Origin of the sequence: Mycobacterium sp. D16Q13, from assembly GCF_002013375.1 — a bacterium.
GTDB lineage: Bacteria > Actinomycetota > Actinomycetes > Mycobacteriales > Mycobacteriaceae > Mycobacterium.
Window position 1 is genome coordinate 336,832 of sequence record NZ_MAEW01000010.1, and the last position, 57,671, is coordinate 394,502.

51 protein-coding genes (2 of these 51 only partly in view) are annotated in these 57,671 nt (G+C 65.2%); 23 read left to right on the plus strand and 28 right to left on the minus strand.

Features of this window, described 5'->3' with window-relative positions; translation table 11 throughout:
• Together B4400_RS12710 and B4400_RS12715 are read left to right on the plus strand one after the other, a co-directional pair.
• Positions 1–772 carry the 3' portion of an amino acid deaminase/aldolase gene (locus tag B4400_RS12710; protein ID WP_078311403.1) on the plus strand. It extends 416 nt beyond the left edge of the window, so 772 of the gene's 1,188 nt are visible here — the last part of the coding sequence; the start codon falls outside the window, past its left edge; it ends in the stop codon at positions 770–772.
• Positions 769–2,055, plus strand: coding sequence for a D-arabinono-1,4-lactone oxidase (locus B4400_RS12715; RefSeq protein WP_078311404.1), 1,287 nt, complete (start codon positions 769–771; stop codon positions 2,053–2,055). The genes B4400_RS12710 and B4400_RS12715 overlap by 4 nt, the downstream gene beginning before the upstream one ends.
• A gap of 274 nt (positions 2,056–2,329) precedes the next feature.
• Here B4400_RS12715 and B4400_RS12725 read toward each other — a convergent pair whose 3' ends face one another.
• Positions 2,330–3,112, minus strand: a complete 783-nt coding sequence (locus B4400_RS12725) for an enoyl-CoA hydratase/isomerase family protein (RefSeq protein WP_078311461.1) — start codon at positions 3,110–3,112, stop codon at positions 2,330–2,332.
• A gap of 97 nt (positions 3,113–3,209) precedes the next feature.
• Here B4400_RS12725 and B4400_RS12730 point away from each other — a divergent pair, with 97 nt between their 5' ends.
• Positions 3,210–3,863: a TetR/AcrR family transcriptional regulator gene (locus tag B4400_RS12730; protein WP_170914989.1), complete on the plus strand. Its 654-nt coding sequence runs from the start codon at positions 3,210–3,212 to the stop codon at positions 3,861–3,863.
• Positions 3,864–3,939: 76 nt separating this feature from the next.
• On the opposite strand, the gene B4400_RS12735 is transcribed toward B4400_RS12730, so the two are convergent.
• From B4400_RS12735 to B4400_RS12775, 9 genes are all read right to left on the minus strand, one after another.
• Positions 3,940–5,424: a flavin-containing monooxygenase gene (locus B4400_RS12735; protein ID WP_078311406.1), complete on the minus strand. Its 1,485-nt coding sequence runs from the start codon at positions 5,422–5,424 to the stop codon at positions 3,940–3,942.
• Positions 5,425–5,511: 87 nt separating this feature from the next.
• Positions 5,512–7,449 carry a flavin-containing monooxygenase gene (locus B4400_RS12740; protein WP_078311407.1) on the minus strand — a complete coding sequence of 646 codons (1,938 nt, stop codon included), beginning with the start codon at positions 7,447–7,449 and terminating at the stop codon, positions 5,512–5,514.
• Positions 7,450–7,454: 5 nt separating this feature from the next.
• Complete coding sequence (locus B4400_RS12745) at positions 7,455–8,690, minus strand: cytochrome P450 (protein ID WP_078311408.1); 1,236 nt, start codon at positions 8,688–8,690, stop codon at positions 7,455–7,457.
• Positions 8,687–9,517 carry a mycofactocin-coupled SDR family oxidoreductase gene (locus B4400_RS12750; RefSeq protein ID WP_078311409.1) on the minus strand — a complete coding sequence of 277 codons (831 nt, stop codon included), beginning with the start codon at positions 9,515–9,517 and terminating at the stop codon, positions 8,687–8,689. Before B4400_RS12750 ends, B4400_RS12745 begins: the two co-directional genes overlap by 4 nt.
• Positions 9,501–11,063, minus strand: a complete 1,563-nt coding sequence (locus B4400_RS12755; protein ID WP_078311410.1) for a flavin-containing monooxygenase — start codon at positions 11,061–11,063, stop codon at positions 9,501–9,503. The genes B4400_RS12750 and B4400_RS12755 overlap by 17 nt, the downstream gene beginning before the upstream one ends.
• The gene (locus B4400_RS12760) at positions 11,060–11,653 is read right to left on the minus strand and encodes a TetR/AcrR family transcriptional regulator (protein ID WP_078311411.1); all 594 of its coding nucleotides are present in this window, start codon (positions 11,651–11,653) and stop codon (positions 11,060–11,062) included. Before B4400_RS12760 ends, B4400_RS12755 begins: the two co-directional genes overlap by 4 nt.
• Before the next feature lie 44 nt (positions 11,654–11,697).
• Positions 11,698–12,708 carry a PHP domain-containing protein gene (locus B4400_RS12765; protein ID WP_078311412.1) on the minus strand — a complete coding sequence of 337 codons (1,011 nt, stop codon included), beginning with the start codon at positions 12,706–12,708 and terminating at the stop codon, positions 11,698–11,700.
• Positions 12,709–12,718: 10 nt separating this feature from the next.
• On the minus strand, positions 12,719–14,053 hold the full coding sequence (locus tag B4400_RS12770) for a glycosyltransferase 87 family protein (RefSeq protein ID WP_078356019.1): 1,335 nt from the start codon (positions 14,051–14,053) through the stop codon (positions 12,719–12,721).
• A gap of 25 nt (positions 14,054–14,078) precedes the next feature.
• Positions 14,079–14,345 (minus strand): helix-turn-helix domain-containing protein, encoded by a 267-nt coding sequence (locus tag B4400_RS12775; protein ID WP_078311413.1) that lies wholly within the window; start codon positions 14,343–14,345, stop codon positions 14,079–14,081.
• 74 nt (positions 14,346–14,419) lie between these two features.
• Between B4400_RS12775 and map the strand changes: the two genes are divergently transcribed.
• Entirely contained in the window at positions 14,420–15,187 is a 768-nt protein-coding gene (map, locus tag B4400_RS12780) for a type I methionyl aminopeptidase (RefSeq protein WP_078311414.1), read from the plus strand.
• 430 nt (positions 15,188–15,617) lie between these two features.
• Here the strand turns inward: map and B4400_RS12785 are convergent, their stop codons facing one another.
• Complete coding sequence (locus B4400_RS12785) at positions 15,618–17,084, minus strand: glutamate synthase subunit beta (protein WP_078311415.1); 1,467 nt, start codon at positions 17,082–17,084, stop codon at positions 15,618–15,620.
• Positions 17,077–21,669 (minus strand): glutamate synthase large subunit, encoded by a 4,593-nt coding sequence (gltB, locus tag B4400_RS12790; RefSeq protein ID WP_078311416.1) that lies wholly within the window; start codon positions 21,667–21,669, stop codon positions 17,077–17,079. Before gltB ends, B4400_RS12785 begins: the two co-directional genes overlap by 8 nt.
• Before the next feature lie 449 nt (positions 21,670–22,118).
• Here gltB and B4400_RS12800 point away from each other — a divergent pair, with 449 nt between their 5' ends.
• The 4 genes from B4400_RS12800 (at position 22,119) to phoA (ending at position 26,707) form a co-directional block, all read left to right on the plus strand.
• On the plus strand, positions 22,119–22,955 hold the full coding sequence (locus B4400_RS12800) for an SDR family NAD(P)-dependent oxidoreductase (protein WP_078311418.1): 837 nt from the start codon (positions 22,119–22,121) through the stop codon (positions 22,953–22,955).
• A gap of 9 nt (positions 22,956–22,964) precedes the next feature.
• Positions 22,965–23,882: a metal-dependent hydrolase gene (locus B4400_RS12805; RefSeq protein ID WP_078311419.1), complete on the plus strand. Its 918-nt coding sequence runs from the start codon at positions 22,965–22,967 to the stop codon at positions 23,880–23,882.
• Positions 23,882–25,021 carry a PDR/VanB family oxidoreductase gene (locus B4400_RS12810; protein WP_078311420.1) on the plus strand — a complete coding sequence of 380 codons (1,140 nt, stop codon included), beginning with the start codon at positions 23,882–23,884 and terminating at the stop codon, positions 25,019–25,021. The genes B4400_RS12805 and B4400_RS12810 overlap by 1 nt, the downstream gene beginning before the upstream one ends.
• Positions 25,022–25,147: 126 nt before the next feature.
• Entirely contained in the window at positions 25,148–26,707 is a 1,560-nt protein-coding gene (phoA, locus tag B4400_RS12815; RefSeq protein ID WP_078311462.1) for an alkaline phosphatase, read from the plus strand.
• Positions 26,708–26,837: 130 nt separating this feature from the next.
• On the opposite strand, the gene B4400_RS12820 is transcribed toward phoA, so the two are convergent.
• The gene (locus tag B4400_RS12820) at positions 26,838–27,770 is read right to left on the minus strand and encodes a TauD/TfdA dioxygenase family protein (protein WP_078311421.1); all 933 of its coding nucleotides are present in this window, start codon (positions 27,768–27,770) and stop codon (positions 26,838–26,840) included.
• Between the two features lie 71 nt (positions 27,771–27,841).
• Between B4400_RS12820 and B4400_RS12825 the strand changes: the two genes are divergently transcribed.
• Positions 27,842–28,402: a TetR/AcrR family transcriptional regulator gene (locus B4400_RS12825; protein ID WP_078311422.1), complete on the plus strand. Its 561-nt coding sequence runs from the start codon at positions 27,842–27,844 to the stop codon at positions 28,400–28,402.
• 84 nt (positions 28,403–28,486) lie between these two features.
• On the opposite strand, the gene B4400_RS12830 is transcribed toward B4400_RS12825, so the two are convergent.
• Together B4400_RS12830 and B4400_RS12835 are read right to left on the minus strand one after the other, a co-directional pair.
• Entirely contained in the window at positions 28,487–29,566 is a 1,080-nt protein-coding gene (locus tag B4400_RS12830; RefSeq protein ID WP_078311423.1) for a DUF1254 domain-containing protein, read from the minus strand.
• A gap of 42 nt (positions 29,567–29,608) precedes the next feature.
• Positions 29,609–30,043 carry a MarR family winged helix-turn-helix transcriptional regulator gene (locus B4400_RS12835; RefSeq protein WP_078311424.1) on the minus strand — a complete coding sequence of 145 codons (435 nt, stop codon included), beginning with the start codon at positions 30,041–30,043 and terminating at the stop codon, positions 29,609–29,611.
• 86 nt (positions 30,044–30,129) lie between these two features.
• Here B4400_RS12835 and B4400_RS12840 point away from each other — a divergent pair, with 86 nt between their 5' ends.
• Entirely contained in the window at positions 30,130–30,819 is a 690-nt protein-coding gene (locus tag B4400_RS12840) for a PadR family transcriptional regulator (RefSeq protein WP_078311425.1), read from the plus strand.
• Between the two features lie 3 nt (positions 30,820–30,822).
• Here the strand turns inward: B4400_RS12840 and B4400_RS12845 are convergent, their stop codons facing one another.
• Positions 30,823–32,526, minus strand: a complete 1,704-nt coding sequence (locus B4400_RS12845) for a 3-ketosteroid-delta-1-dehydrogenase (RefSeq protein ID WP_078311426.1) — start codon at positions 32,524–32,526, stop codon at positions 30,823–30,825.
• Positions 32,527–32,698: 172 nt separating this feature from the next.
• Here B4400_RS12845 and B4400_RS12850 point away from each other — a divergent pair, with 172 nt between their 5' ends.
• On the plus strand, positions 32,699–33,853 hold the full coding sequence (locus B4400_RS12850; RefSeq protein ID WP_078311427.1) for a 3-ketosteroid-9-alpha-monooxygenase, oxygenase component: 1,155 nt from the start codon (positions 32,699–32,701) through the stop codon (positions 33,851–33,853).
• Positions 33,850–34,107 carry a ferredoxin gene (locus tag B4400_RS12855; protein ID WP_078311428.1) on the plus strand — a complete coding sequence of 86 codons (258 nt, stop codon included), beginning with the start codon at positions 33,850–33,852 and terminating at the stop codon, positions 34,105–34,107. Before B4400_RS12850 ends, B4400_RS12855 begins: the two co-directional genes overlap by 4 nt.
• On the opposite strand, the gene lipP1 is transcribed toward B4400_RS12855, so the two are convergent.
• From lipP1 to B4400_RS12875, 4 genes are all read right to left on the minus strand, one after another.
• Positions 34,104–35,024 (minus strand): LipP1 family hormone-sensitive lipase, encoded by a 921-nt coding sequence (lipP1, locus tag B4400_RS12860; protein WP_078311429.1) that lies wholly within the window; start codon positions 35,022–35,024, stop codon positions 34,104–34,106. The two genes, B4400_RS12855 and lipP1, sit on opposite strands and share 4 nt — an antisense overlap.
• Positions 35,021–35,881 carry an IclR family transcriptional regulator gene (locus tag B4400_RS12865; RefSeq protein WP_078311463.1) on the minus strand — a complete coding sequence of 287 codons (861 nt, stop codon included), beginning with the start codon at positions 35,879–35,881 and terminating at the stop codon, positions 35,021–35,023. The genes lipP1 and B4400_RS12865 overlap by 4 nt, the downstream gene beginning before the upstream one ends.
• A 168-nt stretch (positions 35,882–36,049) precedes the next feature.
• Positions 36,050–36,949: a biphenyl-2,3-diol 1,2-dioxygenase gene (gene bphC, locus B4400_RS12870; protein WP_078311430.1), complete on the minus strand. Its 900-nt coding sequence runs from the start codon at positions 36,947–36,949 to the stop codon at positions 36,050–36,052.
• Entirely contained in the window at positions 36,949–38,130 is a 1,182-nt protein-coding gene (locus B4400_RS12875; RefSeq protein WP_078311431.1) for an acyl-CoA dehydrogenase family protein, read from the minus strand. The genes bphC and B4400_RS12875 overlap by 1 nt, the downstream gene beginning before the upstream one ends.
• A gap of 131 nt (positions 38,131–38,261) precedes the next feature.
• On the opposite strand from B4400_RS12875, the gene B4400_RS12880 reads away from it, so the two are divergent.
• Genes B4400_RS12880 through B4400_RS12895 form a run of 4 tightly spaced genes read left to right on the plus strand, consistent with a single transcriptional unit; the run spans position 38,262 to position 42,351 of the window.
• Positions 38,262–39,863: a flavin-containing monooxygenase gene (locus B4400_RS12880; protein ID WP_078311432.1), complete on the plus strand. Its 1,602-nt coding sequence runs from the start codon at positions 38,262–38,264 to the stop codon at positions 39,861–39,863.
• On the plus strand, positions 39,860–40,654 hold the full coding sequence (locus B4400_RS12885) for a mycofactocin-coupled SDR family oxidoreductase (RefSeq protein WP_078311433.1): 795 nt from the start codon (positions 39,860–39,862) through the stop codon (positions 40,652–40,654). The genes B4400_RS12880 and B4400_RS12885 overlap by 4 nt, the downstream gene beginning before the upstream one ends.
• Before the next feature lies 1 nt (position 40,655).
• Positions 40,656–41,486 carry a mycofactocin-coupled SDR family oxidoreductase gene (locus B4400_RS12890; RefSeq protein WP_078311434.1) on the plus strand — a complete coding sequence of 277 codons (831 nt, stop codon included), beginning with the start codon at positions 40,656–40,658 and terminating at the stop codon, positions 41,484–41,486.
• A 25-nt stretch (positions 41,487–41,511) separates the two neighbouring features.
• Positions 41,512–42,351: a sulfurtransferase gene (locus B4400_RS12895; RefSeq protein WP_078311435.1), complete on the plus strand. Its 840-nt coding sequence runs from the start codon at positions 41,512–41,514 to the stop codon at positions 42,349–42,351.
• Between the two features lie 4 nt (positions 42,352–42,355).
• Here B4400_RS12895 and B4400_RS12900 read toward each other — a convergent pair whose 3' ends face one another.
• The 4 genes from B4400_RS12900 to bla form a co-directional block, all read right to left on the minus strand.
• Positions 42,356–42,745 (minus strand): DUF1304 domain-containing protein, encoded by a 390-nt coding sequence (locus tag B4400_RS12900; protein ID WP_078311436.1) that lies wholly within the window; start codon positions 42,743–42,745, stop codon positions 42,356–42,358.
• Positions 42,746–42,771: 26 nt separating this feature from the next.
• A complete protein-coding gene (locus tag B4400_RS12905) occupies positions 42,772–44,028 on the minus strand; it encodes an MFS transporter (protein ID WP_502688395.1) in 1,257 nt (418 codons plus the stop codon).
• Complete coding sequence (locus B4400_RS12910; protein WP_078311465.1) at positions 44,021–44,659, minus strand: GntR family transcriptional regulator; 639 nt, start codon at positions 44,657–44,659, stop codon at positions 44,021–44,023. Before B4400_RS12910 ends, B4400_RS12905 begins: the two co-directional genes overlap by 8 nt.
• 159 nt (positions 44,660–44,818) lie before the next feature.
• Positions 44,819–45,727 (minus strand): subclass B3 metallo-beta-lactamase, encoded by a 909-nt coding sequence (gene bla, locus B4400_RS12915; protein ID WP_170914990.1) that lies wholly within the window; start codon positions 45,725–45,727, stop codon positions 44,819–44,821.
• 68 nt (positions 45,728–45,795) lie between these two features.
• Here bla and B4400_RS12920 point away from each other — a divergent pair, with 68 nt between their 5' ends.
• The 3 genes from B4400_RS12920 to B4400_RS12930 all read left to right on the plus strand — a co-directional run bounded on the left by B4400_RS12920 (position 45,796) and on the right by B4400_RS12930 (position 48,765).
• Complete coding sequence (locus B4400_RS12920) at positions 45,796–46,941, plus strand: acyl-CoA dehydrogenase family protein (protein WP_078311438.1); 1,146 nt, start codon at positions 45,796–45,798, stop codon at positions 46,939–46,941.
• A 95-nt stretch (positions 46,942–47,036) separates the two neighbouring features.
• A complete protein-coding gene (gene lipE, locus B4400_RS12925; RefSeq protein WP_078311439.1) occupies positions 47,037–48,287 on the plus strand; it encodes a lipase LipE in 1,251 nt (416 codons plus the stop codon).
• An 85-nt stretch (positions 48,288–48,372) separates the two neighbouring features.
• Entirely contained in the window at positions 48,373–48,765 is a 393-nt protein-coding gene (locus tag B4400_RS12930) for a hemophore-related protein (RefSeq protein ID WP_078311440.1), read from the plus strand.
• Position 48,766: 1 nt separating this feature from the next.
• Here B4400_RS12930 and B4400_RS12935 read toward each other — a convergent pair whose 3' ends face one another.
• Genes B4400_RS12935 through B4400_RS12945 form a run of 3 tightly spaced genes read right to left on the minus strand, consistent with a single transcriptional unit; the run spans position 48,767 to position 52,037 of the window.
• Complete coding sequence (locus B4400_RS12935) at positions 48,767–50,170, minus strand: mycothione reductase (RefSeq protein WP_078311441.1); 1,404 nt, start codon at positions 50,168–50,170, stop codon at positions 48,767–48,769.
• A gap of 47 nt (positions 50,171–50,217) precedes the next feature.
• On the minus strand, positions 50,218–51,360 hold the full coding sequence (locus B4400_RS12940) for an ATP-binding protein (RefSeq protein WP_078311466.1): 1,143 nt from the start codon (positions 51,358–51,360) through the stop codon (positions 50,218–50,220).
• A gap of 50 nt (positions 51,361–51,410) precedes the next feature.
• Entirely contained in the window at positions 51,411–52,037 is a 627-nt protein-coding gene (locus B4400_RS12945; protein WP_078311467.1) for a response regulator, read from the minus strand.
• A gap of 195 nt (positions 52,038–52,232) precedes the next feature.
• On the opposite strand from B4400_RS12945, the gene B4400_RS12950 reads away from it, so the two are divergent.
• Both B4400_RS12950 and B4400_RS12955 read left to right on the plus strand, forming a co-directional pair.
• On the plus strand, positions 52,233–52,547 hold the full coding sequence (locus B4400_RS12950) for a hypothetical protein (protein ID WP_078311442.1): 315 nt from the start codon (positions 52,233–52,235) through the stop codon (positions 52,545–52,547).
• A 195-nt stretch (positions 52,548–52,742) separates the two neighbouring features.
• The gene (locus B4400_RS12955; protein ID WP_078311443.1) at positions 52,743–53,951 is read left to right on the plus strand and encodes a MinD/ParA family ATP-binding protein; all 1,209 of its coding nucleotides are present in this window, start codon (positions 52,743–52,745) and stop codon (positions 53,949–53,951) included.
• Here the strand turns inward: B4400_RS12955 and B4400_RS12960 are convergent.
• Positions 53,948–54,685 (minus strand): SDR family oxidoreductase, encoded by a 738-nt coding sequence (locus B4400_RS12960; RefSeq protein ID WP_078311468.1) that lies wholly within the window; start codon positions 54,683–54,685, stop codon positions 53,948–53,950. The genes B4400_RS12955 and B4400_RS12960 overlap by 4 nt on opposite strands.
• Before the next feature lie 163 nt (positions 54,686–54,848).
• On the opposite strand from B4400_RS12960, the gene B4400_RS12965 reads away from it, so the two are divergent.
• Complete coding sequence (locus B4400_RS12965; protein ID WP_139361387.1) at positions 54,849–56,273, plus strand: carotenoid oxygenase family protein; 1,425 nt, start codon at positions 54,849–54,851, stop codon at positions 56,271–56,273.
• A gap of 45 nt (positions 56,274–56,318) precedes the next feature.
• On the plus strand, positions 56,319–57,671 hold the 5' end (the start) of the coding sequence (hrpA, locus tag B4400_RS12970) for an ATP-dependent RNA helicase HrpA (RefSeq protein ID WP_078311445.1). Its footprint extends 2,550 nt past the window's final position; only the first 1,353 of its 3,903 coding nucleotides appear in the window; the start codon lies at positions 56,319–56,321; the stop codon falls past the right edge of the window.

Genomic DNA, 57,671 nt, shown 5'->3' on the forward strand with positions numbered 1-57,671 from the left:
CGGGTGGCGTCCCCTCAACGGTCCGGTGCACCTGGGGCCCAAGCGATCACCGGTGCACACCCCCGAGCAGGCGGCCGCTCTCACCGATCTGGTGTGCGCCACCCCCGGACTGCGGCTGGCGGCTGTGATGGCCTACGACGGGCAGATCGCCGGCGTGGGCGACATCGTCCCGGGAAACCCGTGGTACCAGTTGGCGGTTCGCGGCATGCAGGCGTCCTCGCTGCGCGATCTCGGCCAGCGTCTCCCCCGGGTGCTGGACGCGGTCACCGCGCGGCTGCGTGCCGCCGGGGCACCACCGCTCGAGCTGGTGAACTCCGGAGGTACCGGCAGCCTGGCGCGCATCGCGGGACTGGGATTCGCCACCGAATTGGCAGCCGGGTCGGGCTTCTTCGCTCCGGCTCTCTTCGACAACTACCGCAGTCTGCGGCTAGATCCAGCCGCCGCGTTCGCGTTGCCGGTGGTGCGCAAACCAGCACCCGAGCTGGCCACGGTACTGGGCGGCGGGTACATAGCCAGTGGCCCCGCCGGGGCAAGTCGCGTGCCGGCGCCCTCGTGGCCCAGGGGTTTGTCCTTTGACCCATCCGAAGGCGCCGGGGAGGTTCAGACGCCGTTGCGCGGCGCGCGGGAGCTGAAGATCGGCGATGTGGTGTGGTTCCGGCACGCCAAGGCCGGCGAGCTCTGTGAACACTTCACCGAACTGCAGCTCGTCGAGGACGCTCAGCATGCGGGATCGGTGTCCACCTATCGCGGCGAGGGAATGATGTTCCTGTGAGCGAGTGGCACAACTGGAGTGGTCAAACATCTTGTGCACCAGGACTAGTGGTTCGCCCACGGTCCGAGGAGGAGCTGGCGTTCGCCCTCAGGCGCTCTGCCGGGCGGACGGTACGGCCGGTCGGCTCGTCGCATTCCTTCACCGAGCTGTGTGTCACCGACGGCGTGCAGGTGGACATCTCGGAACTGCGGCAACTGATATCAGTGGACGAGCAAGACCGGGTGCGGGTGCAGGCCGGTATCACCCTGCATGATCTGAATCGCAGGTTATTGCGGCACGGATTGGCCCTGCCGAACCTCGGCGATATCGACGCCCAGACACTCGCCGGGGCCGCTGCTACCGGAACACACGGGACGGGCCTGCGGTACGGCAACATCTCGCAGACCATCGTTTCGATGCGAATCATGACTGCCGACGGCACTACTCACGAGATCGCCGCTGGCGATGAGTTGCGCGCCGCACGGATCTCATTGGGTGCGCTGGGCGTGGTCACCGAGTTCACCCTGCAATGCGTTCCGGCCTTCCGACTGCACCGCCGCCAGTCCGTGCACGATCTGGACACCGTGCTGGCCGATCTGCCCACGTTGCTCGCCGATACCGATCACCTTGAGCTGTACCTCTTTCCGCACACGCGAAAGGTCTTGTTGCTACAGTCGGCACGCACCGAGGAGAACCCCTGGCCTCGCCATCCGGTGCGGCATTGGGTGGAGCGCGATCTGGTGGAGAACGGCGCGCTCGGCGCGCTGATGTGGATGGCCGGGCGTGTGCCGGCTGCCGCCCCGTACATATCGAAATTCGTTGCCAATCTTGCTGGTTCCAATGAGTCACAGGATGAGAGTGCTGCGGTGTTCGCGAGCCCCCGCAAGGTGAAGTTCACCGAGATGGAGTACTCGCTTCCCCTGGAGAATGCCCGCGATGCCATCCAGACTGCCCTGTCCACCATTGAGCAGAACCGTCATCGGGTGGCCTTTCCGTTGGAGGTCCGCTTCACCCAGGCTGATGACGCACTACTGGCACCGGCCCATGGCCGCGAAAGCGTCTACCTCGCAGTGCATCAGACGATTCACGGTCCGTGGGAGTCGTACTTCCACGATCTCGAACCCATCCTGATCGGGCTGGGTGGCCGCCCACACTGGGGTAAGCGGCACACCCTCACCGCCGCGCAGCTGAGCGAGCGCTACCCGGAATGGCAGACATTCCAAGAGGTCCGCGCCCGGTTCGACCCCGAGGGCGTGTTCAGCGGTGAATACCTGGATAGGCTCCTCGGCCCGGTCAGCCCCTGAACCAGGGCGGCGGTGTCGGGGCGAGAGCACCGTCAGACTCACCTACCGCGCGAGATGTCCCGGGGGTGTCGCTGTCCCAGACGAAATCGGCGGTCCAGTCAGCATCGGACTGCCGTTCGTCCGGAGCAGGCGCATCCCCAACGGCGGAGGGCCGGTTGTGTCGTCCCACGATGCACTCCATCCCATGACCACCGTGATCATCTGGTTACGTAATGTACCCAAATATGGGTGAGGCGCGCGAGGCCCGCGATTCAAGCCCTGGCACGCTGCGGTGCTACCCGTGGCCACTCCAGCGTGGGGCTCGACGTTCGGTAAACGCACGCGGGCCCTCGGCCGCATCCGGCGAGCCCATCAGCCGCAGGTGATCGCTCGTCTCCCGCGCCGCAACCTCGGCGGGCGACATCCCCGTCATCTGTGCGTCCCATAACAGCCGTTTGGTCCGCGCCGCGGACTGCGGCGCGACATTGGCCGCGATATCGCGAGCCATCTCCAGCGCGGCGGCGAGCACCCGTTCGGCGGGCAGACTTCTGTTGGCCAGACCCGTCTCGACGGCCCTGCGGGCCGAGAATGTCGCACCGGTGAGCAGCAGTTCGGCCGCCACCGCCGTACCCACCAACCGCGGTAACGTCCAGTGCGCCATGGCATCCGGCGCTACTCCGAACCTTACCTGAGGTATCGCATAGCGACCTTCCTCGGCGAGGATGCGGATGTCGGCGTGTAGTGCCAGTGTCATCCCGATACCGACGGCATGCCCGTTCACCGCGGCGATCACGGGAGTGCTCAGCTCGAAGGCGGCCGGCCGCACCGGTGACGCCGAAAAGTCAGCATTGTCCGGGGCGGCGAAAGTCTCCGCACCCACCGAGATCTGAGCCCCACTGCAGAATGCCGGCGCCGTGCCCGTCAGTACGATGACACGCACGGCCTGGTCGTCATCGAGCCGCCGATAGGCCGCGCCCAGCGCACGACCCACTTCGGCCGTGAATGCGTTGCGCGTCGCCGGGCCGTGCAGGGTCAGCGTCGCCACCCCATCGGCGATGTCGGTCAAGAGCTCGGTCAGGTCATCACCCCGCAGCAGGTCATGGCCCGACCGTACCTCGGCGTCGCGAGACCGGATTCTCCTGGTGCGCGGAGCCGAGCGCATAGACTCAACGGTCGTGGCCAAACGATTGACTCGCTCTGAGGCTCAGGCTCAGACAAAGGCCCGCCTCGTGGAGTCCGCGACTCAGCTTTACTTGCAGCAGGGTTTTGCGGTGACGTCGAACGAACAGGTGGCCGAAGATGCCGGCTACAGCCGTGGCGCCGTGTACTCAAACTTCCCGAGTAAAGAAGCCTTGGCGCTGGAGGTCATCGACCGCCACTCCGAACAAGTTCTGGAAAACTACCGACAAGCGCTTGGTGAAGCTTCTTCAGAGAATCGCCTCGAGAAATTTCAGGACTGGATTGAGCAATCACTCAGTGACACCGGCTGGGCACTGCTGAAGATCGAGCTCGCCCTGGTAGCCCGCCATAATTCGACGCTGAACGAGGAACTCGCGGCCCGCGACAAGACCATGCTGGACCACGTTGCCGGCGCAATAGCGCAGCTCGACGGCGATCTCCAACTTTCCGAGGCGAGCGTGCAGGACCTCGCCCGCCTGTGCGTCGCGGTCGGGCAGGGAGTGGCCATCGACAGCATCAAAGACCCCACGTCGACTACCGACTGGACCGAACGACTCCTGGCCGCCGTGCAACGGCTGCTGCCCATGCGGCCGATGCTTCCCATGCTGATCGCCGCGAGTGCGAATCAGGCTGCACCCGAACAGGAATAGTGTCCGCGATGCTTCGGCCACGACGCGGAACGGCCGGGCGTCGACAAGCAACACCCGGCCGTTCCGCAGCAATGGTCTAGCCGTTAACGGCCACCGGTGCGGTCTCGGCCGCGGCCTTCTTCCTGCCGAAGCGCATGCCCTCGGCGATCCGGCTACGCCGCATCATCCCGACGTCATAGGCGTAGTTCTGCTTCAAACGCCACGGGTGCTTGTTGCCCTGCTTGGGCAGTTCTTCCAGCGCGCGCAGCACATACCCCGGGGTGAAGTCCATGAACGGCTGCTTCTCGAGCGTCTCGTCGGCGAGCTCGGGAACCGCCGTGACATAACCGTTCTCGTCCATGTAGTTCAGCAGCCGGCCGACATACTCGGACACGAGATCCGCCTTGAGCGTCCACGAGGCGTTGGTGTACCCGATGGTGAACGCCATGTTCGGGATGCCAGTGAGCATCGCACCCTTGTACACGGTCTGCGCGGGCAGATCCACGGGCACACCATCTACCGTCGGGATGACGCCGCTGAAGAACTTCAGGTTCAAACCCGTCGCGGTGATGATGATGTCGGCGTCGAGATGCTTGCCCGACTTGAGCTTGATGCCCGTCTCGTCGAACGTCTCGATGTGATCGGTGACGATGTCGGCCTTGCCCTTGCGGATCGTCTTGTACAGGTCGCCGTTGGGCACCACGCAGAGACGCTCGTCCCACGGGTTGTATTTGGGGCCGAAGTGGGTCTTGTAGTCATAGCCCTTGGGCAGCTGAAGTTTGGCCTGCTGCATGATGATCCGCCGCGCAGCCTTCGGGAACTTGCGGCTGGCCTGGTAGCTGAAGATCAGCTGGCCGATGTTGATCCACCGCGCGATCGGGTAGGCGACCTTGGGCGGCAATATCTTCCGCAGGCCGTTGATGATCGGGTTCTCGTTCGGCAGCGACAGGATGTAAGTGGGTGAACGCTGCAGCATCGTGATGTGTCCGACATCGGGCGCCATCGCCGGAACCAGGGTCACCGCGGTGGCGCCGGAGCCGATCACCACGACCTTCTTGCCCTTGTAGTCGAGGTCCTCGGGCCAGTGCTGCGGGTGGATCACGGTGCCCTTGAAGTCGGCGACGCCCGGGAACTCCGGCGAGTAACCCTGGTCGTAGTCGTAGTAGCCGCTGCAGCAGAACAGGAAGGAGCAGGTGTACTCGGCGGTCTTACCATCAAGATCCACCTGAACGGTCCACTGCTGAGTCTCGGTGGACCACGCCGCCCCGACGACCTTGTGCCGATACCGGACGTGTCCGTCAATGCCGGAATTGGCCGCGGTCTTGTGCACGTAGTCGAGGATGGAGGGACCATCCGCCAGGGTGCGGCTGTCGTTCCACGGTGAGAAGCGGAAGCCCAGCGTGTACATGTCCGAATCGGACCGGATACCTGGGTACTTGAAGAGATTCCAGGTGCCGCCCATATCGTCGCGGGCCTCAAGCACCGCATAGGTCTTGGACGGGCAGCGGTTCTGAATGTGCCAGGCCGCGCTGATGCCGGAGATACCGGCGCCGACGATGAGCACGTCAAAGTGTTCGGACATGCCGCGATGCTACCGCTTACGGATCGGGGAGAAAAGTAAAGTTAGACCCTTGCGGTCGCACTCACACTGTGCCGAGGACGCCGCAGGTCAGGGCCCTCCGGCACTGGTGAAGACGTACTCGGACCAGTCCGGACGCCGGACGGCGTGCCAGTACTCGGGCAATCGCCAGGGGCTGACAGTGTGTATCTCGCCGTCCGCGTTCTTGAAGTAGGAGTGCTCGACGGCAGGGTGTGACCACACCATCTTCTTGATCTGGTCCTGCGTGCGCTGATGCCACTCGGCCGCCGCCCGTGGCTTCGGCTCCATCGCCAGGGTGCTGTCGGTCGCCAGGTGTTCCAGGCATTGCGTGACGTATCGCATCTGCAGTTCGGACTGGAAGATCAGGCTCCCACCGTGGGCCAGGTGCGTTCCCGGGCCGTAGAGGATGAAAAAATTGGGGAACCCCGGAACGGTGATGCCGCGATGCGCGTACGGCCGTTCCCCCCACATGCTGCGCAGCTCGACGCCGCCGCGTCCCGTGATCCGCATCGGCCACAACACCTCGGTGGCCCGAAATCCCGTGGCGTACACGATCACATCGGCGGGGTAGACCGCACCGTCCCCGGTGACGACGCCGTCCGGCTCGATTCGGTCAATCGGTGTGCGTACCAGCGCGACATTGCCGCGCCGGAGGGTTCGTAACCAGCTGCCGTTGTCCTGGAGCGTGCGCTTACCCGTAGCCGGGTAGTCGGGCAACACCTGAGCAAGCAGTTGCTCGTCACCCTCGACCTGGCGGGTTATCCAGTCGGTGAACATCATTCGTGCGGCGGCGTTGATCCCGCTCACCGCGTAATCCTGGTCGGGGTAGTCGGGATCGATCTCGGCAGCATCCAGCCCCTTGTCCGCACCGGGCCACATGAGCAAGAACCGGTACCAGCGCCCGTAGAACGGCAGATGCTTCATGGCCCACCGCACTCCGTCCTCAACGTGGTCGTGGTACATGGCATTGGGGAACATCCATTGCGGGGTGCGCTGGAAGACGGTCAGGTGCTCTACGGTCTCGGCGATGGCGGGCGCGATCTGGAATCCGCTGGCGCCAGCTCCGATGAGAGCCACACGCTTCCCGGCCAGATCTACGGAGCCGTCCCACCGCGCGGAGTGAAAGGCAGAGCCCGCGAAGGTCCCGGCACCGTCGAAGTGCGGGATGCTGGGACGGTTGAGCTGACCCACCGCGCTGATGACCGCTCGAGCCGCAAGCTCCTGTATCGCACCCTCTTTCGTACGTACGCGGATGTTCCAGTGCCCGTGTTGCTCATCCCAGCTCGCCGACTCGACCTCGGACTCCCATCGCACATGCTCACCGAGACCGCGCCTGTCGACAACCTCCTGAAAGTAGTCGCGCAGCTCGGGCTGTTGGGCGAAGTAGTGACTCCAACAGTCACTCGGCTCGAAGCTGTAGCAGTAGAAGTGATTCGCGACGTCCACACGAGCACCCGGGTATGTGTTCTCCCACCAGGTTCCGCCAGGGCCTGCGTTCTTTTCGACAATGGTGAATGGGATGTTGGCCTGCGCGAGCCTGATTCCGGCCAAGATCCCCGACTCACCGCAACCGATCACGACGACGGGCAAGCTGTCCGTCTGCTCCGAATCCAGCGGCGTGGCGCGTCGCGGATCGACGCCCTCCAGATCGAGCTCCTCCAGAACCAACGACCGGTAGTGTTCGGGAACCTCTTCACAGGCCGTCCAATTCATCATCTCCCGCACGATGCCGGCATCCAATGGCTCCGGCTCCGGGCATCCCCGATCGCGATAGTCCACGAGCACCGCGAGCGCCACCTGCCGGGCCCTCGCCTTGTCCTCCTCGGACATGAAGCCCTGGACTTCGTTGAGGAAGGTGGCCGCCTGCTTGAACTCCCGGATGTACCGCGGATCGCCGGTGATATGCACCAGTGACAGCAGCAGCGTCGGGATGCTCACATCCTCCAGGGCAGCGGCGATCTCCCGCCTAGAGGTGGAAAAGGGTTGCCCAGCGTAGCGGTTGCGCACGATGTCTACCCGAGGTAACTCGCAGGCAGGGAAACGACACCGTTGATCCACCCTGACCTGAACCGGATGGGCTCACCGGTCGGCATCAGATCCGGCAGCCTGTCCGCCACGGCGTCGAACATAATGCCGATCTCCAGCCGGGCGAGGTTGGCGCCGAGGCAGTAGTGAATTCCGTGACCACCGAAGGCGAGGTGCGGGTTGGGGTCACGCTCGATGTTGAAGGTGAACGGGTCGTCGAACACCTCCTCGTCGAAGTTGGCCGACGCGTAGAACATTCCCACGCGCTGACTCTTCCGGATCCGCACACCTCCGAGATCGACATCCTGCAGCGCAGTGCGCTGGAAGGCGATGATGGGGCTGGCCCAGCGGATGATCTCGTCGGCGGTGGTCTGCGGGCGCCGTTCCCGGTACAGCTCCCATTGCGCGGGGTTGTCGGCGAAGGCCAACACGCCGTGTGTGATGGCGTTGCGTGAGGTCTCGTTGCCCGCGACCATGAGCTGGATGACGAAGTAGGCGAACTCCAGTGGGGTGAGCGGGCGATCGTCGTACGCGCCCTGAACGAGGCCGGTGAGGATGTCATCGCGCGGATTCAGTTGCCGCTCTTCGGCCATCGCGTAGGCGTAGCCCAACATGGAGACAGTGGCGGTGGTGGCGGTATCTTTCCCGATGGCCGGGTCGTCGTAGGCGAACATCTGGTTGGTCCAGTCCAGCACCTGCTGACGATCCGATTCGGGGATGCCCACCAGGTCCGCGATGGCATGCATGGGCAGCACCGAGGCGATATCGGACACGAAATTACCGCTGGACTTTTCGGCGGCGGCCTCCACGATGTCCCTGGCACGCGTGACCAATCGTTCGTGCAGTCCGTTGACGGCTTTGGGCGTAAACAGTGGCGACACGATGCGCCGCAGGACTCGATGTTTAGGCTCATCCATGTCGATGAGCAGGTTCTCGCGCTGGATGTCGAGCTGCTCGGCGGTGATGTCCTCGTTGTAGCGCACCACCGTCGTATTCACGCTGTTGGAGAACACGTCATTGAGCCGCGATACCTCCTTGACGTCAACGTGTTTGGATACCACCCAGTAGCCGTCGTCGTCGAATCCGGCCACTCCCCTGGGCTGGGCGTTCCACCAGACGGGTTGGGTCTTACGCAGGTATGCGAACTCCTCGACGGGGATGCGCTGCTGGATGAGGTCCGGGTCGGTGAAATCGAACCCGGGCACGAACGGGCATGTGGTCATCGCTTCAGATACCCCTTGTCGACGGGAATCTGAGCTCCGGTCATGACGCCGGACGCATCGCCGGCGAGCCAGGCCACCACTTCGGCGATTTCGGCGGGTTCGACAAGCCTGTCGTTGTCCACCAGCGTCTGGCTGAAGCTCTGCAGGTATGCCGGGTGCTTCTCGAACATCCGCAGCACCAACTCATCGGCCGCCAACGGCGTGTTGGTTCCGTAGGGGTGGATGGAGTTGACCCGAATCCCGTACTCCCCCAGCTCGACCGCCAGCGAATTCGTCAGCCCCACCACACCGAACTTGGCGGCCACGTAATGGCCGCAGCCCGGCATGGCCTTGATCCCCGCAGAGGAGCTCACCGTGATGATGGACCCGCCGTTGCCGGCTTCGATCATCGCGGGGACCGCCGCCTTGATGGTGTTCCACACACCGGTCAGATTGACGTCGATAACGTCGCGCCACTGATCGGCCTCGATCTCCCACAGCCGCGCCCAGCTCGCGATTCCCGCATTGGCGACCACGATGTCGAGGCGGCCGAATCGTGTGATCGCCTCATTGATCACTTTCTGCTGCCCCGTGAGGTCGCGCACGTCGACGCGCTCGGCGATGATTTCGCGACCCAGCTCCCGAACCGCCGTCACGGTCTCGTCAAAATCGTCGGCAGTGGTAGCCGGGTATTCGTTGTAGGGCGAAGGCTTGTCGCAGGTGTCGATGGCCACAATGTCCGCTCCGTCGGCGGCGAGCCGAATGGCGTGCGCGCGGCCCTGGCCGCGGCCCGCCCCGGTGATGTAGGCGACGCGCCCGGCGAGCGGCTTGTCAGGCTGATTGCTCATGAAGCACCTTTGCTTTCAGGGGGACGGGACGAAACGAATAGTCGGAGAGTGGTGAATGCTTTGAGAACCAGTTCATTTCACTCACCGTCTGGGGCCGGTAGTAGCGGGCCTCGCCCTTGGAGTTGACGAAGTAGGTGCTCAGCGGTGGCTGGCAGTCGGTGGCGTACAGGCGAATCGCCTTACCCTGACGGGCCATCCGGCGCACCCACTTGTCGAATGCCTGTTGCCTCACTTCCGCGACCTCGCGGCGGCTGCGACTGGACGCCGCGATGACACGGGCAGCGTGGCGCGCATTGGCCTCCACCATGGCGTGCCATCCCTGACCTTGATTGCCCTCGGGGCCCACCAACACCCACCGGTTAGGCAAGCCCGGTAGCGCCGAGCCGCCATAGGTCCGCATCTCGTGGTCGCGGTAATACTCGCCCAGGTCAAACCCGTTACGGCCCCGAACAGTTCCGGGCTTGTAGTGCTCCGGGTCGGTGTAGATCTCGTAGCCGGTCGCCAACACCAAGAGGTCGACATCATGATGTGTGCCGTCCCTTGTCTCGATGCCGGTTGCGGTGACGCGCACGATGGGGTCGGTAACCAGCCGCACCTTTCCGGCATCGACGGCCTGCAGGAAGTCGCTGGATAAGACGGTGCGTCGCGCCAGGATCCCATAGCCGGGCATCAGGGCGTCACGCAACGCGGGGTCTCTGACGGTGCCTGCCAGCAGCTTGCGGTACCACCGCCGCGCCATATCGTCGTAGCGGGGAATCATCCAGCGCAACAAGGGTTCCGGCAACAGCGGCAGCAGATGGAACAGCACCGCCTGTGCGGCGTCCATGGCTCCGACGATCAGCGCGTTGAGGACTGTCAGCACGAACGGCGCACTCAGCATCTGCTGGGCGCGGGGCGAGAGGTCGGGGTTGGGTTTAGGAATAATCCATGCGGGGGTGCGCTGGAATGTCGTGACCGCCGCCGCTGCGCCGGCAACAGCGGGGGCAATCTGGATGCCGCTGGAACCGGTGCCGACCACCCCGACACGCTTACCGGTGTAATCGTAGGTATGGTCCCACGCATTGGGTCGCATGGTTCTGCCGCGGAAGTCGCTGAGGCCGGGGATATCGGGCCCGGGTTTGGTGTCGATGTATCCGCCTACCGCACTGATGACGTACCGAGCCCGAATGCCCGGCTTCCCGGCTACGGTGAGCTCCCAGTGTCCGCCGTCCTCGTTCCAGCGTTCCGCGGTGACGGCGCTGCTTCCCCGAAAGTGCGTGCGCAACCCGAGTTCTTCTGCCACCGACAGGTGATAACGCTGGATTTCGGCGCCGTCGGCGAATAGCTTTTTCCACCGACCGGTTCGCGCAAAGCTCAACTGGTAGAACAGCACCGGAATGTCTACGCCCAGGCCCGGATAGGTGTTGTCACGCCAGGTGCCACCGAAATCCTCGGCACGGTCCAGGATCACGAAGTCGTCGATACCCTGTTCGCGCAGGTAGTGCGCGGCGCCGATACCGCCCGGACCGGCGCCGACAATCGCCACCTGACAGTCGATGTCGCTCATGCCAGTCCACGCAGGACGAATCGAGAGAAGTAGTCGCGCACCACGGCCGGGTCCTTCAGATTCACGGAGATGGCAGGCAGCACTTCGATGCTCATCAGCGTTCGCATGATCCATTCGGCGCCTTCGGTGGCGTCGACATCCTCACCGATCTCGCCGCGTTCCTTGGCAGCCTCGACCTGCGGCGCCCAAAACTCGACCGACCGGCGCATCAGGTCATCACCACATTCGTCGAGCACCAGCTCCAACACGTTGGACACGTGCAGCGTCGGGTCCAGGCGATCGGACCACGCTCGATGGTCGCTGATGCGTACCGCCGCCTCCCCAACCTGGTCGGTCAGGGTGGTCTTGGCGCTCACCGCCCCCGCGAACAGCTCGATGAAGGCACCGGCGATGAAGCCGACGGCGACGTCGATGGCCTCTTTCTTGCCACCGAACCAGTTGTAGATGGTTCCGCGGGAGACGCCAGCCTCGTCGGCCGCGGCCGACAGGCTGAAACGTTGAATTCCGGAGCGGACCAGGGTCTGCGCAACGGCCGCGACGATCGGCTCGGGTACCTCACCGCGCGGGCCCGTCGTCTTCACAAGCTTCACGCTTGAACACTTTGCGCGAATGTGTTCAAAGTGTCAATAGGCGATCAGCCGTGCTGCGTGGTCCTGGCCAACAGCTGCTCAACGGGCCAGGTGTTGATCACTCGTTCTTCTGGAACGCCGGCCTCAAGCGCTCGCTCGCAGCCGTATCCGGAGAATTCCAGCTGCCCCGGCGCATGCGCGTCGGTGTCAATGGAGAAGTCGCAGCCAATGTTCAGCGCGAGGTCAAGCAGCCGGCGCGGCGGATCGCGCCGCTCCGGGCGGGAGTTGATCTCGACGGCGGTGCCCGAGTCGCGGCACGCCCGGAAGACCTCTGCCGCATCAAATCTCGATTCGCCTCGGGTACCCCGCTCACCCTCCACCAGCCGACCCGTACAGTGGCCCAGCACGTCGACACGCGGATTGGTGACGGCGGCGATCATGCGCCGGGTCATCGCGGCAGAGTCCATCGCAAGCTTGGAATGCACACTCGCCACAACGATGTCGAGCTGGTCGAGAAGCTCGGGGTCCTGATCCAGCGCGCCGTCGTCCAGGATGTCAACCTCGATACCGGTGAGGATTCGCATGGGCGCCACCTGCTCCCGCAGTCCATCGATGACCTTCAGCTGGGCGCGCAACCGCTCAGCTGACAAACCATTGGCAACGCGCAAGCGGGGCGAATGGTCAGTGAGCGCGCAGTATTCGTGGCCAAGCGCCTTGGCGGCGCTCATCATTTCTTCGATGGGCACCGAGCCGTCCGACCAGTTCGAATGCAGATGCAGGTCCCCCTTGAGTGCGGCGCGCATACTGCCACCGCCGGTGCTCTTAGCGTTGGCGCGCAGCTGTTCGAGAGTGCCGGGCACCTTGCCGGCCCAGGCCTCGGCGGCGACGGTCGCCGTCTTGGGCCCCAGGCCCGTAAGGCTCTTCCAGGTCTTGCTGGCGCCATGGCTCTCCCGCTCTTCGGGACTGAGCGCGGCGATAACGTCGGCGGCCTTCCGGTAGGCCATGACGCGGCGCGGCTCCTCGCGTGCGAGTTCCTTGTAGTAGGCGATCTCACGCAGGGCTGCGACGGGGTCCATGTCCAGGACTCTAGGCGCGTATCGCCAGCTCCTCATCACGATTATCTGGCGGATAGTCCTCAATCTCCGCCGACAGCATGGCCAGCTCGTCCAGTTCGTCAAACTCTGTCGGCGCGCTCAGCCGCAGCCAGCTGACGGCGCCGATCATGAAGCACAAGAACGCCGTTGGATACCAGCCGCTCATCAGCTGGCCTATCCAGAACGGTCGCAGGTCAAGGAAGTTCCAATACACCCCGCTGAAGTAGATCGTGGTGTGCCCGCGACCTGGCCGGTGCAGGGTCCACATGAAGACCATGGCGAACAGACCCGCCGCACGCCAGGCCCAGCCGCTTGACCAGGGCCGCCCGGTGGTGCATGCCTTCGCGACGAGCCAAATGATCGCGGGGGCGAACCACACCCAGTGCGCGGCCCAGCTGAACGGTGACACCGCGCAACCGGTAAGTCCCACCAACACCACCGCCAAGAGCCGTTCTCCCCTGCGGTGCGCCCACACCGCGACGGCCATACCGGCAGCAAGTACCAAGAGGCTCAACACAATCCACAACCACTCCGGGCGCGCGTGCGGGAAGAAGTACCGGGCCAGGAATCCGTTGATCGACTGGTTCGCCAGGTGGTCAATCCGGCTGATGTGCGCGGTATCGCCTACATGACTCCAAAACCATGCGCTGTCGCGCGGCAACAGTGGCCAGGTCAGCGCCACGGTGGCGGCGAAGGTGGCCGTCGCGGTCACGGAGGCGCGCCATTGCCGGGTGAGCAGCAGGTAGGGCAGAAAAATCAGCGGGGTGAGCTTGATACCGGCGGCAAGACCGAGGCCGATCCCCTGCCACCGCCCCTGATTCGGTCGCACCAGATCCAGCAGCACCACCGCCATGAGCAGGACGTTGATCTGTCCCCACCAGAGGGTGGCCTGCACCGGCTCGACATCGATGACGATGGCCGCGAGCGCGGCACTCATCGCGGCGAGCCGGATGTCCGCGCGCACGCCGGCCAGACGCAGGATGCGCCATGCGATCACCGCCAACGCGCAGATGGACAACGCAAGCAGCAGCCACTTCGCGACGTCCAATGAGGCCCAGGCAAGCGGCGCCAGAACCAGCGTTGCGAAGGGCGGGTAGACGAACCAGGCCTGGTTCAGCGCCGGGGCTTGGTACAGCCTCTTGCCATCCCAGAGCCCGCGCACCGCGGCACGGTAGGTATCCAGGTCGTAGCCGTTTTCGGTCAGCCCAAAAAATCGCGTGTCGAAGGGGACGAGGCGGTTGTGTACCACCATGGCCAGGACAGCCACCGCCAACGCACCCAGAACGGCACCACGTGGCAGCCGCATCTCCCCACCCCACCTGTGCATCCGGCCGATTTTACGGCCGCGGCGGTTAGGACGCGGCGCCGATCGTGGCCTCGTCCTGCCACGAGGCCGCGACGTCGTTGAGGTCGAGACGCAGCGTTGCGGCCAGCTGTACGACGGCACCAAATGCGGGCGTCGGGAGCCGTCCGGTCTCAATCTTGCGCAGGGTCTCCGGGGAGATTCCCGACGCGCGAGCGACATCGTCGAGGGGGCGGTCACCGCGCGCAGCGCGCAGCAACCCACCCAGACGCTTACCCGCGGCGAGTTGCTCTGCGGTGAGCGGCTGACGAACCATGCCGCCGACTCTAGTCTTGGTATTTAAATACCAAAAGCCCTAAGGTGGTATTTAAATACCACCAGGAGGTACGCGTGATCGAGTTGAAATCGCCTGCGGAGATCGCGCGCATGCGGGTGACCGGCGGGTTCGTGGCCTCGGTGCTCTCCGAACTGTCGGCGATCGCGGCGCCCGGCGTCAATCTGCTCGACCTGGAGCACCGCGCCCGCGACATGGTCGCCACACGCGGCGCGGTGTCCTGCTACTGGGACTACTCCCCCTCCTTCGGGCGCGGACCGTTTCGCAATGTCATCTGCCTGTCGGTGAATGACGCAGTGCTGCACGGGCTTCCGCATGATTACGTGCTGGCTGATGGCGATCTGCTGAGCATGGACTTTGCGGTGAGCATCAACGGCTGGGTGGCCGACTCCGCGGTGAGCGTCGTCGTCGGCACCGCAGACCCCGAGGATGTGCGGCTCATCGACACCACCCGCGCCGCCCTGGATGCGGCCATCGCGGCTGCTCAACCGGGCAACCGGCTGGGCGACATCTCGGCGGCGGTGGCCACCGTGGCCGAGGGCGCCAAGTACCGAATCAACACAGACTTCGGCGGACACGGCCTGGGCCGCACCATGCACGAAGATCCCCATGTCCCGAACAAGGGGACGGCGGGACGGGGGTTGAAGCTGGAACCCGGCCTCACACTGGCGTTGGAGCCGTGGTTCGGGCGCGGAACCCATCGGCTCACCGTAGATCCGGATGGGTGGACTCTCCGCATGGCGGACGGCTCTCGGGGCGCGCATTCCGAGCACACCATCGCTATCACCGAGGACGGGCCGCAGGTACTGACGTTACGGGACTAGACGAGACCGACTACGGCGCATCATCCGCTACCGTCCCCACCCGGACTGGTTACAGGTCTATAACGATCTGGAACGACGGGCGTGTCCGCGATCCGACACGCTGCACTATCGCCGTGAGCAACGCTCAGTGGCTGAAGCGCATGGCCTCTTCGGGAGTGATGAGCCGCTCGTTCTTCGCGGGGAAACTGTGGCTTTTCATGGGATGACGGAGCAGTGACCAGGCAATTCGGCCAACCCATGTCTTCGTAACGGGCGTGTTGGGCACGAGAACATCTCCTGCGTCGGCAAGCTTTCAGAACCGGTCAGTAGCATAACGCAAATCCGGGCCTAGATCACGTGCCTCACCGGGGTGAGGCAAACATGTCGGCCGACACGGAGTGAAACTTTCCGGAGCTACCGATGCTGTCGGGCCTGGCAACAGCCCCGAGTGTCAGCGCTGCGGCGCGGCGGTCGGCTTGATCGGCGCGGGCAGCGCCGTCTCACCGGTCAGGTAGGTGTCCACCGCGGCGGCCGCGGAGCGCCCTTCGGCAATCGCCCACACAATCAGCGACTGGCCACGGCCCATGTCACCCGCCACGAACACGCCGTCAACGGACGTCGCGTACGCGCCATCGCGCGCCACGTTGCCACGCTCGGTGAGTTCCACTCCCAGGCTCTCCAGCAGGCCAGGCTTCTCCGGCCCCACGAATCCCATGGCGAGGAAGACGATGTCCGCCTCGAGCTCGAAGTCCGAGCCCTCGACCTTCTCGAACTTGCCGGCGTTGAAGACAACCTCATGGGCACGCAGACCGGTCACCTTGCCGTCTTCGCCAAGGAACCGCTCGGTGTTGACGGCGTAGATTCGCTCGCCGCCCTCTTCGTGGGCCGAGGCCACCCGGAACAGCGTCGGGTAGGTGGGCCACGGGTCGCGCTCGGACCGGATCTCCGGCGGTCTGGGCATGATCTCGAACTGCTGGATGCTCGCCGCACCCTGCCGGTGGGCGGTGCCCAGGCAGTCAGCCCCGGTATCGCCGCCGCCAATGATGATGACGCGCTTACCCTTTGCGGTGATGGGGGGCTGGCCGTTCTCGTCCAGCACGTCATCGCCCAGTTGCACCTTGTTGGCCCACGGCAGGTATTCCATGGCCTGGTAGATGCCCTCGAGCTCACGGCCCGGAACTGGCAGGTCGCGCCAGGCAGTCGCCCCGCCCGCGAGGACTACCGCATCGAAGTTCGAGCGGAGGTCCTCCGCTGTCACATCAACTCCGACGTTCACGCCGGCCTCGAAAACCGTGCCCTCGGCCCGCATCTGGTCCAGGCGCCGGTCGATGTGACGCTTTTCCATCTTGAACTCGGGAATGCCATATCGCAGCAGACCGCCGATGCGGTCGGCCCGCTCGTACACGGTGACATCGTGCCCGGCGCGGGTGAGCTGCTGGGCAGCGGCCAGTCCGGCCGGACCCGAGCCGACGACGGCAACCTTCTTGCCGGTCTTCACCTCGGACGGAATGGGCCTGACCCAGTCGTTCTCGAAGGCGTTGTCAATCAGCTCGACCTCGACCTGCTTGATGGTCACCGGATCCTGGTTGATGCCCAGCACGCACGATGCCTCACACGGCGCGGGGCAGAGCCGGCCGGTGAACTCGGGGAAGTTGTTGGTGGCGTGCAGCCGCTCGATGGCCTCACGCCAGTTCCCGCGGTACACCATGTCGTTCCACTCGGGAATCAAGTTGCCCAGCGGGCAGCCCTTGTGGCAGAACGGGATCCCGCAGTCCATGCAGCGCGACGCCTGTGTCTGCAGGGCCTTGTGCTCGAAGTCTTCGTAGACCTCTTTCCAGTCGAGCAACCGTAACGGCACAGGACGCCGCTTCGGCAGTTCGCGGGTGGTGTGGGTCAGAAAGCCGCTTGGGTCACCCACGAGCTGCCGCCATGATCGCTTCGTTCACATCGCCTCCGGTCAGCTCCGCGTCGGCGATAGCCTCGAGCACGCGACGGTAGTCGCGGGGCATCACCTTGACGAAGGAGTCGCTCTGGCCGCTCCAGTCGGCCAGAATGCGTTGTCCGACAGTAGAGTCGGTCGCCGCCACATGCTTTTCGATCAGACTGCGCAGCACCTGCTCATCGTCAGGGTCCAACGCATCCACATCGACCATCTCATCGTTGAGGTTGTCCACCAGCTGCTTGGCCGGGTCGTACACGTACGCCACACCACCCGACATACCCGCGGCGAAGTTACGCCCCGTCGGGCCGAGCACCACCACGGTGCCACCGGTCATGTACTCACACCCGTGATCGCCTACACCCTCGACGACAGCGGACGCACCCGAGTTACGCACCGCGAACCGCTCCCCCACCAGTCCGTTGAGGAAGGCCTCGCCGCTGGTGGCGCCGAACAAGATGACGTTTCCGCCGATGATGTTCTTCTCGGCCTCGAAGTCGGCCGGTGCCTCTCGCGAGGGCCGCACCGCGATGTGTCCTCCGGACAGGCCCTTGCCCACGTAGTCGTTGGCATCGCCGAACAACCGCAGCGTGATGCCTCGCGGGACGAACGCGCCGAAGCTGTTACCCGCCGAGCCGGTGAAGGTGATGTCGATGGTGTCGTCCGGGAGGCCCTCGCCGCCGTAGACCTTGGTGACCTCGTGACCAAGCATGGTGCCCACGGTCCGGTTGACGTTGGTGATCAGCGTCTCGAACTTCACCGGAGTACCGCGATCGAGCGCCTCCCGGCTCATCACGATCAGCTGCTGGTCCAGCGCCTTCTCCAGGCCGTGGTCCTGCGAACCGCTGCAGTACAGGTCCTGGTTCATGAATGCCGATTCCGGCTCCGTCAGCACCGGAGTCAGGTCGATCTTGCTGGCCTTCCAGTGCGCTATCGCCTTTTCGGTGTCCAGCGCGGCGACCTGGCCCACTGCCTCGTTGACGGTGCGGAAACCGAGCTCTGCCATCAACTCCCGAACTTCCTCGGCGATGAACAGGAAGAAGTTCTCCACGAACTCCGGCTTGCCGTTGAACCGCTCGCGCAGCACCGGATTCTGGGTGGCCACACCCACCGGGCAGGTGTCCAGGTGGCAGACACGCATCATGATGCAGCCCGAGACCACCAGGGGAGCCGTCGCGAAACCGAATTCTTCGCCGCCGAGCAGCATCGCGATCATGACGTCGCGGCCGGTCTTGAGCTGACCATCGACCTGCACGACGATGCGATCACGCAGACCGTTGAGCAACAGCGTCTGCTGTGTCTCGGCCAGCCCCAGCTCCCACGGCGCACCGGCATGTTTCATGGAGGTCAGCGGGGTGGCGCCCGTTCCGCCGTCATGTCCGGAGATGAGCACCACGTCGGCGTGGGCCTTCGAAACGCCCGTGGCGACAGTGCCCACACCGTTCTCCGACACCAGCTTCACGTGGATACGCGCCTGCGGGTTGGAGTTCTTCAGGTCGTGGATCAGCTGCGCCAGATCTTCGATCGAGTAGATGTCGTGGTGCGGCGGCGGGGAGATGAGTCCCACGCCAGGTGTCGAGTGCCGCACCTCGGCAACCCACGGGTACACCTTGTGCGCGGGCAGCTGACCGCCCTCACCTGGCTTGGCGCCCTGCGCCATCTTGATCTGGATATCGGTGCAGTTGCTCAGGTAGTGCGAGGTGACACCGAACCGGCCGGAGGCCACCTGCTTGACCGCACTGCGCCGCCAGTCGCCGTTCTCGTCGGGGGTGAACCGTCGCGGATCCTCGCCGCCCTCGCCGGAGTTCGACCGGCCGCCCAAGCGATTCATGGCGATTGCCAGGGTCTCGTGTGCCTCGGCGGAGATCGAGCCGAAGCTCATCGCACCAGTCGAGAAGCGCTTGACGATCTCGCTGGCGGGCTCCACCTCGTCGATGGAAATCGACGGACGCCCGCTGTCTTCGGGGGTCTTGAACTTCAGCAGACCGCGCAGGGAGGCCATCCGCTCGCTCTGGTCGTCGACCAGAGCGGTGTACTCCTTGAACACCGAGTACTGGCCGGTCCGGGTGGAGTGCTGCAGCTTGAAAACGGTGTCGGGGTTGAACAGGTGGTACTCACCCTCGCGGCGCCACTGATACTCGCCGCCGACCTCCAGTTCCCGGTGCGCCCATTCTTCGGGGCGCTCCAGGAAGGCCAGGTGGTGGCGCGAGGCGACATCGGCAGCGATCTCGTCCAGGCCAATACCGCCTGTGGGGCAAGACAGTCCGATGAAGTATTCGTTCAGAAGCTCCTGCGACAGGCCGATGGCCTGGAACAGCTGGGCACCCGTGTAGGAGGCCAGTGTGGAGATGCCCATCTTGGACATGACCTTGAGCACGCCCTTGCCCGCGGCCTTGATGTAGTTGCGGATCGCCTTGTCGCGCTCCACACCCGAGATCATGCCGCGGTCTATCAGGTCCTCGATGGACTCGAAAGCCATGTAGGGGTTGACGGCAGCCGCACCGAAACCGACCAGCGCCGCCACATGGTGGACCTCGCGGGCGTCCCCGGCCTCGACGACGAGCCCGACCTTGGTGCGGGACCGTTCACGCACGAGGTGGTGGTGCACCGCCGCAACAGCCAAAAGCGAAGGGATGGGCGCCATCTGGTCGTCCGACTCGCGGTCGGACAGGATGATGACCTGTGCGCCGTCGGCGATGGCGGCGGAAACCTCCGCACGCACCGACTCGAGCGCGGTCCGCAACCCGGCGCCCCCTTCGGCGACGGGGTACAGGCAGCGGATCACGCGGCTGGAGAATCCATGCGGCCGACCGTTGACCTGATCCAGCGGATCAAGGTGGATGAGCTTGTCCAGCTCGTCGTTGTGCAGCACCGGCTGCGGCAGCAGGATCTGGTGGCACGACTCAGCGGTCGGGTGCAGCAGATCGCCCTCGGGGCCGATCACACCGCCGAGACTGGTGACGACCTCCTCACGAATGGCATCCAGTGGCGGGTTGGTGACCTGCGCGAAAAGCTGCTGGAAGTAGTCGAACAACATCCGGGAACGGTTGGACAGCACCGCGATCGGGGTGTCGGTGCCCATCGACCCGAGGGCCTCGGCACCCGTGCGGGCCATCGGCGCGACCAGGAGGTTGATCTCCTCGTAGGTGTATCCAAATACCTGCTGGCGCAACACGATCCGGTCGTGCGGCATGTGCTGGTGCGGCCGGTCAAGCAGCTGCTCCATGCGCACCAGACCTTCATCGATCCACTGCTGGTACGGCTCTGCCGCGGCGAGCTCCGCCTTGACCTCTTCATCAGAGACGATGCGGCCCTGGGTGGTGTCCACCAGGAACATGCGGCCGGGCTGCAGGCGGGTGCGCTGCACCACGGTGGACGGGTCCAGATCGAGCACGCCCGCCTCGGAGGCCATCACGACGAGTCCGTCGGTGGTCACCCAAACACGGCCCGGCCGTAAGCCGTTGCGATCGAGCACGGCGCCCACGATGGTGCCGTCGGTAAAGCAGACCGAGGCCGGCCCGTCCCAGGGCTCCATGAGAGAGGCGTGGTACTCGTAGAAGGCGCGCCGCTGCGGGTCCATGGACTCATGCCGTTCCCACGCCTCGGGAATCATCATCAGCACCGCATGGTGCAAGGGGCGGCCACCCAGGTGCAGCAGCTCCAGTGCCTCGTCGAACCGCGCCGTGTCCGAGGCACCGCGCGTACAGATAGGGAAGATCTTGTCGAGCTGAGCGGGATCACCGAAAACGTCGGTCTTGATGAGCGCCTCGCGGGCCCGCATCCAGTTCTCGTTGCCTGCGACAGTGTTGATCTCACCGTTGTGTGCCACCCGGCGGTAGGGATGGGCGAGCGGCCAGGATGGGAAGGTGTTGGTGGAGAACCGCGAGTGCACGATGCCCAGTGCGCTCTCGACCCGCTCGTCCTGTAGATCGAGGTAGAACGCCCGCAGCTGCGGCGTGGTCAGCATGCCCTTGTACACAAAGGTGCGACCGGAAAGGCTTGGGAAATAGACGGTTTCCTCACCGAGGCTGCCCCGGCCGGAACCCTGGTTACCCAGCTCGTGCTCGATGCGCTTGCGCACCACGTAGACGCGCCGTTCCAGATCGATGCCCGAGGCACCAGAGATGAACAGCTGCCGGAAGGTCGGCATGGCGTCGCGGGCGAGGGCACCCAGCGATGAGTCGTCGTGAGGAACCTCACGCCAACCCAGAACGGTCAAACCTTCTGCCTCGACGATCTTCTCGACGGCTTCGCACGCGGCGGCGGCGTCCTTGGACCCCTGGGGCAGAAAGGCGATTCCGGAGGCATAGCTGCCCTCGGCGGGCAACTCGAACTCCACAACGGCACGGAAGAACTTGTCCGGGATCTGCAGCATGATTCCGGCGCCGTCACCGCTGTTCGGCTCGGCTCCCGCGGCACCACGGTGCTCCAAGTTCAGCAGTGCGGTGATGGCCTTGTCCACGATGTCGCGGCTGCGCCGGCCGTGCATATCCACGACCATGGCGACACCGCACGCATCGTGCTCGTAGGCCGGGTTATAGAGCCCGGTCGCGGGGTGTGGCATGGCTGCTCGTCTCGTCTCCAGGGCCTAGCCAAGCGCATCACTTGGATGCGCCCGTCAATGCCCTCCTCGAAGGTGCCTCACAGACCTTCACCAGGGGTGGTGACGAAGGCCCGTTGGCCCTTGTCCGTAGCGTCCTTCTCGGCCGTCTGCTGGGTGTGCTCGCGGTGACGATGAGGCACCCACCGGACACCTTTGACCAGCGGATCTCGTGCCCCGACGCGACAAGTAATCAAAACGATATGTCAGGAACCCCGGTAGACGCCAACTCGGGTGGTTAGATGGCGCGACACCTCGCAGCGTCATTCTCTCAACGCGTAGGTCAACGCCCGTTTCCACGACAAACGCTGGTGAACCCCGTATTGAACATCACGCCTTTTTCTGTGCACCCGCAGTGATTTACAATCTCCTCCATCACGTAAGCGCAGTGGTGCGCAGGATTCGGAGGATGCATGACATCCGGCAGTGCCCAGCGCAACAGCCTGGTGGTGGTGACCGGTGGCGGAAGCGGCATCGGCCGCGAAACGGCACTGGCCTTTGCCCGCCAGAGCGCCCGCGTCGTCGTCGCCGATATCAACCTCGACACCGCCAATGAGACGGTCGGGCTCGTCGAAAAGCTGGGCGGCACCGCCTACCCCTACGCCCTGGACGTCGCCGACGAGAGCGCCGTCACCGCCTTCGCCGACGAGGTGTGCAGTGCCCACGGCGTGCCGGATGTCCTGATCAACAATGCCGGCATCGGCCAGGCCGGCCGATTCTTCGACACCCCGTCCGCGGACTTCCAGCGAGTGCTCAACATCAACTTGGGCGGAGTCGTCTACGGCTGCCGCGCCTTCGGGCCACGGATGGCCGAGCGCAAGAGCGGCCATATCGTCAACATCTCCAGTGCCGCCGCGTACACGCCGATCCCCGAGATGGGCGCCTACGCAACCAGCAAGGCGGCTGTGTTCATGTTCTCCGACGTGCTGCGTGGCGAGCTCGGCCGCGACAAGGTCAAGGTGAGCACCATCTGCCCGGGCATCGTCAACACGAACATCATTCGTACCACGCAGTTTTCGGGCCTGTCGTCCGAAGACGAAGCGCATCGTCAGCGGCAGGGCGCTGGGCTGTACGCCAAGCGCGGATACGGCCCCGAGAAGGTCGCCAGGGAGATCGTCAACGCCGTCACCAAGGGCAAGTCGGTCGTCCCGGTAACCCCGGAAGCACATGTGCAGTACCACCTCAGCCGCCTGGCCCCAGCGCTGAACCGGTTCTTCTGGGGCAACCTTGGCAACAAGCTCAACAAATAGGAGGACATCATGGCGCGCAATACAACTGAGGCCACTGGCCTGCACGTCGTACCGACCGAGCCCGGCGAGGTCGTACTGCGGCCGCGCAATGTCCAGTTCGACACGAGCCACACCCCGCTGCACTGGATTCCCAATGAGCCCATCGTCTCGCACTTCATTTCTGCCTTCAATCTGCTTCTGCCGGAAGGGGAACGGGCCTTCGTAGACACCTTCACCCGTGCGCTGCCGTACGTGAAGGACGACAAGATCCGGGAAGCGATGATCGGATTCATGGGTCAGGAGGCCGTGCACGCCGAGACCCACAGCAAGGTGCTGGGCGACTTCCTGGAGAAGAACGGCATCAACGTCGCGCCCGCGATCACCCAGATCGAATACATCACCCACATGCTGGAGCGCACCAACGAGCTGCGCAGCGAGAAGCTCCGCTACCGGGTGATGGTGGAGAAGCTGGCCCTCATCGCGGGTATCGAACACTTCACCGCCGTGCTGGGCGACTGGGTGCTGAACCACCCCTTCGAGAAGTTCAATGCCGACGCGGAGATGGTGGACCTGTTCCGCTGGCACGGCGCCGAGGAGGTCGAGCACCGCAGCGTCGCATACGACGTCGCCCGGTACTTCCAGATCCGTCGCGGGCACATGATGCTGACCTTCGTGCTGGCCACCCTGCTGCTCGTCGGAGTGATGCTGCGTTACACCAAGTTCTTGGTGCGGCAGGACCCGTCGCTGCCCAACTACGGCGTCTTCGGTGTGCTGCGGCAGATGAACAAGGCCATGAAGCGGGGAGCGTTCCTGCGGTGGCGTGAGCTGGCCAAGTCGGCGATGGAGTTCATGCGTCCGGGCTTCTCCCCCGACCAGGTGGGCAGCACGGCACAGGCGGTGGCATACCTGAGTACGTCACCCGCCGCGAAGGCCGCGGCCGGCTACTGATGTTCGATCGCTTTCGCCGCACGCCGCAGCCCACCCCCCAGCGCAAGCGTCCCTCGCTGCCGCCCACGCTGTACGGCACTCTGCCGGTTTCACCCACCATCGCGCTCGGCACCGCGCTGTTCCCGATCGCGGTCCGGGCCATCGGCGCCCTGCTGATTCTCAAGAAGCCACCCGAGAATCACGTCGACCGGACGCTGACGCTGGTCGTGAAGGACCGCTGGATCGAGGCCAAGGACCAGGACGTGGCCAGCCTTGTCCTGGCCGCGCCCGACGGGGAGCGACTCCCACCCTGGCATCCCGGTGCCCACCTGGATCTGCTGCTGCCTTCGGGCAGGATGCGGCAGTACTCGCTGTGCGGTGACGTCTCGGATCCCTTCCACTACCGCATCGCCGTGCGTCGTATCCCCGAAGGCGGCGGTGGCTCCATCGAGGTGCACGACGCGCTTCAGATCGGTTCCACGGTATCCATCTTGGGACCACGCAATGCGTTCCCGCTGGCCATGACCCAGCCCGGGCCGCGCAAGCTGCACTTCGTAGCCGGCGGCATCGGCATCACGCCAATCCTGTCGATGATCGCCTTCGCCGAGCAGCTGGGTAAGCCATGGACCATGGTGTACACAGGCCGGAACCGCGATTCGCTCCCGTTCCTCAACGAGCTCAAGCGATTCGGCGATCGCGTGATCGTGCGAACCGACGATCAGTCAGGCCTGCCCACCGCCGACGACCTGCTGCCCGAGGTGGGCGAGAACGACGCGGTGTACTGCTGTGGTCCCGCTCCGATGCTTGCCGTCCTGCAGCGACGCCTGCTCGAAATGCCCTCGGTGGAGCTGCATTTCGAGCGATTTGCCGCCGCACCTGTGGTGGACGGTCATCCGTTCGAGGTGCAGCTGGGCCCCGGCGGGCCGGTGCTCGAGGTGCCCGCCGATCGCACGGCGCTGGACGTCATCAAGAAACAGCTGCCGCATGTGGCGTATTCATGCCAGCAGGGTTTCTGCGGCACCTGCCGGGCGAACGTGCTCGCGGGCACCGTGGACCATCGGGACCAGATCCTGACCGAATCCCAGCGGGACGAGGGGCAGATCCTGACCTGCGTGTCCCGCGGTGAGGGTCGTCTGGTGCTGGACCTGCCCGCCGAGTAACACCTCTGCACCGAGACCGAGGTTGTGGCGAATGTGTGCGAGACCTATACGCCATAACCTCGGTCGGGGCGGAACGCCTCCGTGTCGGTTCACCGGGCGTTCATCGGCTCACAGGAAACTGTGCCGATGCGCATCTCCCACGCAGCCACGGCTCTCACATCCGCACTGATCCTGGCGCTGGCGCCGTCCGCGGCCGCCGGCCCGCCCTCGGATTCCCCTGAGGTACCCGTCGGCGATATCGCCAAGACCGGTGGCGCCAACCGCACCAAGGGCGGGCGCGACGGCGATAAAGCGGCGGATCTGCGGAATTCGGTGCTGGGCCGCAACGCCAAGAACGTCATCCTGCTGATCGGTGATGGCATGGGGACCTCGGAGATCACCTCGGCGCGCAACTACCAGCACGGCGCGGCCGGGACGCTTCCCGGACTCGACGCGCTGCCGATCACCGGCGAGTACACCACGTTCGCCCTCACCAAGGACGGTCCCGAGAAGGGCAAGCCCGACTACGTGACCGACTCGGCGGCCTCCGGCACCGGATGGGCCACCGGGACCAAGACCTACAACGGCGCCATCTCGGTTGACCTCGACGGCAAGCCGCTGGACACGATCCTGGAGATCGTGCAGAAGCAGGGCTTCGCGACCGGAAACGTCACCACCGCGGAGCTGCAGGACGCCACCCCGGCGGTGCTTACCGCTCATGTCACCGATCGGGACTGCAAGGGCCCCAAGGAAACCTTGGAGAAGTGCGCAGGTAACGCCGTCGACAACGGCGGCAAGGGCTCTATCTCCGAGCAGCTGGTGAGTACCCGCGCAGACATCAGCCTCGGCGGCGGCGGCAAGTACTTCGAGGAGACCATCACCGCCGGCGAGCACAGGGGTAAGACCTCGCTGGATGTCGCCAAGGCCACCGGCTACCAGTTACCCACCACCGCAGGTGATCTCAACAAGGTCAACAACCTCGACAACCCGGTACTGGGAGTGTTCGGCAAGGGCAACCTGCCGGTGCAGTGGGACAAGGTGCCCGCGGCGGTCCCCAACGGCGGCAAGCTGCCCGCGACCACCTGCCAGGCCAACCCCGAGCTGCCCAAGGATCAACCGCAACTCTCCGCGATGACGACTAAAGCCATTGATCTGCTGGTGAACTCGAAGAAGGGCCAGGACAAGGGCTTCTTCCTGCAGGTGGAGTCGGCATCGATCGACAAGCAGGACCACGCGGCCAACATCTGCGGTCAGATCGGCGAGACCATCGCTCTGGACGAGGCGGTCGCTGCCGCCCTGGACTTCGCCCGTAAGGACGGCAACACCCTGGTGATCGTGACCGCCGATCATGGTCACTCCTCGCTCATCGTTCCCGAGGACTTCGACAATCCGACCGCGCTGTCTGTCGCGGTGAAGACTGCCGACGGCGCCACCATGCGGATCATGTACCCCACCGCACCGGAGGGTGAATCGCAGACACACACCGGAACTCAGGTGCGCATCGCGGCTTACGGTCCGGGTGCCGCGAATGTCTCCGGCCTCACCGATCAGACCGACAACTTCAACACGATCGTCGGGGCACTGCTGGGATCCAAGAGCCCCGACGCCTCGAACGGTCCGTCCTGGTGGCTGGCCGGCGGAATTACTGTGGTGGCGGCCGCCGTGGCTGCCGCGGCCGCGTTCGTCCTGGGCAGGCGCCGGGCCTAACTCCGGCGAACATCGGACAGCTAAGCGCAATCTCCGGAGACGCGCGGCTGAACCACGCCACCGAGTGGGAATCTCACGAGGAAATCCGGCCGATTCTCCTCGTGAGATTCCCACTCGGTGGCCAGCAGCCCTAGGCCACCAGCCGCTTCGGGTTGTCGATCACCGAGTAGTCGCTGGCGTCCCCGGCGATTACCCGGCTGCTTTCACCATTGACACCGACCGGCACATCACCGGCAAGCGTCACGCGATGCATCCGGCGCCGCTGATCGCCGTAGTCAGAGACCGCGTAATGCTGGGTGGCCCGGTTGTCCCACATCGCGACATCACCTAGCTCCCAGTTCCATCGAATCGTGTTCTCCAACCAGGTAATCCGATCCTGGAACATTCGGAAGAGCGCCTGCGACTCGCTGACGCTCACGTCCAGGATCCGCTTGACGAAGTTGCCCAGCAGCAGTGCCTTCTCACCCGTCTCTGGGTGCACCCGGACCACCGGATGATGCGCCTCGAAATGTGTCGCCCCGAACTCGCGCACATACTTGGATCCGGACCCCGCCTTGGCCAGCAGCTCCGCGACCTTGGCGGGATCAACCTGGGCGTAATCGAATTGGTTGTTGTGCATGGCCCACAGATTGTCTGCCAGCTCCTGCAAGGCCCTGGGCAGCTGCCGGTAGGCCGCGACCGTCGAGGTCCAGGTGGTGGTTCCGCCGTACGGTGGCAATTCGACCGCCCGCAGGATCGACGCCTTGGGAATCCGGTCCACGAAGGTGACATCGGTATGCCACTGGTTGGCGCGGCCACCCTCCTCCGAGTCGAGCCGCATGACGCGTTCACCGTCGAACTTGAGCGTGGGATGCGCAGACGTCGGCGCGCCCATGCACCGGGCGAACGCGAATTGCGCCTCGTCATCGAGGTGATGCTGGCGGCGAAAGAAGATCACCTTGTGCTCCAGCATCGCCTGGTTGATGGCGGCCGCGGTCTCGGCATCCACCTCTCCGAGACGTACGCCCTCGATGCGGGCGCCGATGTTCTCGCCTAGCTTCACCACGTTGAAATCGCTGCTCATGGCCCTTTCCTTCTGTTCGACGCGTTAGTGTAGTCAATTGACTACACCTGGTCATCCGCTACTGTACACACATGACTACATCGGAGGCAACGGATGCCAAACCCGTCGGCAAGGAGGAGGTCGTGGAGGCCGTCCTGAATGCCGCCTCTGAGCTCTTCGCCGAGAAGGGGCCGACGGCGACGTCCATCCGGGAGGTCGCCACGCGCGCGGGTGTGAACCACGGTCTGGTGCACCGCCACTTCGGAAGCAAGCGTCAGCTGTTGGCGGACACCTTGCAGCACCTGGCCGATGCCGCAGCGACCTTGCGGGAGGCGGGGGCGCCCCGCGAAGAGCTGGAGGCGGCACACGATCTACAGCTGCGCGTCATGGTCCGCTCCACTCTCGACGGCTTCCCCATCGAAGAACTGCAAGAACGTAAACCCGGCATGGAATGGCTGCTCGAACAGATCCGTCCTGCCCACGCCGACGATCGGGAGGCGCGGCTGGCCGGGGCCCACTCGATTGCGCTACAGCTTGGCTGGCGCCTGATGGGCCCCACCCTGCGAGCCGGTTTCGGCCTCGACGACATGTCCGACGCCGACATCCGATCCGAGATTGCTCAACAGATCGCGAAATTCGTTAACCCACAATAGAAACGGCGCTAGCCCAGTTCGAGCAGTGCGGCTCCGATCCTCGTCAGTGCCGTGTCAACGGACGTGATCTTGCGAAGATGTGGGCTACCCGACGGGCCGCGCCTCAGGGAACATCCACCGGCCGTCGAGAATCTGCGGCTGCGCGCGATACAGCCTGACCGCGTAGTTCCACCCCGGCGTGATCGGCAGGCAGTTCACCGTGGTGTCCGTGCATCCCCCGAACTGCACGGTGGTGTTGCCGCCGGCATCCCGCTGTGCGGTGACGTTGTTGAACGAGTAGGCATTCCGCGCATTTGGCGTGAAGTACCCGTCCTCGTTGTAGACGGTGACCGACCAGAATCCGTCAACCGGCACCTGTCCCACGGTGAGCCGGTACACCGTAGCTCCGTCGTTCTTGGTGGGATTCACCGTGAGATAGAGGGCATCCTTCTCGGGGTTCCCGCCCCAGGCCGATGCGGTGCCGATGAGATGACGCACGGGGTCCGTGTCGTCTCTGGTGCCAAAAGTTGCCTTGGTATCAGGAAGCGTCGCGGCGAGCTGGAGCAGACCGTCGCGCACCTTCTGCTGACTTACGCTGTCCCACTTGGGCACAACGAACTCTCCCGTGCGATCTTGCCGTGCCGTGACGGCGTCCTGCAGGGCGTGGACCTGTGCGAGGTCCGCTGGATCGGCCGGATTCACCAACGTCCGCACCGCCGCGGCAACGTAGCGAGTACCGGTCTGCTCCCTGGTGATGGTGTGCTCGCCCTTGCCGTAGAAGACCGCCTGCACATAGTGGTCTTCGGTGATGAGCTGCAGCGACATGAACCGCTGTCCCGGATCGGGCGTCGAGATGGTGACCGGCCCCGCATCCAGGTCGAACACCGCCGACGAATAGAGCGTGTCGCGGTTCTGCCGGATGACCAGCTGCCTATCGAGTGGAGCCAATTCGCGGATGTGATGGAAGGAACCAAAACCGCCGTCCTTCACAATGTTCCCGAAGTACCGGTCCGTCTCCGCGCGCACGAAATTGTCCGGGGTGACGATGATGGCGCCCTCTGCGGTACGCCGCTCTGGGGACGGTGCGCTCGACGCGCCAGAAGGAACCACTGACGGTGGTGCCGTGGAGCACCCCGCGAGCGCTGCCGATACTCCAACCACCACACCTGCCGCGAGCCTCTTCATAGCACCGAAACTACCCGCTCGCATTCCCGCCGGACGCTCGGTTCAGCAGCTCGTCGCATCCTCACCCGCGATATCGCGCAGGGTTTGGAAGAAGTCGCTGCGCTGCTGTGACGAGATACCCGACAGCAACCGCTCTTCGGCCTCTTGCGCCAGCACGTCTGCCTGCTTGAGCAAGGCGGCACCGGACCGGCTCAGCTGTGCCGGGCGGGCGCGGCCGGAGTCGACGGTGTCCGGCCGGGACACCAAACCGGCGTCCTGTAGCGCCTGCAGAACGGTGTTCATCGACTGCGGCGTGACATCCGTCGCGCGGGCCAGATCCGCATTGGACCAGCCGGGATTCTTGGACAGCACCCTCATGCAGACGTACTGCGGGAATGGCAGATTCAGGGGCGCCAACGCCGCGGCGAGCTCTGAACGCAAGGCCGCCGACACGCGGTATACCAATGCTCCGAGAGGTTGCCACTCCTGCTGATCCATATCAGTGATGTTGACACAGTTACCATCGTCCTGCTGAGCGGCCCCGGAGCACCCTCGCCGGCACGTCGCGTTGCTACCCTTGACCGATGGCAGCAACAAGTTCGCCCGACGAACCGAATCTTGCTGCCACCAGCTGGACCATCCTCGGCATGCTCTCCTACGAGGAAGAGGTCTCCGGTTATGACATCAAGAAGTGGGCAGACTGGAGTATCAGCTACTTCTACTGGAGCCCTTCCTTCAGCCAGATCTATTCGGAGCTGAGGAAATTGGAGAAGATCGGGTACGCCACCTCCCGGCTGGATCACGACAATGGCGCCCGCAGCCGTCGGCTGTACAAGATCACCGCGGCGGGCATGGCGGCCATGAGCCAGTGGGCCAATGAAACTCCCGCCGAGCCACAGGTGCTCAAACACAGTGTGGTGCTGCGCGTCATGCAGGGACATTTGACCGATCCGGCGAGGCTCAAGGAGATTCTCGAACGGCATGTCGAGTACTCCGAAAACATGCAGCGGCGTGCGGCACTGGATGCGGACGGCGCCGCGGCCCAGCCCGCCTGGGCGTACTCACGCGTGGCGCTCAAGTGGGCCGAGCGCTACTACGCGGCCGAGCGCGATCTCGCGCTGATGATGATCGACGATCTTGCCGAGGCCGCCGAGGAATTCGACACCGCCGATCCGGATGGCGGAACGCCTCGTCTTGTCCCTGGCTACTGGCGCGAGGTCGAAAAACAGGTGGACGCCGAAAAGCTTTCTAAGCAACAAGATTCGCCAGCGTAGTCACTACATCGCCGCATCCTGTGCGGCGATGTAGCCATACACCAGCCCCTGCGCGATCGTTGCCCCAGCACCCGGATACGTGGCACCGAAGGCGTTGGCGGCCGTGTTGCCAATCGCATAGAGCCCCTCCATGACGCTACCGTCCTCGCGCAGCACACGGGCACGCTCGTCGGCGCGTAAGCCGCCACAGGTACCCAAGTCGCTGAGCACCATGCGTACCGCATAGAAGGGGCCCGCACGCAGCGGCCGCAAGTTCGGATTCGGGGTCACGGTCGGGTCGCCGTAGTACCGGTCGTACACGCTGCGGCCCCGCTGGAAGTCGATATCGTCACCGGCCGTCGCCGATTCATTGAATCGCCTTACAGTGGACAGGAATTCGTCCTTCGGGACTTCTATCATCGATGCCAGCGCGGCCAAACTATCGGCGCGATGCGCAATGCCGGCCTCGAACCAGGTTGACGGTATGGGCATGCGCGGATAGAGCTGGCCCGCAAAGACATAGCTGTTGCGATACTGCTGGTCGAAGATGATCCACATCGATTCCACCGGGTCACCAGAGCCTTCTCGCTCTAGCACGCGCTGCCCAAACGACATGTAATCGGTGGCCTCGTTGATGAAGCGCCTTCCGGTGTGGTCGACGATGAACGACCCCGGTAGCGATCGCTCCGCCAGCATCACCTTCGCGTCGCCTCCAGGCAGTGGCGACACGGCCGGAAACCACCATGCCTGACTCATGGAATCGATCGCTGCACCGCAGTCTTGGCCGATTCTTAGCGCGTCGCCGGTGTTGGTGACGGCACCCAGGCTCATGTTCTCTCCCAGCGCCGCCGACTGGAACTTGTGCCGCATCTCCATGTTGTGGTCAAAGCCGCCGGCCGCGAGCACCACACCGCGGCGGGCGGTCACCGTGATCTCGCGGCCCTCATTGGTGACCACCGCACCGGTGACGCGTGCGCCCTCAGTGACCAGGTGCAGGAGTGGTGTGCCGGTCCAGATCGGGATGCCCATACGCAGCACACCGGCGAACAGCCCCGCCGCCAGTGCCTGGCCACCCGCCAGGTAACGTCGGCCCAGGATCGCCCCACCGACTCCCTGCGCGAGTCGTTTCGCGATGAGCGGCAAGGCTTTACGTGGGAGTCGTGCCATAAGATTCATCCACCGATAGTCGGCGCTGGTGACAGGCATGGGCACCGCAGGTGGTTTCATGACGCCCGGTTGCAGTCGATTTCGGTACGTGCCCAGCACCGACGCATCGAACGGGCGGCATTCACACGTACGTCCGGCCGGGCTGCCACCGGGCTCCTCGGGGTGATAGTCCGCATAGTCCCGACACCAGGTCAAGCGCAGGGGCGTCAGTCGTGTCAGCATCTCGACAGTCGCCGACTCGTACTCAAGGAACCCCTCGCTGCGGGCCTCCGGCGCGCTTCCGGCGACCACCGATCGCAGGTAGGCACGCGCCCGCTCCGGGGTGTCACCCGTCCCAGCTGCCCGGAGCACCGGACTCGCCGGGAGCCACAGGGCTCCTCCGGAGCGGGCGGTAGACCCACCCACATAGTGCGATTTCTCGACGATCAGTACCGACAATCCACGTTCGGCGGCCGCCAGCGCGGCGGCCATACCTGTCCCGGTTCCGACGACCAGCAGATCGACCTCAGTGTCATCGGCGACGGTTCCGGCCGGGATCAGCCCATGGGGTGCTGACGCCATCTGTGCATACCTCCGTCGAATTCGCATGGACGGCAGCGACGCTATGCCGCTGTACCCGTGCTGTGGCCGCCGATTCCCTCCCAGTGGGACACCAGCTGTGCGGCGACGACCGATGTCCGGTGAGCGGACCAACCCCCTGCTGCGGGCAGAAATTCGCTGTTAGAACGGGTCCATGACGACAGCCCAGTCAGATACCGATCTTGATTCTGTGAAGGTGCGAAGCATCGAGGCGGACACGGCGCCCACCCGGTTCGCCCGCGGTTGGCATTGCCTCGGCCTCATCAAGGACTTCGGAGACGGAAAGCCCCACTCCATCAACGCGTTCGGTCAGAAACTCGTGGTCTTCCGGGGCGCCGGGGGCAAGATCAGCGTCCTGGACGCCTACTGCCGGCACATGGGCGGAGACCTCAGCCAGGGCGAGGTCAAAGGTGACGAGATCGCCTGCCCGTTCCATGATTGGCGCTGGGGTGGCGATGGCCGCTGCAAAAAGGTGCCGTACAGCCGCCGCACCCCCAAGCTGGCACGCACGGCCACCTGGATCACTCTGGAGCAGGACGGCATGTTGTTCATCTGGAATGACCCGCAAGGGAACCCGCCGCCAGAGGATGTCACGATTCCCCGCATCGAAGGCGCCTGCAGTGATGAATGGACCGATTGGCATTGGTACACAACGGTTGTCAACACTAATTGTCGCGAGATCGTCGACAACGTCGTCGATATGGCGCACTTCTTCTACGTGCACGGCGCATTGCCCACATACTTTAAGAACATCTTCGAAGGTCCCGTCGCCACGCAGTACATGAACGGTGGATCCCGGCCGGATGTGCCGAGCCCCGAGGGTGTGGAAATGATCGGGCAGACGTCCGTCGCGTCGTACTACGGGCCCTCGTTCATGATCGACGATCTCACCTACCACTTCGTCGGAGGCGATCAACAATCGATCCTCATCAACTGCCACTATCCGATCGACGCGGATTCCTTTGTGCTGCAGTATGGAATCATCGTCAAGAAGTCCCTTGCGCTACCCGACGAAGCCGCCACCGGCGCCGCTGTCGCACTTGGCGACTGGGTGAAAATCGGATTTGAACAGGACGTGCAGATCTGGAAGAACAAGGCGCGCATCGACAATCCGCTCCTCTGCGAGGAGGACGGTCCCGTGTACCAGCTGCGACGCTGGTATCAGCAGTTCTACGTGGACACCGAGCAGGTGGCTCCTGAAATGACCGACCGGTTCGAGTACGAGGTGGATACCACCCGCCCCGGGGAGGCCTGGAAGGCACAGATAGCGGAGATCCTCGCGGCGATGGCCGGAAGCGCATCATCGTGATCCGCACCGACAACCGTCTGGTGGACTCACCGATGGTGGCGGTGGGCTGTCAGCACTGTGGTGCAGAGGTTTTGGCGCGCAAGAGCAGCTGGCAGCAGACCAGCGTGCAGTGGAATGCCGAGGCCGAAGCACGGTGCCCGCAGCGGCGGGACTGCGCCGGACTATTCCTGGTCTGCTCGGAACTACGCGGTTCGATTCTTGACGCCGCACGCAACGGACGGCTGCCCGTTCTCGCCGAGGAGTACGGCGTCTAAGCAAGCAACTCGTCGACATCGCGGCATAGGCGCTCGATCGCGGCGCCGGCCAAATCCAGGCGCGGCATGGTCATAAACCCGTGAATGGCATTGTCATAGCGCCGGTACCGCACCGGAACCCGGGCCCCCTTGAGCGCCAGCGCATAGGCCTCGCCCTCACTACACGGCGGGTCATAGCGGGCGGTTATCACCACCGCCGGCGGTAGCCGGTTCAGGTCCGCGTGCAGCGGTGCCGCGTAGGGGTGTGTGCGCAGGGCCGGGTCGGGTAGGTATTGGTCCCAGTACCACTGCATCGCGGCGCGGGTGTTGTAGTAGCCGTGCGCGTACTGCCGATACGAAGCGGTGTCGAAATTCGCGTCCAGCACCGGATAGATAAGAATCTGGCCGGCGAGTTCTGGCCCGCCCAAATCGCGCGCCATCAGCGTCGTGACCGCGGCGAGGTTACCGCCGGCACTGTCGCCGCAGACGAGCACACACTCGGGATCACCGCCCAGCGTGCGGGCATTGCGCACCACCCAACACGTGGCCAGGAACATATCCTGCGCCGCCGTCGGCCACCGGTGTTCCGGGGCCCGCCGGTAGTCAACCGACACCACCACCGCGGGCATGTGGTTGGCCAGCCGCCGACACAGTCCGTCATGAGAGTCCATGTCGCAGAACACAAACCCACCACCATGCGCAAAGACGACGGTGGGCAGCGGCCCTGTCGCATCGGGGCGATACACCCGAATCGGTATCTCACCACCGGGCCCGGCGGCACATTCGTCGGTCACCGAGCGCATCCGCACGGGCTCGGCAGGCGGGGCGTATCGGGCACGTATCGCGGCGCGTGCCTGTGCACCCGTCATCTTCTCGACGCGCGGAAAGCCCCTATTCAGTGCCGGAAGCAGTGCCGCGATCTGTGGATCGAGGGTCACGCGTACTGCATCGCGCGCGCGGTCATCTCAGTACGCGCGGGCGAGCACGTGGGGGCCGGGCCACCCCGCAGTGGCCGGATCGGCTGCAGGGTCGGGGCCACCCGGGTCGGACCGTTCTCGACATTGCGCCAGATCCCCATGGCCGTCATCCGCACCGGAGCCACCAGGCGCTGATCGAATGTCATACGCGGCATAGGGCCGGATACCGACACCGCGGCAACCGCGTCGCCGATGCTCCCGATCGGAGCCGCCACGCAGCCAATGCCCTGCTGCAGTTCCTCACGGTCGAAGGCCACGCCGTGACCACGAACCTTGTCCAGCTCCGGGCGCAATTGCGCCGCTGAGCCGATGGAGTAGCGCGTCTTGCGGGCCAGCGCGGTGCAGCCCTCGAGCGTCTCGCCCCCATACGCCAAGATCGCCTTACCGGAGGCCGTACAGTGCGCCGGCTGGCGACCACCGATACGGGTGGCGACCGCGGCGCCCATCCCCACACCGATCTTCTCCAAGTACACGACGTCCGTGCCATCGAGGATCGACAGGTGGACCACCAGGCCGGTGGCGCGATGCAACTCGTGCAGCATCGGCAGCGCCGCCGCGTGCAGCCGATCTTGATGCACCGCGAGGGATCCGAGCTCAACCAATCGCGTGCCCAGCTCATAGTCGCGGCCATCGCGACGCAGCCAGCGCAGCTGCACCAGGCGCTCCAGCATCCGATGCACGGATGAGCGGGGAAGACCCGTACGCCGTACGAGCTGCGCCAGCGTGAGGCGGCCCGGGCCGTCGAAGGCGTCCAACAGCAGCGATACCCGATCGATCACAGCGCTTGGAGTGGCCGGCTCGGCGGTAGTGGTTGTCATGGTGCCCTCCCACGGCGTTGGGGTCTCGGTCACATATGACTATTAGTCATATGCCTGTTTGTATCATGAGTGTGTCGGCCGACACAACCCCGGCATGCCCCGAAAACGCGAACAGACGCTCGGTGCCTGTGCACCGAGCGTCTGTTTCGCCAGAAGGGAAGGTGGGGGCTACATCGCTGCCAGCGGCTCGCTGCCCGACCAGTCGTGGCCCCAATAGCTATCCGCCGTGATTTCCTCGGCGGTGTAATACGTTTCGTCGACCCGCATACCTTCGGTGCCAAACTCGATATCCCAGCCGCCCGGGGCCCGGACGTAGAAGGACAACATCTTGTCGTTGGTGTGCCGCCCCAGGGTGGAGGAGAGCGAGTAGTCGTCCTTGAGCACCCGATCCAGGGCCCGACCCACGGCATCGAGGCTGTCCACCTCGACCATCACGTGCACCAACCCCGGCGCGCCGCCATGCGGTGCCGGGCAGAGCGCCAGGCTGTGGTGACGCTCGTTGATACCCAGGAATCGCACCCGCATCGGGCCGAACTCCTGCGGGGCGGGAATGCGGAACGCTCCCCGCGGCCGGAATCCCAGCACCTCGGTGTAGAAGGTAAAGGCGCCGCCCGGATCCGTCACCGGCAACACCACATGTCCGAGCCCCTGGGCGCCGGTCACGAATCGTGCCCCGAACGGCGTCACCACCGGGCTGTGGTCCAGCACCGGGCCGTGGAACACCTCAACGGTGGTGCCGACGGGGTCGGTGAAGGTCACCACTTCCTCAACCCGGCGGGCGTCGGCTTCCTCGACGGACAGCTGCTTCACCGCCGTGCCGGACGCCTCGACCGCCTGCACGACCTCACGCAACGCGGCGCCATCGCGCACCTCCCAGCCGATCGTGACGACCTGATCGGCCTCACCCGGCACTACCACGATGCGCGCGGCGCGTTCATCCATGCGTAGATACAGCGCGTCGGAATCAGGGCCGCTGCCTTCGGCGAATCCGAGCACTCCCAGGGCGAAATGCCGCCAGCGGGCCATGTCCCGGGTTTGGACCGTGATGTATCCCAAGCTCCTCAGCATCAGATCATCGCCCTCAGCTGGCCCTGCGGCTCGATGCCCAGCGCGCTGAGCGCCGACGCGTGGAACACGGTGCTGGGCACATGAATTGCGTGGGCAAGCCCGGTATGCGCATCACGCCAGTACCGCTGCAGCGGTTTGTCCAGACGCATCGCGTTACCACCGGATCGGGAGAAGATCTGATCGACGGCCATCACGGCGCGCCACGCGGCGCGCACCTGGGTGCGACGGCCGGCGGCCCGGTCTTCGAAGCTCACTTCCTGACCGGAATCGACTATGTCCCAAATCTTGTCGACATTCGCGAGGATCTCCTGGCGGGCTGCGTTGATATCCGCGGCCGCCTCGCCGATCGCGAAAAGCACGTACGGATCGTCCTTGACCGCCGTGCCCTGTGCCCCGACGCGCTCGCGCTGATAGTCCAGGTGCGCGGCCAGCGCGCCCTCGGCGATGCCGATCACCGCCGAGCTGATACCCAGCGGGAACATCGTCGACCAGGGCATCCGGTACAGGGTGTCCGTCATACCGGCGTTGCGCTGCGCAGTGCCGTCGATCACCTCGTCGCCATCCATCACGCGATAGGTCGGCACGAACGCATCCTTGACGATGATGTCCTTGGACCCGGTGCCACGCAGTCCCACCACATTCCAGGAGTCCTCGACGATGCGGTAATCCGTACGCGGCAAGATCATGTGCAGCATCTTCGGCGGCATGACGGGCTTGCCCTCCGCGTCGCCGAGCAGCGCGCCCAAGATGATCCAGTCGCAGTGATCGGTGCCGGAGCTGAACTGCCAGCGTCCGTTGAAGATGTAGCCGCCGTCCGCCGGTGTGGCCACACCCGTCGGCGCGTAGGGCGAGGCCATCCAGATGTCCTGGTCGTCACTCCACATTTCCTCGGCGACTCTGGGGTCGGCAAAGGCGACCTGCCACGGATGCACGCCGACGACACCGCAGATCCAGCCAGACGCGGGATCCAATGCCGCCGTGGCCATGACGGTCTCGGAGAACTCACGGGGGTGTACCTCGTACCCGCCGTACTTCTTGGGCTGGAGCAGCCGGATAGGCCCGGCGGCCCTGAGCATCTTCGCGGTCTCATCGGGTAGCGTGCCCAGCTTCTCCGCCTCCCACGCCTGCTCACGCAGCTGGTCGGCGAGATCGTTGATGCGATCGATTACGCGTTCGGTCATGCGCTTGATAGTGCGCCCGCCACGACCTCCCTATCGGGTGTTTTCCCGATCAGCGGTCCGTTGAATCCGATTGACCGGTCACTGGGATCGGCGCGCCGGAGCACGGTCCGCACGCCCTAGCGTGGCCAATCGTGAAGAACTTCGATGTGGTGGTGGTCGGCGCCGGATTCGCCGGCCTGTACGCCCTGCAGCGTCTGCGATCGCAGGGTCTATCGGTCATCGTCTTCGAGGCAGGCCCGGACGTGGGCGGCACCTGGTTCTTCAATCGGTATCCGGGTGCGCGTTGCGATGTGGAGAGCATCGACTACTCCTATTCGTTTTCCAGTGAACTGCAACAGGATTGGGATTGGGGCGAGAAGTACGCCACCCAAGCGGAGATCCTGCGCTACATCAATCACGTCGCCGACCGATTCGACTTGCGCCGCGATATCCAATGCGGCACCCGCGTCACCTCGGCGATCCTCGACGAGGAACAGGTGCTGTGGTCGGTACGCACCGACCGGGGAGATCAGGTGACCGCGCGGTTCTGCGTGATGGCCACCGGCGCGTTGTCGACCGCGAACATGCCCGATATCCCCGGGCGTGACGCATTTGCCGGCGAGCTGTACCACACCGGACACTGGCCGGCGGCCGCAGTGGACTTCACCGGCAAGCGGGTCGGAGTCATCGGAACAGGGTCATCGGGCATCCAACTGGTGCCGATCGCCGCGCAGACCGCCCAGGAGCTCTTCGTCTTCCAGCGCACCGCCAATTACAGTGTTCCCGCAGGCAATACCGACATCACCCCCGAACGTCGTGCCGAGGTGAAGGCCCACTACGACGAGCGCCGCAGACAGTCCCGGGAAAGTGGCGGCGGCTCTCCGCATCAAGCCCACCCCAAGAAGACCCTGGAAATCAGCGCCGAGGAACGTCGCTCCGCCTTCGAGAGACGCTGGAATCTCGGCGGCGTCCTATTCGGAAAGACCTTCCCCGATCAGACGACAGACATGCGAGCCAACGACGAGGCCAGGAACTTCTTCGAGGAGAAGGTGCGCGCCGTCATCGACGATCCGGCCGTTGCGGACATCCTTATCCCCACGGACCATCCCATCGGCACAAAGCGAATCTGCACAGACACCAACTACTTTCAGACGTACAACCGCGACAACGTGCACATCGTGGATCTCCGTACCAGCCCCATCGAGTCCATCGATATCCACGGAATCAACACCACGGCAGGGCATTACGGCTTGGATATGCTCGTGTTCGCCACCGGGTTCGACGCCATGACCGGCTCTCTGAATCGGATCGGCATCCAGGGCCGCGGCGGACGCCCCCTGGCGGAGGCCTGGCGGGCGGGACCGCGCACCTACCTGGGCCTCGGGGTCGACGGATTCCCCAACCTGTTCATCGTGACCGGGCCGGGCAGCCCTTCGGTGCTCGCCAACATGGTGCTGGGTGCCGAGCAACATGTCGACTGGATCGGTGAGCTACTGAACTACATGACAGAACATGGTTTCTCGACCGTGGAGGCGGAGCCGCAGGCGGTCAGCGGCTGGGTGACCGAGTGCAACGAACGTGCCGCCTCCACCATGTTCCCACAAGCCAATTCGTGGTACCTCGGCGCGAACATCCCCGGAAAGCCACGCGTTTTCATGCCGTTCATCGGCGGCTTCGGAGTGTACGGGGCCATCTGTGCCGATGTTGCCGCCAGCGGGTACAAGGGCTTCGCCCTCAGCGGGGGCAACACATGACACGGCTATCGGGGAGAGTTGCGGTGGTCACCGGCGCCGCAAAGGGTATGGGGCGCAAGCACTGTGAGCGCCTCGCCGAGGAAGGCGCGGAGGTCATCGCGATCGACCTGCCCGGGTCCACCGAGCTCGCCGGCACCGTCAAGGAGGTCGAGTACCGCGGCCGCCGCTGTGTACCCGCCTTCGCCGATGTCCGTGACCCGGAGTCGCTCACCCAGGCCGTTGACGTCGGGGTGGAGGTACTGGGCCGCCTGGACATCATCGTGGCGAACGCCGGGATCTACGAAGACCTGGCCCCGTCATGGGAACTCACCGAGGACGCCTGGCAGCGGTCACTCGACGTGAACCTGACGGGTGTCCTGCACACCATCCAGGCGGGGGTGCGGCACCTGACGGCCGGCGGATCTATCGTGGTCATCAGTTCCACCAACGGACTCAAGGGCACCCCGCACACGGCGCACTACACCGCGAGCAAGCACGCCGTCGTCGGTCTGGCCCGCACGGCGGCCAATGAGCTTGGACCGCTCGGCATCCGGGTCAACACGGTGCACCCGGGGGCGGTCAACACGGGCATGATCCTCAATCCCGACGTCATCGGCCGTTTGCGTCCAGACCTGCAACACCCCACCGAACAGGACGCCGCAGCAGCCCTGGTGGCCCGCACCCTGTTACCGGTGCCGTGGGTGGAGGCGGTGGATATCAGCAATGCGGTGGTCTTCTTGGCCTCCGACGATGCGCGCTACATCACCGGTACACAGCTGGTGGTCGACGCCGGATTGACGCAGAAGGCATAACGTGACTGGACGATTGGCGGGCAAGATTGCCCTCGTAACGGGTGCCGCTCGCGGTATCGGGCGCGCACAGGCGGTGCGCTTCGCTCAGGAGGGCGCCGATGTCATCGCCCTCGACATCTGTGCGCCGGTGCACACCACCGTCACGCCGCCCGCGACGCGCGCGGACCTCGATCAGACGGCCGACCTTGTGGAGTCCCACGGCCGACGGGTCATTCCGGGCGTGGTCGACGTGCGCGACCTCCGGGCCCTAGAAACCTTTGTGACCGATGCGGTTACCTCATTCGGCGGACTGGACGTCGTGTGTGCCACCGCCGGTATCACATCGCGCAGCACCCTCGCCGAGATGACCGAAAGCGCCTGGCAGACAATGCTCGACGTCAACCTGACCGGCGTGTGGCACACCACCCGCGCCGCGATCCCCCACCTGATCACCCGTGGCGGCGGCTCGATGGTGCTGGTGAGCTCGATCGCCGGATTGCGCGGCCTCATTGGGGTTTCGCATTACGTCGCGGCCAAGCACGGAGTGGTGGGGCTCATGCGTTCACTCGCATCGGAGTTGGCGCCGCACAAGATTCGCGTCAACACCGTCCATCCCACCAACGTAGATACCCCGATGATCCAGAACGAACACGTGCGACGGATGTTCCGGCCCGATCTTGACGAGCCCACCCGGGCTGACTTCGAGGTGGCGGCCAAGACCATGAACATGCTCGATGTGCCATGGGTGGAGCCGCTCGATATCGCCAACGCGTCGCTGTTCCTGGCCTCCGATGAGGCGCGCTACATCACCTCGGTGAGCCTGCCGGTGGATGCGGGCAGCACACAGCGATAACCCTCATCGGCGGTACCGTTTCGGTATGGACGTGCTGATCTCGGCGACCGAACTCGCTGGCCGCCTCTCCGAAGTCCGGTTATTCGACGTCCGTTGGACCGTCATGGCTCCCGACGGGCACCCGGCCTATCTGGAAGGCCACCTCCCCGGCGCGGTATTCGTCGATCTCGACGCCGACCTCGCCGACCACTCGGCGACGGGTCGCGGCCGTCATCCACTACCGACGCCCGAGGCCTTTCAGGCCAGTGCACGCCGCTGGGGCCTCAACGACGGTGACGCCGTGGTCGTCTACGACGACTGGAACGGGCAGGCGGCCTCACGGGCCTGGTGGCTGCTGCGCGCCGCCGGAATTGCCGACGTCCGGATTCTCGATGGCGGCTGGGCGGCCTGGCAGCGCTTCGGCGGGCCCGTCGAGACGGGCGAGGTTGTCCCCGAGCCCGGCAAGGTCACCATCGCTTCGCTAGACGGTCTGGCCGCCGTCGATGTCGACGAGGTTGCGATTCAATCGAAGTGGGGGGATATCCAAATTCTGGACGCCCGCGCTGCCGCTCGCTACCGCGGGGACGAGGAACCACTCGATCCGCGAGCCGGGCACATCCCCCGCGCCATCTCAGCCCCTACTGCCGAGAACCTCAATGCCGACGGCACCTTCCGATCGGCCGCCGAACTGCGTGAACGCTTCGGCGAGCTCGGCGTCGAACACAGCCCCGCCGTCACCGTGTACTGCGGGTCGGGTGTCACCGCGACACATCAGATCGCCGCGCTGACCATCGCGGGATACGACGCCGCCCTCTATCCGGGATCGTGGTCGGAGTGGTCGAGTGACCCGCAGCGCCCTGTCGCGACCGGACCCGATCCGTTCTAGACGATCAGAGCGTCAATCCCACGGCCAGAGCAATGATCCCGAGAAGCGGGGGCACCAGCTGCTTCAACGCGGCCGACGCTTTGTCCGGTGACGAGATCAACAGCACCAGACCGGCCGCGACCATCGACCCCGCGCCCGTGAAGACCAGCGTCGCGCCCACCGGTGTGCAGCCACGTGCCCACAGCACCGTCCCCACCGCGATGGCGATGGCAAGAAACAGGTTGTAGAAACCCTGGTTGAAGGCAAGCGGTTTGGTGATCTCGGCTTCCTCCGCGGTGCGGACACCGAACACCTTCCGAGTCTTCTCAGTGGTCCACGTGATCGATTCCAGATAGAAGATGTAGACGTGGATGAGCGCCGCGATTCCCGTCAATACCAACCCTGCGATGATCATGCTGCGAGAGCCTATCCGTCCTTCCGCTAACGCAGTGCCGACTCAAGCGTTCCCTCAGCCTGCGCCGCCTCGACGCTCGGCTGCTCGCAGATATCGGTACGCGAGTTCATCCCCACGACCGCCGCGCAGACCGTCGCCAGTACTGCTCCGCCGCCGAGCAGCACCGGATGCGTCAGCACCGGCAGCGCGCCGCTGAGCACCGTCAGCATCATCGGCACCCCGAAGCCCAGATAGGTCAGCCCGTAGAAGACGGCGGTAAGCCCGGCCAGGTCCGTCGGCCCGGCAATCCGGTTAACCTCCTGCAGCCCACTGACCAGCGCTGTTCCGTACCCCGCGCCCAGCACCAGCGCGGCGGTCAGGACCAGCGGGACAGTGAGCCGGTAAGCGGCGAAGGCGGCCAGGGTCATTCCCGAAGCGATCAGCGCCAACCCGATGATGCCGAGCTGCGCGGTGCCTGCCCGATCGAGTCTGGGCGCCACCATCTGCGCGGCGAAACCACAGCCCAAGCAGACCAGGCAGCACAGCGCGGAGAATGCGATGCGCTCGCCAGGAAGCGTCGGTGCGATCAGGGTCGGCAGCACCGCGTACGCCACCGCAGCCGATCCGAACACCCACGGCGCCAATGGCATCACGACGAAAAGGAAGCGCCGGCGGCGCGCGGCGGGAATTTTGAGGTCGTCGATCAGCCGTCCCGGTGCACGCTGGGAGGCCGATTCCGGCACCGAGAGTGCCAGCACCGCACCGGGAATCGTGATCGCGATGTTGACCAGAAATGCCAGGTGCTGCGGCCAGGGCCCCCACTGCGCCAATGCTCCGGCCACGGCCGCACCCAGTGCGAATCCCGCGGTCAGACTCATCGCCCCGCGCCGCGCACCGGCGCCGGCACGATCAAACGGGGGAGCCGACAGTTCCTTGACCCATGAGCTGCCCGCGGCCATGGCCAGGCCCAGCGCGATGCCGGACAACACACGCCCCGTGAAGAGCAGCGCGAAATGCTGTGAGCCCAGCGCGAGCACCAGAGACCCCGCCATCGACATGAACGGCGCGGGCAGCATCACCGCGCGTCGGCCATAGCGATCTGAGAGAGGTCCGCCCAGGAAGAGCGCCGGGATGATGCCCAGCACATAGGCGAAGAGCAGTGTGTCGACAGAAGCCGCGGACTGCCCGGCCTGCCGGTACATCACCAGCAGAGGGGTGAATTCATTACCACCCCAAGCAATTCCGAACATCGCGAGGGCCACCCGGTGCCAAGGAGCCAGCCGCGGCAACAGCCGGCTAGTCACGCTCGGTCACTACTTTCATGTGCTCGACCAGCTCGACGCTGAAGAGTGCGGCGTCGCCCGCCGCGAGCGCGTCCACCAGCGCGCGGTGCCCGGCAACTGACCGCGCGACCCGCACCGGGTCTACCCCGATGGCGGCGGCCGCCATGCGGCGCTGGCGCTCGCGAAGGCTGTCGTAGAAGTTCTCCAGCAGCGGGTTGCCCAGCTTGGCAACGATCGCGCGGTGGAAGTCCACATCGGCCGCGGCGAAACCCGCGGCGTCGCCCTGCGCGGCACGCCCCAATTGCACGTCGATGAGTGCGGACAGGTCAGACAGGAGGGCCTGCGAGGCGCCCCGTTCGGCAATGCGCGCTGCCGCCGCACTCTCCACCACGCGGCGCGCGTCGACGACATGCCGCCGTTCCTCGGGGGTGATGGGCACCACCAGGGCCCCGCGCTTGGGATAGAGCCGCAACCAGCCTTCGGTCTCGAGCCGCAGGAAAGCCTCGCGCACCGGGGTGCGGCTGCATCCCATCCGCGCCGAGATCTCCCCTTCGCTCAGCAGCTCGCCTCCGGGTATATCGCCGCTGAGAATGCGCTCCTTCACACAGCGATATGCCTCTTCACTTGCGGAGATGGCTGCCGTTCGAATAATAGACACAACATGTATCTAAGATGATCCCGGTAGCTATCGCAAACCGAAAAGAGCACTTCGCGGGGTGTTCAGCGTCACGTTGAAGCCGCGTGCGCGGCCGTCGTCACCGGACGCGGAATGCTCGCTGTGGCGGGCGCGGGCTGTATCCGGCCGGCCGGCCTAGCGGCCGGCCTGCTCCTGGGCGATCCGCGCGTCCAGCTTCGCGTCGAACTTGTCGGCAAGCGTCCCGCACGCTGTCGGGTCAATCATCGGGTTGGGGTCGCGTTGCACGGCGAGCCTGTTCAGCTTCGTGATGTCATCGGCTTGTTCGGGGTGCACGGAGAACAGGATGTCGCAAGGCAGCGTGCGCACCGTCTGGATGCTCTGCCGGAACCGGGATACGTGACCGGGCACAAAGCGGTAGTTGCCGGTGGCGACGGCATTGAGGCTATCGGCGTAGACCATGTCCAGGCACCGGCCGCCCTCGCACGATTTCCACGTCCAGCTGACACCGCCGGGTGTGTGGCCCGGCGTGAAATGAGCTGTCACCGATACATTTCCGAGCTTCAGCACCTCCCCGTCGGCGATCTCCCGAACTCGTTCCACTGCGGGGAAAGAGGCGTTCGCGGTATCGGAGGCCTGCGGATCATCGGGAGACACGTGCCCGGCGCGCAGTGACTGAGCGCCGACGGGGCTCGATACCGCCGTGGCGCCGCTGTCATGGACCACCGCTGCGATACCGCCCGCATGGTCGATGTGGGTGTGAGAAGACAGCACGTACTTCACGTCGTCCACGGCGAACCCCAGCGTGCGGATGTTGTCCTCCACCTGGGGTGCCGACTGCGGCATACCCACATCCAGAAGGATCAGACCGGCGTCGGTCCGAATCAGCACCGAACTGATGCCCTCCGTCCCGACGTAATAGGTGTCACCGTGGACGCGAATGGGTGCGCGCGGCTGCGTCCAGACCGGATCTCCCGCCGCCGGAGCAGTCAGCGAGTTGCCGTGTTCGTGCTGTTCGGGCGGCTCCGGAGCGGCGGTACATCCCGCGACGAGGACGGTGAGAGCGGCGACGGCGAGCAGCTTCATGGTCTCCATCCCTACCACCCCGCAGCACACCCGAGCACGCGGATTTAGACGCGTGCTTCGATAACACCATGCAACGCACTATCTACACCGAGGACCACGACGCGTTCCGGGAGTCCGTAAAGGCATTCGTGCAGCGCTACGTCGAGCCGCGCGCCGAGAGCTTCATCGAGCAGCGCTACATCGACCGCGAACTGTGGTTAGAGGCGGGCAAGCAGGGCTACCTGGGGCTCGACGTCCCCGAGGAGTTCGGGGGCAGCAGCGCCGGGGACTACCGCTACAACGCGGTGCTGCAAGAGGAGCTGTCCCGCTCCAGCGCCGCACTGGCCTCGTCGATGTCCATCCATTTCGACATCGTCGCCCCGTACCTGGTCGAGCTGACCACCGACGAGCAGAAGCAGCGGTGGCTGCCCAAGTTCTGTAGCGGCGAGATGATCACCGCCATCGGTATGACCGAACCGTCGGGTGGCTCCGATCTGGCTGCCCTCAAGACCACCGCGGTCAAAGACGGCGACGACTGGGTCATCAACGGCTCCAAGACGTTCATCACCAACGGCGCCCGCGCCGACCTCGTCGTCGTCGCCGCGCGCACGGCACCCGAGCTGAAGGCCAAGGGCATCACCTTGTTCGCCGTCGAAGAGGGCATGCCCGGCTTTGAGCGCGGACGCAAGCTGGACAAGGTGGGCCAGCCCGAGGCCGATACCGCCGAACTGTTCTTCACCGATGTCCGGGTGCCCGCCGAAAACGTGATCGGTGAGGTGAACCAGGGATTCATCTCGATGATGCAGCGCCTGCCCCAGGAGCGGATGGGCTGTGCGGTCGCCAACATCGCCCACGCGGCCGGCGTGCTGGAGGAGACGATCGAGTACGCCAAGGAGCGCAAGGCGTTCGGTCAGCAGATCGGCAGCCTGCAGTACAACAAGTTCCTCATCGCCGAGCTCGTCACCAAACTCGAAGCAGCACAGGTGTACGTCGATCAAGGTGTGCTGTCGCACAGCAAGGGCGAGCTCTCGGCAATAGATGCCGCAAAGGCCAAGTGGTGGTCCTCGCAGGTGCAGAACGAGGTCATCGACGCCTGCGTACAGCTGCACGGCGGCTACGGCTACATGAAGGAGTATCGGGTCGCGCGGGCCTGGATGGACGCCCGTGTCACCAAGATCTGGGCAGGCTCCAACGAGATCATGAAGGAGCTCATCGGGCGCGACCTGGGCTTCTGATCCGACCCCGCCCGGGCCGCTAACGTCGAATGGGAATCTGACGAGGCGTTTGGCCGGAATTTCCTCGTGAGATTCCCACTCGGCGAAAGGGCACTATGACTGACGACGGACGCATACGAGTTCCGGCAGACCTGGACTCGGTGACGAACACCGGCAGCGGTGATCAGGCCGAGGACCACTCCGGCATCGATCCGGCCGCCGTCGAACGAATCTGGCAGGCGGCCCGGTACTGGTACCAGGCCGGTATGCACCCGGCGATTCAGGTGTGTCTGCGGCACCAGGGAAAGGTGATCCTCAACCGTGCCATCGGACACGGTTGGGGCAACGCTCCCACCGATCCGGCCGACGCCGAGAAGATCCCCGTCACCACCGACACACCGTTCTGCGTGTACTCGGCCGCCAAAGCCATCTCCACAACGGTGGTCCACCTACTGGTCGAGCGCGGAGCGCTATCGCTCGATGATCGTGTCTGCGACTACTTGCCCACCTTCACCAGCCGGGGCAAGGATCGCATCACCCTCCGTCACGTGATGACGCACAGCGCGGGCATTCCGGTGCCCACCGGTCCGCGGCCGGACATCACCCGGATGGATGACAGCGAGTACACCCGCGAACAGCTCGGCCAGCTGCGCCCGCTCTACCGTCCCGGCCTGGTGCACATGTACCACGCGCTGACCTGGGGACCGTTGGTACGCGAGATCGTTCTGGGCGCCACCGGCAAGAGCATCCGCGACATACTTGCCACGGAAATCCTTGACCCCCTTGGGTTCCGGTGGACCAACTATGGTGTCGCGCCGGAGGACGTGCCGCTGGTGGCTCCGAGTCATCCCACCGGCAAGCCGCTGCCCGCGCCCATGCGCGCGGCCTTCCGGGCGGTCGTCGGTGGCACCATGCACGAGATCATCCCGATGTCGAACCAGCCGTTCTTCCTCACCGGCGTGGTGCCGTCGTCCAACACCGTATCCACCGCGAACGAGCTGTCCCGCTTCGCTGAGATGCTTTGCCGCGGAGGGGAACTCGATGGGGTACGGATCCTGTCTCCCGAGACCATCCGCGCCGCAGCGGCACCTGCCCGGCGGCTGCGCCCCGATATGGCGACCGGCGGCATGCCGATGCGCTGGGGTACCGGGTACATGTTGGGCTCCAAACGATTCGGCCCATTCGGGCGCAACTCTCCGGCCGCGTTCGGGCACACCGGGTTGGTAGACATCGCCGTGTGGGCGGATCCCGCACGCGCCCTGTCCGTCGGCGTGGTCAGCAGCGGCAAGCCCGGTAACCACAAGGAAGCCAAGCGCTACCCCGCACTGCTGGATCTCATCGCCGCGGAGATCCCGCTCGTCAGTTGACCCCCTGGCGGTTAAGCGTACTGTGTAAACAAGGGCCGGGAACAGGGTCGGGGATCGTTGAACGACTATCCCAAAGAGAGATGCCATGAAGCTCCCCCACGTACGTATACGCCAGATAGCCCTCACCAGCGCGGTCAGCGTCTTCGCAGGACTCGCCGCCGCCGTGACGGCTCCCACCGCATTCGCGGCGCCGGACTGCAGCCAAGAGAGACTGTCCGACACCGTCGGCACCACCACGTCGGCGACGCGCAGCTACCTCGACAGCCACCCGGGCGCACGCGCGGTGTTCGATGCCGCTCCCAACCAGTCCCGGCCCGAGGCGGCCGCCAGTATCCGCACGTACTTCACCGCTCATCCCACGGAGTACCACGAGCTACGCGGCATACTGGCCCCGATCGGCAACGCCCAGCGCGAATGCAACGTCACCGTGCTACCGGCGGGCCTGGCCTCCGCCTACGACGAGTTCATGGCTGGCTGAGCTACAGCTCCAGGCCAAGCAACGCGTTCTCGATCAGCTCGGGTAGTGCCGGGTGTATCCAGTACTGCCCCCGCGCCATCTCGCGCACCGGAATCGAGAAGCTCATCGCGGTGATCAGCGACTGGATCAGCGCCGATGCTTGATAGCCGACGATGTGCGCGCCGACCAGCAGGCCCGTCGCGCGATCCGCGACCAGCTTGCATAGGCCCTCGGTGTCCTCCATCGCCCATCCGTACGCGATGTCCCCGTACGTCTGAACCTTCACCGCCACATCGATCCCGCGCTGCCGCGCCTCGTCCTCCGACAACCCCACCGAGGCCACCTGGGGGCGGCTGAACACCGCACCTGGCACGAACCGGTGATCGCTGGCCGTGGTCGGCGAGTCCCACCCAGACAGCAGATTCGCCTGCACTACCCGGGCCTCGTGATTGGCCACATGCTTGAGCAGATAGTGCGAACTCACATCCCCCAAGGCGTAGATGCCGCGCACCGGCGTGCGCTGGTACTGATCGACCGGAACGCGGCCCTTGTCGTCGAGCGCCAATCCCGCTGCCGCCACGTCCAACTGGTCGCCGTTGGGGGTACGCCCGGTCGCGACCAGCAGCACGTCGCCCGCCACCGTCGATCCGTCGGTGAGGTCCACGTCGATACCGCCACCGCCGGTTTCACGGGCGGCTAGCACCTCAGTGTTCAGCCGCACATCCCACCGGCCCGACACCACATCGGTAAAACGCTGCGAAATCGTCTCATCCTGGGCCCGCAGCAGCCTCGGACCGCGCGCGACCACCGTCACCGCCGACCCCAGGCCGCTGAATACATGTGCGAACTCAGCAGCGATAAAGCCGCTGCCGACAATCACCACCCGATCGGGCAGTTCGGGCAGACGCATGATGTCGTCGTTGGTGTGGAAGTCCACGCCACTCCCGGCGATCACGGCCGGGATAACCGGACGCGATCCCGCGGCGATCACCACCTGCCGGGTCTCCAGGACCGTGCCATCGGCCAGTTGGAGCCGGTGAACCAGATCGCCCTCGGCATCGGGCACCGGGGCGATGAATCGCGCCTCCTGCTGAAAGACGGTGATGTTCGGGCAGTCCTCGACGCGGTAGCGCAGCCCACCCGCCGCGATCGGGTCTATCCGGCCGAAGACACGCTCGCGGATATCGGCCCAGCGGGTCCCGCTCACCGAGCTGTCCACACCGAGCCGGGCACCGCCGCGCGCCTCATCGGCCAGGTCCGCGGGATAGACGAACATCTTGGTGGGTATGCATCCGACATTCAGGCAGGTGCCGCCGTAGGCGCCCCCGTACACACCGCGATCGACGATCGCGATCTCCTGGTCCGCGAAACGGTCGTCGGGCAAGGAGTTTCCACTGCCGGAACCGATGATGACGAGGTCGTACACCTGTTCTCCATCTCTTGAGGGCCCGCTCTCGGCGCCGAGCGTCCCCCTTACGCTGCCATATCGACGGGCACCGTGACGGACACCCTGGTGCCCGCACCCGGCGCCGACACGATCTCGACGTTGCCGCCGGTAGCCGCGATCGGAACCGTCAGCGAGGCCAGCCCGATATGCCCGTTGGCGACCGACGAGGCGAGTCCGCGCGGATCGAAGCCCCTGCCGTCGTCCGCGACCACAAGCGTCAGAAGATTCCCGTCCCGAGTCAGCTCGACGTGAATGTTCTTGGCACGGCCGTGTTTTACGGCGTTGGTCAACAGCTCCTTGGCCGCCCGGTACACCAACGGCTGCACCGGAAGACTGCCCACTTCCTGCAGTTCGGTGCTGACCTCGGCGGTGCCCCGCGCCGCGTACTGCCGCCCGAGCTCCTGGATCGCCGCCGTCAGTCCCAGCTCGGCGAGCACCTGCGGATGCAGCGAGGACACCGCCCCGCGAAGCTCCGCCGCCGTCTCCCGCAGGGAGGAATGGACCGCACGCAGTATCGGATCCGGTTGGCGTTCAAGTACTTCTTCGATCTCCAGGCGTGCCGCCAGTAGGTTCTGCAACGGCCCGTCGTGCAGTTGTTCGGCGACCTCGCGGTTGTGCCGCTCATCGGCACGCATCGCTTCCAGGACCAGCTGCTCGCGGGTGTGTAACAGCTGCCCCACGTGTTCGGAGCGCCGTTTGAGGACGAAGCACATTCCCGCGGTAGCAGCGGCCAACCACAGCAATGTGGCTACCGTGACGTACTCGTCGCCGGGAATGCTGTCGATGTTGCCGCTCCTGGTGTAGAACACCAGAACACCCAAATACCCTGCAGCGGTGACTGTTCCGAGGATGGCCGTCACGGCGGGCCGCTCTTGAAAGGCCACCGAAACGGGTAACAGAAAGAACACCGGAAGCAATTCCGACGTGCCGTAACCGGAGGCCACGCACAGCGCCACCACGGCGGCGATGTCGATCGCCGTGGCCGCCGGAGCCACCCACAGCGGGACGTGTCCGCGAACCGCGATCACCACCCAGGCGATCGCCGACACCGTGTACACCGCGAGCACCGCGTAATACACCCCGACGTGCCACATCTCGATGTTCGGGTTCGACCCCAGCAGCACGATCAGCACGATCAGCGGCAGCCGCAGCCAGGCCGAAACCCGCATGGGTTCGGCGGTGAAGTAATCGGCTATCCGGTCCAGTCCGATCACCACGGCTACTCAAGCAATCCGCGCCGCATGGCCTCGGCCACCGCGGCAGCACGGTCGCCGACACCCAACTTCTCGTACAACCGCTGCACGTGGGTTTTCACGGTGGACGGGGCCAAGAACAACTGCTTGGCGATGGTGGGCACGGTGAGTCCGGCGGCGATCATCCGCAACACCTCACGTTCACGGGCGCTCAGCGACGGACCCGCCGGCTGTGCGCGTTTGCGGATCTCACCGGCCAGGCCGGCCGTCAGGCTCGCGGTCACCACGTCGCGGCCCCGCGCACAGTCGAGCACCGCGCTGACCAGTTCTGCGCGAGTGGACTCCTTCGACAGAAAGCCCGCGGCGCCTTCCTCCAGCGCGTGATAGACGATCGCCGCATCGTCATGTGCGGAGAGCAAGAGCACCCGGGTGGGCAGTTCATCGCGGCGCACGGCGGCCGCCACCTGTGTTCCGTCCAGCTCCGGCATGCGGTAGTCGACCAGCGCGACATCGGGCAGGTGCTCCCTGATCAGCGCGAGCACGCCGGCGCCGTCCTCGGCCTCCGCCACCACCTCTATCTGGCCACTACCGGTCAGCGCCCGCACCACACCCTCGCGAAAGAGGGGGTGGTCATCGCCGACCACCACCCGCACGAGCCCGGCGCTCACCTGCACAAACGCAAGCTTGGCACGCCAAATCCACGCGTGTCCCCCAATTGGTGGACATCAAGATCCTCCCCCGCATCAGGCGATCGCCCGACAGACATTCCGGCCGTCACGCCGCATCGTTGAAGTATCACCAAGCAACCCGGTGATCCAACTCAAAGACCAACTGGCACAGGAGAAATCATGAAGAAGTACATCATCACCGGAACCGCCGCCGCCGCTCTCGCGCTCGCGCCCCTCGGCTTCGCCCTGGGCACCGCGTCCGCCCAGACCGACAGCTCAAACGCCCAGCAGACCGTCAGCGAGCTTCAGGCACAGGGATACAACGTGATTGTCAGCAAGACCGGTTCCAAGGCCCTCACTCAGTGCACCGCCAGCAGCGTGCGCCCCGGACAGACCACCACTCGGTCCGATTACGGCCTGCCGAGCAACAAGCGTCCGGGCGTCTTCACCACCACCACGACCACCAAGACCATGTACGTGGATGTGACCTGCTGATTTAGCGCCGATACCGACTGCATACCAACCTCGTCCCATTTGATGCCGATTCAGACACGGGTGGGTAACGGCCCTCGCCATCCACACAGCCGCCATAAGAGACTGCGAATGCGACGGGTCTCATGCTGCCCGCGATGCAGAACGAAACTGTCGGAGCGCTGGGGCCAAACGGCTTCTGGTGGAGGAGGAGATTCCGTGAGTGCGCCCAACGATTCCCCGGCGGACGGCTCCGAGGAGGAGATCCTCGACCGGACCGGACCCATCATCCCCATCAAGCTCGGTGCACACGCCAAACGACAGCGCGCGGAGGCTGCGGCACAGCAGCCCGAATTGCGGCCTCTGCCGCCGCCCGTGCAACTGCCACCCCGCGGCCCGCTGTCCATCGTGGACGCCGTGCCGCCTCACGATCCGCGCGTCGATCTCCCCCCGGCGATCGGCGACGCATTGGGCGCCCAGCTCCGCTCGGAAATGCTGCCCCCGCCACGGCGGCCCGCATCGGTGGGTTGGCGTAAGTGGGTGTACCGCGGAAGCTTTGGCGTCATCAATCCCGGCGAGTCCCGCGAGGAGGCCGAACTTCGCGAGCTCACCGCCGTGGTGCGCACCCCCTGGCGAGGCATCCACTCCCTGGCGGTTCTGGGCGGCAACGGCGGCGTCGGCAAGACGATGATGACCGCCGCCCTCGGTTCTGTGCTGTCCGAGCTGCGCCGCAAGGACATGGTGCTGGCCACCGATGCCGATCCGGGCCAGTCGGCCAACCTGGCGTCGTGGATCGACCCGTCCGCTTCGTCCACCTTCACCGATGTGCTGGCACAAAACGAGCCCGAGCGCAACTTCGATCTGCGCTTCTTCGTCGGTCAGAACTCCGAGACCGGGCTGGATGTGCTTGCCGCCAACGGACATTCGGTGCGCCCCCGGGGAGAACTCAACTCCGAGGTCTACACCCAGGTGCACGATCGGCTGCAACGGCTCTACAGCCTGCTCATCACCGATACCGGCGTGGACTTCTGGCATCCGGTCATGCCGGGCGTGCTGCGGTGCGCCAATGGTGTGGTGCTCGTGGCGGCGGCCACGCCGGTCGGCGCCGAGGGTGCGGTCCGGGCGATTGAGTGGCTTATCTCCGAGGGCTACGAGTACCTGATCCCCCGCATGGTGGTGGTGATCAACCATGTCCGTGGCTACGACAGTCGCGAAGATCGCAGGAACTCCGAGCGTCTGGTGGCGGCCATGGTCGCCCGGTTCCACCGCTGGATCTCGCCGAACCACATTGTCGCCGTTCCGTATGACCCGCACATCGCGACCGCGGGCCCGCTGGACATCCAGCAGCTGCAGCCGGAGACCTGGCATGGGCTGCTGACGGCCGCGGCGTCGGTCTCCGCCGGCCTGGCAAGTGCCTGGAGCGTCTAACGCAGCGAATAGCCGCCGTCGGTATACAGCGTTGAGCCGGTAGTGCCGGTGTTCAGCAGCAGGTAGACGGCGGCCTGGGCGACTTCGTCCTCCGTGACGGCCCGGCCCACCGTGGATGTTGCCGCGATATGTTCAAACGCCTGACGGCGCACCTCGGGCGCGCGCTGGTTCCATAGGTGCCCGTCCACGGTGCCCGGCGAGAGCGCATTGACCCGGATCGGGGCCAGCTCCTGGGCTAACCCCCGGGCCAGGCCCTCGATGGCCGCGTTGGCCGCGACATATGCCGGTGCGTTTCCGGCGGGACGAACACTGGCCGCCCCCGACATCAACACCACCGAGGCATCCTCGGCAAGCTTCGGCACAGCCGTCTTGACCACCCGGTACTGTCCCCAAAACTTCGACTCGAACGGTGTCGCGGCCGCCTCGATGGACAGCTCGGAGATCGAACCGGTGACGTAGGTCGCGGCGGTAGTGAACAACCCGTGCGCTCTGTCGATATCCGTGAAGAACTCGTCGATGCTCGCCTGCTCCGACGTGTCGACCAGATGCCAGCGCGCTCGTGGCCCGAGCTCGCGAGCCGCGGCGGCGAGGGTCGCGGCGGTGCGCCCGCCCAAGACGACCTCGCCGCCCGCCGCAGTCACCAACCCGGCCACACGGCGCCCGATGCCGGTTCCCCCACCGATCAGGACCACGGTGCGTTCGGCGAACGCCGTCTCAGACAAGAAGCCGGTCACCGGTGCGAAGTTACCCGGCGGCACATATCGGATCCCGCCTTCAGCGCCACCGGATTTGAATCACTATTGACTTCTGCTCCCCCGGGTAGCAACAATCAGCAATATCTGCGAACAACTGTGAGCAGATATGCATGGCCCCGTTTCTCAGCCCGAGGAGCTCACGATGACCCTTGCCAACAGCCGTGTGGCCGACGCCCTCACGATGTACCTGCCAGCGCAGGAAACGCCCGGCGAGATGGCGCTACCACTGATCGGCTCGGTGCCGCACGAGCTCCGGGGCACCCTCTATCGCAATGGCCCGGCCGATTGGGACCACGGCGGTTTCCGCGCCGACCACCCGTTCGACGGTGACGGACTGATCGTGAAGTTCACGATCACCGACGGTGCGGTCCGCTTTCGCTCACGCTTCGTCGATACACCGAAACGGCGCAAGGAGGCGCGCGGCCGGGGTGCGGATATCCGCGGTGTGTACACGCAAGGAAAACACCTGTGGGACAACGTGGGACGACAGCCGGCCGATGCCGCGAACACTCATGCCGTCGTCCACGCCGACCGACTGCTGGCGCTCAGCGACGCCGGCCGGCCCTGGGCGATCGACCCGGGCGACCTGAGCACGATCGGGCCCTGCACATTCGAGGGACGGCTGCCGCGATTCTCCCGGTTCTCACCGCATCCGCGCATCGATCCGGACACCGGCGAGCTGTTCAACTTCGGGCTGGATGTATCGCCCTCGCTGACGGGCCCCGCCCTCGCATGCCTCCGGTGTTTCCGGATTGACGCGAACGGGACACTGACACAGATCGCCAAGGTTCCCACCGGCCACATCTACATTCAGCACGACTTTGCCATCACCCCAACATATTTGGTGTTCGCACTGGCACCCATCACCGTCGACCCCGTGCGCGCCGCATTCGCGGGCCTGGGCTTCGCAGCCCTGGGTGACAGCGCGGACTACCGGCCCGAACAAGGCATGAGGATCGTTTTGGTCCCGCGTGACGGGGGCCCGCCCCGCACCGTTGAATGTGACCCTCTGGTCTACGTCCACGTCGACAATGCCTACGAGGACCGTGGCGACGTCGTGCTGGATATCGTGCGCCACCAGGATTTCGACTTCCTCACCGCCGGACTGAAGCAATTCCGCACCCAGGTGCCCACACTGGGCTGGCCGACACGACTGCGCATCACCCCGGCGGGAACTGTGCACATCACCGATTACCCCACCGCCCCAGCCGAGTTCCCTACCCACGATGAACGGCGCACCGGGCACGAGCACCGCTATACCTATCTGTCCGCGCAGACCCGGGCCGACGAGAACGCGATCGTCAAGCTCGATCGCGCGAACGACACCCAACGTCACCACACGTTCGCGCCCGGCCTCGTCGCGGGCGAGCCTCTCTTCGTCCCACGGTCGCACTCCTCCGGTGAAGACGAAGGCTGGATACTCGCCGTCGTCTACAACAGCGGTGAGCACCGGACAGAGCTACATATTCTCGACGCTCACGCCATCGAAGACCCCGCCCTCGCCATCGCGATCCTGCCGGGCCACCACTTTCCCGGATTCCACGGCAGTTTCACCGACAGAATCTAGAGGCGACCAGCGGGACCCTTCCTCACGCGCCCTATCCTTGTCCGAGTGTCCGAATTGTCCCGTCCCGCGTTGCGCGCGCGCCTCGACGGACTGACCATTCGCGACGCGTCTCGCCTCGGGCGCCGTCTGAAGAATCAGCGTGACGCCCACCCGGACGCCTTGGCGAAACTCGCCGAACAGTTCGTGGCCGCAGAGGCCCTGGTCGCCACCCGGACCGCCGCGATCCCCGTCATCACGTACCCGGACCTGCCCGTAAGTGCGCATCGAGAAGAACTCGCCCGCGCGATCTCCACGCATCAGGTTGTCGTCGTCGCCGGCGCGACCGGGTCGGGGAAGACCACGCAGCTTCCCAAGATCTGCCTGGAGCTGGGCCGAGGAATCCGCGGCACCATCGGCCACACCCAGCCGCGCCGGCTGGCGGCGCGCACCGTCGCCGAGCGCATCGCCGAGGAGCTGGGGACCCCGCTCGGTGAGACTGTGGGCTACACCGTCAGATTCACCGATCACGCCAGCGATCGCACCCTCGTCAAGCTGATGACCGACGGCATCCTGCTCGCAGAGATCCAGCGCGACCGGCGACTGCTCCGTTACGACACACTCATCCTCGATGAGGCACACGAGCGCAGCCTCAACATTGATTTCCTGCTCGGCTATCTGCGCGAACTGCTGCCAAGTCGGCCTGACCTTAAGGTCATCGTCACCTCGGCAACCATTGAGCCCCAGCGCTTTTCGGCACATTTTGGAGGCGCACCCATCGTCGAAGTCTCCGGACGGACCTACCCTGTCGAGATTCGGTACCGGCCACTGGAAGTCCCCGTACCCGGCGACTCCCGTGCCAAGGCTGACGACGAACCCGATGACCCCGACCACGAGATCGTCCGCACCGAGATACGCGACCAGACCGAGGCCATCGCCGACGCCGTCCGTGAGCTGGAGAGCGAGCCTCCCGGGGACGTGCTGGTGTTCCTGTCCGGCGAGCGTGAGATCCGCGACACCGCCGAGACCCTGCGCGGCGCCTTTCGCAACACTGAGGTACTTCCGCTGTACGCGCGGCTGCCAACAGCCGAGCAACACAAGGTCTTTCAGCCTCACACCGGTCGGCGCGTGGTACTGGCCACCAATGTCGCCGAAACCTCGCTGACCGTTCCCGGCATCCGGTATGTCATCGACCCCGGCACCGCACGCATCTCCCGCTACAGCCGGCGCACCAAGGTGCAGCGCCTACCCATCGAACCCATCTCGCAGGCGTCGGCCGCGCAACGGTCCGGCCGGTCCGGACGGACCGCGCCCGGCGTGTGCATCCGGCTGTACTCCGAGCAGGATTTTGAGGCTCGGCCCCGCTACACCGATCCGGAGATCCTGCGGACCAACCTTGCCGCCGTCATTCTGCAGATGGCA

What these genes read in the sequence shown, in the direction of transcription:
- B4400_RS12950 (WP_078311442.1), top strand. Translation starts at nt 52,233, where the DNA reads ATGAAGAAGTACATCATCACCGGAACCGCCGCCGCCGCTCTCGCGCTC.
- B4400_RS12965 (WP_139361387.1), top strand. Translation starts at nt 54,849, where the DNA reads ATGACCCTTGCCAACAGCCGTGTGGCCGACGCCCTCACGATGTACCTG.
- B4400_RS12930 (WP_078311440.1), top strand. Translation starts at nt 48,373, where the DNA reads ATGAAGCTCCCCCACGTACGTATACGCCAGATAGCCCTCACCAGCGCG.
- B4400_RS12885 (WP_078311433.1), top strand. Translation starts at nt 39,860, where the DNA reads ATGACACGGCTATCGGGGAGAGTTGCGGTGGTCACCGGCGCCGCAAAG.
- B4400_RS12840 (WP_078311425.1), top strand. Translation starts at nt 30,130, where the DNA reads ATGGCAGCAACAAGTTCGCCCGACGAACCGAATCTTGCTGCCACCAGC.
- B4400_RS12745 (WP_078311408.1), bottom strand. Translation starts at nt 8,690, where the DNA reads ATGACCACATGCCCGTTCGTGCCCGGGTTCGATTTCACCGACCCGGAC.
- B4400_RS12810 (WP_078311420.1), top strand. Translation starts at nt 23,882, where the DNA reads ATGTTCGATCGCTTTCGCCGCACGCCGCAGCCCACCCCCCAGCGCAAG.
- phoA (WP_078311462.1), top strand. Translation starts at nt 25,148, where the DNA reads ATGCGCATCTCCCACGCAGCCACGGCTCTCACATCCGCACTGATCCTG.
- B4400_RS12770 (WP_078356019.1), bottom strand. Translation starts at nt 14,053, where the DNA reads ATGCACAGGTGGGGTGGGGAGATGCGGCTGCCACGTGGTGCCGTTCTG.
- B4400_RS12900 (WP_078311436.1), bottom strand. Translation starts at nt 42,745, where the DNA reads ATGATCATCGCAGGGTTGGTATTGACGGGAATCGCGGCGCTCATCCAC.
- B4400_RS12920 (WP_078311438.1), top strand. Translation starts at nt 45,796, where the DNA reads ATGCAACGCACTATCTACACCGAGGACCACGACGCGTTCCGGGAGTCC.
- B4400_RS12875 (WP_078311431.1), bottom strand. Translation starts at nt 38,130, where the DNA reads ATGACCGAACGCGTAATCGATCGCATCAACGATCTCGCCGACCAGCTG.
- B4400_RS12750 (WP_078311409.1), bottom strand. Translation starts at nt 9,517, where the DNA reads ATGAGCAATCAGCCTGACAAGCCGCTCGCCGGGCGCGTCGCCTACATC.
- B4400_RS12800 (WP_078311418.1), top strand. Translation starts at nt 22,119, where the DNA reads ATGACATCCGGCAGTGCCCAGCGCAACAGCCTGGTGGTGGTGACCGGT.
- lipE (WP_078311439.1), top strand. Translation starts at nt 47,037, where the DNA reads ATGACTGACGACGGACGCATACGAGTTCCGGCAGACCTGGACTCGGTG.
- B4400_RS12820 (WP_078311421.1), bottom strand. Translation starts at nt 27,770, where the DNA reads ATGAGCAGCGATTTCAACGTGGTGAAGCTAGGCGAGAACATCGGCGCC.
- B4400_RS12735 (WP_078311406.1), bottom strand. Translation starts at nt 5,424, where the DNA reads ATGTCCGAACACTTTGACGTGCTCATCGTCGGCGCCGGTATCTCCGGC.
- B4400_RS12940 (WP_078311466.1), bottom strand. Translation starts at nt 51,360, where the DNA reads ATGCGGGTTTCGGCCTGGCTGCGGCTGCCGCTGATCGTGCTGATCGTG.
- bla (WP_170914990.1), bottom strand. Translation starts at nt 45,727, where the DNA reads ATGAAGCTGCTCGCCGTCGCCGCTCTCACCGTCCTCGTCGCGGGATGT.
- B4400_RS12895 (WP_078311435.1), top strand. Translation starts at nt 41,512, where the DNA reads ATGGACGTGCTGATCTCGGCGACCGAACTCGCTGGCCGCCTCTCCGAA.
- B4400_RS12755 (WP_078311410.1), bottom strand. Translation starts at nt 11,063, where the DNA reads ATGAGCGACATCGACTGTCAGGTGGCGATTGTCGGCGCCGGTCCGGGC.
- B4400_RS12835 (WP_078311424.1), bottom strand. Translation starts at nt 30,043, where the DNA reads ATGGATCAGCAGGAGTGGCAACCTCTCGGAGCATTGGTATACCGCGTG.
- B4400_RS12850 (WP_078311427.1), top strand. Translation starts at nt 32,699, where the DNA reads ATGACGACAGCCCAGTCAGATACCGATCTTGATTCTGTGAAGGTGCGA.
- B4400_RS12775 (WP_078311413.1), bottom strand. Translation starts at nt 14,345, where the DNA reads ATGGTTCGTCAGCCGCTCACCGCAGAGCAACTCGCCGCGGGTAAGCGT.
- B4400_RS12825 (WP_078311422.1), top strand. Translation starts at nt 27,842, where the DNA reads ATGACTACATCGGAGGCAACGGATGCCAAACCCGTCGGCAAGGAGGAG.
- bphC (WP_078311430.1), bottom strand. Translation starts at nt 36,949, where the DNA reads ATGCTGAGGAGCTTGGGATACATCACGGTCCAAACCCGGGACATGGCC.
- B4400_RS12845 (WP_078311426.1), bottom strand. Translation starts at nt 32,526, where the DNA reads ATGGCGTCAGCACCCCATGGGCTGATCCCGGCCGGAACCGTCGCCGAT.
- gltB (WP_078311416.1), bottom strand. Translation starts at nt 21,669, where the DNA reads ATGCCACACCCCGCGACCGGGCTCTATAACCCGGCCTACGAGCACGAT.
- B4400_RS12805 (WP_078311419.1), top strand. Translation starts at nt 22,965, where the DNA reads ATGGCGCGCAATACAACTGAGGCCACTGGCCTGCACGTCGTACCGACC.
- B4400_RS12765 (WP_078311412.1), bottom strand. Translation starts at nt 12,708, where the DNA reads ATGGACCCCGTCGCAGCCCTGCGTGAGATCGCCTACTACAAGGAACTC.
- B4400_RS12865 (WP_078311463.1), bottom strand. Translation starts at nt 35,881, where the DNA reads ATGACAACCACTACCGCCGAGCCGGCCACTCCAAGCGCTGTGATCGAT.
- B4400_RS12830 (WP_078311423.1), bottom strand. Translation starts at nt 29,566, where the DNA reads ATGAAGAGGCTCGCGGCAGGTGTGGTGGTTGGAGTATCGGCAGCGCTC.